Annotated in this window: 45 protein-coding genes (2 of these 45 cut by a window edge); 12 read left to right on the plus strand and 33 right to left on the minus strand. The window is 52.0% G+C overall.

Annotated features, from left to right (window positions below; genetic code table 11):
* A protein-coding gene (locus CDA54_RS09570; protein ID WP_099034842.1) for a creatininase family protein crosses the window boundary here: on the minus strand, positions 1-347 show its beginning. The gene continues 397 nt to the left of window position 1, outside the view; 347 of the gene's 744 nt are visible here — the first part of the coding sequence; it begins with the start codon at positions 345-347; its stop codon lies off the left edge, out of view.
* 179 nt (positions 348-526) lie between these two features.
* Between CDA54_RS09570 and CDA54_RS09575 the strand changes: the two genes are divergently transcribed.
* The 3 genes from CDA54_RS09575 (at position 527) to CDA54_RS09585 (ending at position 2,680) form a co-directional block, all read left to right on the plus strand.
* Positions 527-1,087, plus strand: coding sequence for a phosphoribosyltransferase (locus CDA54_RS09575; RefSeq protein WP_099034778.1), 561 nt, complete (start codon positions 527-529; stop codon positions 1,085-1,087).
* A gap of 307 nt (positions 1,088-1,394) precedes the next feature.
* A complete protein-coding gene (locus CDA54_RS09580; protein WP_099034779.1) occupies positions 1,395-2,066 on the plus strand; it encodes a DUF4097 family beta strand repeat-containing protein in 672 nt (223 codons plus the stop codon).
* A gap of 95 nt (positions 2,067-2,161) precedes the next feature.
* On the plus strand, positions 2,162-2,680 hold the full coding sequence (locus CDA54_RS09585; protein ID WP_180237178.1) for a GNAT family N-acetyltransferase: 519 nt from the start codon (positions 2,162-2,164) through the stop codon (positions 2,678-2,680).
* Positions 2,681-2,729: 49 nt separating this feature from the next.
* On the opposite strand, the gene CDA54_RS09590 is transcribed toward CDA54_RS09585, so the two are convergent.
* From CDA54_RS09590 to CDA54_RS09610, 5 genes are all read right to left on the minus strand, one after another.
* Positions 2,730-3,404 (minus strand): alpha/beta hydrolase, encoded by a 675-nt coding sequence (locus CDA54_RS09590; protein WP_099034781.1) that lies wholly within the window; start codon positions 3,402-3,404, stop codon positions 2,730-2,732.
* A gap of 27 nt (positions 3,405-3,431) precedes the next feature.
* Positions 3,432-4,736, minus strand: a complete 1,305-nt coding sequence (locus tag CDA54_RS09595; protein ID WP_180237179.1) for a M23 family metallopeptidase — start codon at positions 4,734-4,736, stop codon at positions 3,432-3,434.
* Position 4,737: 1 nt separating this feature from the next.
* Positions 4,738-6,132: a M23/M56 family metallopeptidase gene (locus tag CDA54_RS09600; RefSeq protein ID WP_099034783.1), complete on the minus strand. Its 1,395-nt coding sequence runs from the start codon at positions 6,130-6,132 to the stop codon at positions 4,738-4,740.
* Positions 6,129-6,527, minus strand: coding sequence for a BlaI/MecI/CopY family transcriptional regulator (locus CDA54_RS09605; protein WP_099034784.1), 399 nt, complete (start codon positions 6,525-6,527; stop codon positions 6,129-6,131). The genes CDA54_RS09600 and CDA54_RS09605 overlap by 4 nt, the downstream gene beginning before the upstream one ends.
* Positions 6,528-6,848: 321 nt before the next feature.
* Positions 6,849-7,379: a phosphate-starvation-inducible PsiE family protein gene (locus CDA54_RS09610; RefSeq protein WP_099034785.1), complete on the minus strand. Its 531-nt coding sequence runs from the start codon at positions 7,377-7,379 to the stop codon at positions 6,849-6,851.
* Positions 7,380-7,766: 387 nt separating this feature from the next.
* Here CDA54_RS09610 and CDA54_RS09615 point away from each other — a divergent pair, with 387 nt between their 5' ends.
* Positions 7,767-8,756: a catalase family peroxidase gene (locus tag CDA54_RS09615; protein ID WP_099034786.1), complete on the plus strand. Its 990-nt coding sequence runs from the start codon at positions 7,767-7,769 to the stop codon at positions 8,754-8,756.
* Here CDA54_RS09615 and CDA54_RS09620 read toward each other — a convergent pair.
* From CDA54_RS09620 to CDA54_RS09650, 7 genes are read right to left on the minus strand one after another with little or no spacing between them, the layout of a single operon-like run.
* Complete coding sequence (locus CDA54_RS09620; protein WP_099034787.1) at positions 8,750-11,137, minus strand: family 20 glycosylhydrolase; 2,388 nt, start codon at positions 11,135-11,137, stop codon at positions 8,750-8,752. The two genes, CDA54_RS09615 and CDA54_RS09620, sit on opposite strands and share 7 nt — an antisense overlap.
* A 1-nt stretch (position 11,138) precedes the next feature.
* Positions 11,139-12,071 carry a sugar kinase gene (locus CDA54_RS09625; protein WP_099034788.1) on the minus strand — a complete coding sequence of 311 codons (933 nt, stop codon included), beginning with the start codon at positions 12,069-12,071 and terminating at the stop codon, positions 11,139-11,141.
* Entirely contained in the window at positions 12,071-13,561 is a 1,491-nt protein-coding gene (locus CDA54_RS09630) for a sodium:solute symporter family protein (RefSeq protein WP_099034789.1), read from the minus strand. Before CDA54_RS09630 ends, CDA54_RS09625 begins: the two co-directional genes overlap by 1 nt.
* Before the next feature lie 48 nt (positions 13,562-13,609).
* The gene (locus CDA54_RS09635; RefSeq protein WP_099034790.1) at positions 13,610-13,999 is read right to left on the minus strand and encodes a RidA family protein; all 390 of its coding nucleotides are present in this window, start codon (positions 13,997-13,999) and stop codon (positions 13,610-13,612) included.
* Positions 14,000-14,005: 6 nt separating this feature from the next.
* Entirely contained in the window at positions 14,006-15,472 is a 1,467-nt protein-coding gene (locus CDA54_RS09640) for an N-acyl-D-amino-acid deacylase family protein (RefSeq protein WP_229748085.1), read from the minus strand.
* 1 nt (position 15,473) lies between these two features.
* A complete protein-coding gene (locus tag CDA54_RS09645; RefSeq protein ID WP_099034792.1) occupies positions 15,474-16,325 on the minus strand; it encodes a MurR/RpiR family transcriptional regulator in 852 nt (283 codons plus the stop codon).
* Positions 16,326-16,345: 20 nt separating this feature from the next.
* On the minus strand, positions 16,346-17,590 hold the full coding sequence (locus CDA54_RS09650; protein ID WP_099034793.1) for an amino acid deaminase: 1,245 nt from the start codon (positions 17,588-17,590) through the stop codon (positions 16,346-16,348).
* A 207-nt stretch (positions 17,591-17,797) separates the two neighbouring features.
* Here CDA54_RS09650 and CDA54_RS09655 point away from each other — a divergent pair, with 207 nt between their 5' ends.
* Positions 17,798-20,722 carry a TonB-dependent receptor gene (locus tag CDA54_RS09655; RefSeq protein WP_099034794.1) on the plus strand — a complete coding sequence of 975 codons (2,925 nt, stop codon included), beginning with the start codon at positions 17,798-17,800 and terminating at the stop codon, positions 20,720-20,722.
* Between the two features lie 184 nt (positions 20,723-20,906).
* Here the strand turns inward: CDA54_RS09655 and CDA54_RS09660 are convergent, their stop codons facing one another.
* The 11 genes from CDA54_RS09660 to gmk all read right to left on the minus strand — a co-directional run bounded on the left by CDA54_RS09660 (position 20,907) and on the right by gmk (position 32,930).
* Positions 20,907-21,824, minus strand: coding sequence for an SMP-30/gluconolactonase/LRE family protein (locus CDA54_RS09660; RefSeq protein WP_099034795.1), 918 nt, complete (start codon positions 21,822-21,824; stop codon positions 20,907-20,909).
* A 282-nt stretch (positions 21,825-22,106) separates the two neighbouring features.
* A complete protein-coding gene (locus tag CDA54_RS09665; protein ID WP_099034796.1) occupies positions 22,107-23,288 on the minus strand; it encodes a BaiN/RdsA family NAD(P)/FAD-dependent oxidoreductase in 1,182 nt (393 codons plus the stop codon).
* A gap of 569 nt (positions 23,289-23,857) precedes the next feature.
* Positions 23,858-24,334 carry a peroxiredoxin gene (locus CDA54_RS09670; RefSeq protein WP_099034797.1) on the minus strand — a complete coding sequence of 159 codons (477 nt, stop codon included), beginning with the start codon at positions 24,332-24,334 and terminating at the stop codon, positions 23,858-23,860.
* Between the two features lie 12 nt (positions 24,335-24,346).
* Positions 24,347-25,120: a class I SAM-dependent methyltransferase gene (locus CDA54_RS09675; RefSeq protein ID WP_099034798.1), complete on the minus strand. Its 774-nt coding sequence runs from the start codon at positions 25,118-25,120 to the stop codon at positions 24,347-24,349.
* Positions 25,120-27,195 carry an ATP-dependent DNA helicase RecG gene (recG, locus tag CDA54_RS09680; RefSeq protein ID WP_099034799.1) on the minus strand — a complete coding sequence of 692 codons (2,076 nt, stop codon included), beginning with the start codon at positions 27,193-27,195 and terminating at the stop codon, positions 25,120-25,122. The genes CDA54_RS09675 and recG overlap by 1 nt, the downstream gene beginning before the upstream one ends.
* 6 nt (positions 27,196-27,201) lie before the next feature.
* On the minus strand, positions 27,202-27,843 hold the full coding sequence (locus CDA54_RS09685; protein ID WP_099034800.1) for a peroxiredoxin-like family protein: 642 nt from the start codon (positions 27,841-27,843) through the stop codon (positions 27,202-27,204).
* 54 nt (positions 27,844-27,897) lie between these two features.
* Positions 27,898-28,608, minus strand: coding sequence for a tRNA (guanosine(18)-2'-O)-methyltransferase TrmH (gene trmH, locus CDA54_RS09690; protein WP_099034801.1), 711 nt, complete (start codon positions 28,606-28,608; stop codon positions 27,898-27,900).
* A gap of 12 nt (positions 28,609-28,620) precedes the next feature.
* Positions 28,621-29,007 (minus strand): RidA family protein, encoded by a 387-nt coding sequence (locus CDA54_RS09695; RefSeq protein WP_099034802.1) that lies wholly within the window; start codon positions 29,005-29,007, stop codon positions 28,621-28,623.
* A gap of 10 nt (positions 29,008-29,017) precedes the next feature.
* Positions 29,018-31,141, minus strand: a complete 2,124-nt coding sequence (gene spoT, locus CDA54_RS09700; protein WP_099034803.1) for a bifunctional GTP diphosphokinase/guanosine-3',5'-bis pyrophosphate 3'-pyrophosphohydrolase — start codon at positions 31,139-31,141, stop codon at positions 29,018-29,020.
* 114 nt (positions 31,142-31,255) lie between these two features.
* Complete coding sequence (gene rpoZ / locus CDA54_RS09705) at positions 31,256-31,531, minus strand: DNA-directed RNA polymerase subunit omega (protein WP_099034843.1); 276 nt, start codon at positions 31,529-31,531, stop codon at positions 31,256-31,258.
* A 778-nt stretch (positions 31,532-32,309) separates the two neighbouring features.
* Positions 32,310-32,930: a guanylate kinase gene (gene gmk / locus CDA54_RS09710; protein ID WP_099034804.1), complete on the minus strand. Its 621-nt coding sequence runs from the start codon at positions 32,928-32,930 to the stop codon at positions 32,310-32,312.
* Positions 32,931-33,080: 150 nt separating this feature from the next.
* Here gmk and CDA54_RS09715 point away from each other — a divergent pair, with 150 nt between their 5' ends.
* The 5 genes from CDA54_RS09715 (at position 33,081) to CDA54_RS09735 (ending at position 41,719) form a co-directional block, all read left to right on the plus strand.
* Positions 33,081-33,749 (plus strand): alpha/beta hydrolase, encoded by a 669-nt coding sequence (locus CDA54_RS09715; RefSeq protein ID WP_099034805.1) that lies wholly within the window; start codon positions 33,081-33,083, stop codon positions 33,747-33,749.
* Between the two features lie 324 nt (positions 33,750-34,073).
* The gene (locus CDA54_RS09720) at positions 34,074-35,237 is read left to right on the plus strand and encodes an efflux RND transporter periplasmic adaptor subunit (protein ID WP_099034806.1); all 1,164 of its coding nucleotides are present in this window, start codon (positions 34,074-34,076) and stop codon (positions 35,235-35,237) included.
* Positions 35,238-35,246: 9 nt separating this feature from the next.
* Complete coding sequence (locus CDA54_RS09725; protein ID WP_099034807.1) at positions 35,247-38,396, plus strand: efflux RND transporter permease subunit; 3,150 nt, start codon at positions 35,247-35,249, stop codon at positions 38,394-38,396.
* A 169-nt stretch (positions 38,397-38,565) separates the two neighbouring features.
* Positions 38,566-40,659: a TonB-dependent receptor gene (locus CDA54_RS09730; protein ID WP_099034844.1), complete on the plus strand. Its 2,094-nt coding sequence runs from the start codon at positions 38,566-38,568 to the stop codon at positions 40,657-40,659.
* A gap of 4 nt (positions 40,660-40,663) precedes the next feature.
* A complete protein-coding gene (locus CDA54_RS09735) occupies positions 40,664-41,719 on the plus strand; it encodes a PepSY-associated TM helix domain-containing protein (RefSeq protein ID WP_099034808.1) in 1,056 nt (351 codons plus the stop codon).
* Positions 41,720-42,314: 595 nt separating this feature from the next.
* On the opposite strand, the gene CDA54_RS09740 is transcribed toward CDA54_RS09735, so the two are convergent.
* The 5 genes from CDA54_RS09740 to CDA54_RS09760 all read right to left on the minus strand — a co-directional run bounded on the left by CDA54_RS09740 (position 42,315) and on the right by CDA54_RS09760 (position 47,082).
* On the minus strand, positions 42,315-43,121 hold the full coding sequence (locus CDA54_RS09740) for an SDR family oxidoreductase (protein WP_099034809.1): 807 nt from the start codon (positions 43,119-43,121) through the stop codon (positions 42,315-42,317).
* Positions 43,122-43,299: 178 nt separating this feature from the next.
* The gene (locus CDA54_RS09745; protein ID WP_099034810.1) at positions 43,300-44,049 is read right to left on the minus strand and encodes an SDR family oxidoreductase; all 750 of its coding nucleotides are present in this window, start codon (positions 44,047-44,049) and stop codon (positions 43,300-43,302) included.
* Between the two features lie 14 nt (positions 44,050-44,063).
* On the minus strand, positions 44,064-44,780 hold the full coding sequence (locus tag CDA54_RS09750) for a histidine phosphatase family protein (protein WP_099034811.1): 717 nt from the start codon (positions 44,778-44,780) through the stop codon (positions 44,064-44,066).
* Entirely contained in the window at positions 44,780-45,853 is a 1,074-nt protein-coding gene (locus CDA54_RS09755; protein WP_099034812.1) for a phosphotransferase family protein, read from the minus strand. Before CDA54_RS09755 ends, CDA54_RS09750 begins: the two co-directional genes overlap by 1 nt.
* Positions 45,850-47,082 (minus strand): acyl-CoA dehydrogenase family protein, encoded by a 1,233-nt coding sequence (locus CDA54_RS09760; RefSeq protein WP_099034813.1) that lies wholly within the window; start codon positions 47,080-47,082, stop codon positions 45,850-45,852. Before CDA54_RS09760 ends, CDA54_RS09755 begins: the two co-directional genes overlap by 4 nt.
* 86 nt (positions 47,083-47,168) lie before the next feature.
* Here CDA54_RS09760 and CDA54_RS09765 point away from each other — a divergent pair, with 86 nt between their 5' ends.
* A complete protein-coding gene (locus tag CDA54_RS09765) occupies positions 47,169-48,104 on the plus strand; it encodes a LysR family transcriptional regulator (RefSeq protein WP_099034814.1) in 936 nt (311 codons plus the stop codon).
* Here the strand turns inward: CDA54_RS09765 and CDA54_RS09770 are convergent.
* The 4 genes from CDA54_RS09770 to lacZ all read right to left on the minus strand — a co-directional run bounded on the left by CDA54_RS09770 (position 48,101) and on the right by lacZ (position 56,451).
* Entirely contained in the window at positions 48,101-49,291 is a 1,191-nt protein-coding gene (locus tag CDA54_RS09770; protein WP_099034815.1) for a CaiB/BaiF CoA transferase family protein, read from the minus strand. The genes CDA54_RS09765 and CDA54_RS09770 overlap by 4 nt on opposite strands.
* 129 nt (positions 49,292-49,420) lie before the next feature.
* Positions 49,421-50,950, minus strand: a complete 1,530-nt coding sequence (gene amaB, locus CDA54_RS09775) for an L-piperidine-6-carboxylate dehydrogenase (protein ID WP_099034816.1) — start codon at positions 50,948-50,950, stop codon at positions 49,421-49,423.
* 10 nt (positions 50,951-50,960) lie between these two features.
* Positions 50,961-53,264 carry an aminotransferase class III-fold pyridoxal phosphate-dependent enzyme gene (locus CDA54_RS09780; protein ID WP_229748086.1) on the minus strand — a complete coding sequence of 768 codons (2,304 nt, stop codon included), beginning with the start codon at positions 53,262-53,264 and terminating at the stop codon, positions 50,961-50,963.
* Entirely contained in the window at positions 53,257-56,451 is a 3,195-nt protein-coding gene (lacZ, locus tag CDA54_RS09785) for a beta-galactosidase, LacZ type (RefSeq protein ID WP_099034817.1), read from the minus strand. Before lacZ ends, CDA54_RS09780 begins: the two co-directional genes overlap by 8 nt.
* A 211-nt stretch (positions 56,452-56,662) precedes the next feature.
* Between lacZ and CDA54_RS09790 the strand changes: the two genes are divergently transcribed.
* Positions 56,663-57,671, plus strand: partial view of a sodium/sugar symporter gene (locus tag CDA54_RS09790; RefSeq protein WP_099034818.1) — the 5' portion only. 557 nt of this gene lie beyond the right edge of the window; only the first 1,009 of its 1,566 coding nucleotides appear in the window; the start codon lies at positions 56,663-56,665; its stop codon lies off the right edge, out of view.

The raw sequence follows: 57,671 nt of genomic DNA on the forward strand, positions 1-57,671 counted from the left end.
GTAGCCACATTGCCGCCGTGACCATTGAGCCAGTAAATACGTTCAAAACCGTGGCGCTGCAGTGATGCGGTCCAGTCGAGTATACTGGCGATCATGGTAGAAGGGCGCAGTGTAATGGTGCCGGCAAACGCCAGATGATGCTGCGCGCAGCCCACTGAAAAGGTCGGGCCTACCAGCATTTGCGTGAGTGTGGCCGCCTTATGGGCTATCACCTCTGGGCAAATGGCATCGGTACCCAGTAACCCGTTGGGCCCGTGTTGCTCAATCGATCCAATGGGTATCACAATACTGTCTGAATGCTTAAGGTAATCTTCCACTTCCATCCAGCTTGATTGCGCTAATAACATGTTGCTCTCCCGTGGGTTTTCCAGACGCTGGTTACTGTTGATATGCCAGTACCTTAATACACAGCACATCAGGGGTTCAGAGCGCACCTTGCATAAGGGGCGTTAAATTCCCAATGAACCCGTCATTTGCTCTGTGTTAAAATACTACATCTTTATACCATTACTGAGATATCAAATTCATGTCTGACAAGCGTTTTATCAGTTCTGCAGAACTGCTCAGGGATTCATTCCGTCTTGCCTCTGATGTGTATAACGACGGTTTTCGCCCTGATTATATCGTCGGCATCTGGCGTGGTGGTGCCCCTGTGGGCATTTCTGTGCAGGAGTTTTTTGATTTTAAAAAGGTTACTACAGACCATATTTCCGTGCGTACCTCCTCTTACTACGGTGTGAACAAGCAGTCTAAAGAGATTAAGGTACATGGTCTGCACTACCTGATCGAAAACGCCAACGCCAACGATAAACTGCTGATCGTGGACGATGTGTTTGATTCGGGTCGCAGTGTCGATGCGCTGATCAAACAGATTCAGAAGCTGTCACGGCTGAACACCCCGAATGATATCCGTATTGCCTGCCCCTGGTACAAACCCCAGAACTCCAAAGTGGATATCAAGCCTGATTACTATGTGCGTACCAGTGATGAATGGCTGGTATTCCCCCATGAGATTGCCGATCTCAGCGAAGAAGAAATTCGCGCCAGCAAAACCGACCTTACCGAAGTTATGGATTTGCTGTTCTGATTGAACAGCAACCCCATTCCACATCCCTGCAATCCAGCAGCCGTTGAATGTGCGACTGTGTCATTTACTCACCGAGAGGGGGTCAAGGTGGCTGGACACGTCCGCTGCGCTCCTTGCAGGCTGCATCCGGGTAAACCTGCCAAAACGTTATCCAGATTGGTGAATTTCGCCAACTGTTGGTGGCATTAGCAATGCCAACCCTCACCAACAAATAGAAATACCCTTACAAATCAAATCCTTAAACTATTGGCAAAGGAATTGCTGAGTACTGTGAGAATTGTAAAAATAACATTAGAAAGGAACAACCATGAAACACAGCGTATTTTCTATTATCTCTGCCACGGCCCTGATGTCGGTATTGCTTACCGGTTGTATCGTGCATGTCGGTGCCGGCGAAGGTGGCGGTAATGTTGACGGCGTATTTGGTGGTATCGACATTGAGTCCGGGCACAGTGCTAAAAACCTGTCGATGGTCAATGGCAGCATTGAAATGGAAAGCAACAGCAGCGCGCGCAACCTGAGCACAGTAAATGGCAGTATCGAACTGGCTGATAACGTCTCCATCCGCTCTGCTGAAACCGTTAACGGCAGCATTGAAGCCGGCCAGAACCTGCATGTGGAAAGAAGCCTGGAAACTGTGAATGGCGAGATTCTGCTCGAAACAGGAGCCGATATCGGTGACAACATTGAAAACATTAACGGTGACCTGCGCCTGGTAGATACCAGAGTCGGCGGCAATGTAGAAACCCATAACGGCGATGTGGAATTGCTGGGTGATACCCATATTCAGGGTGATGTCACCATCAGACGTAACCGTGATAAAAGCTGGATAAAGTGGAATTCAGACAATGAGCCTACCCTGACAATTGGCGCGAATGTGCAGATTGATGGTGAGATTGTGCTTGAACGCCCGGTTGACCTGAAGCTGGAAAACAGCGCACTGAGTCACAAGGTCGTTCGTCGCTTCAGTGATAAATAACAGCTCAACAGACTATGCAAGATGTGATATTCACTTAATATACTTCTCTGAGACCCGTTGACCGGCCCATGGCCGGTCTTTTTTTGGAGAGTGACATGTTGCCAATTACCACCCCCCGTCTTAGCCTTCGCTTACTCGATGACAATGACGCCGCGTTTATTCTCGAACTGCTTAATGATCCGGATTTTCTGAAATACATCGGCGATCGTGGGGTCAGCAATATTGAAGAGGCCATCGGCTATATTCAGCAGGGACCATTGGCAATGTATCAACAGCATGGATTCTGCATGTTGCGGGTAGGGCTCAAAGACACTGAACAGGCAATTGGTCTTTGCGGCTTATTACAGCGCGACAACCTGCCACACCCGGATCTGGGCTTTGCCTTTCTGCCATCAGCCAGAGGAACCGGTATGGCTACAGAAGCAGCCGAAGCAATACTGCAACAAGCTGATAAAGACGGCCACAAGACGATACTGGCCTTCTGCCAGCCGGATAACCAGGGTTCGGTTAAACTGCTCAGGCGTGTCGGCTTTGCCTTTAAGGGTGACTACCGTCAGAAACCGGATGAACAGCTTTTGCATTTATATCAACGGGATAATCCGGCCCCTGGCTGAATAATCAGCTTTTCAGGGAAAAGCCGGCATGTGATTCACTACTGGCAGACTACTGAATATTCATTTTTGTGTTAATCCATTGTCTGGTCGGCCCAAGCCAATCGGTTAGCGGTTGATAAAACGCACCGTGATCCAGCCCGGTATTGATCTCGATTTCGGTAAAGGATGTTAGTTGGGTACTGTTTTCTCTGAGTTTTTTACAGCTGCCCGCCCGATCCGATTTTTCGTATACGGACAATACGTGGCCATAGACCCGGATATCAGAATATTTGGCTGAACCTAAGCCACCACAACCCGCCAGAATCACAGTGTTTATATTCAGATCAGCAAGTTTTCCGGAGGCTACGCCGGTAATAAACGCGCCTCTGGAAAATCCCATAATAGTGATATGGGCCGCAGGCACCCCGGCATCCACCAGTTGCCTCACCTGCAGGTTCAGTTCCTGAGCATAATCGAACGGGTCCGTATTCTCAGGCCGGTGATAGGCAATCAGATGATAATCCTCACTGGCAAGGGCTGTTTTGATCGCCGGGAAATCATACACGCCCCATCCAAACCTGGTTTCGACCGGCCTGGGATTATCCCCTTCAACAATATAACCGTGTGAATAAAACAGATATTTGTCGTCGGGACTGACGTTATCGGGGAACGCCTCATAAATCTCGCCCGACGGGCCCGTGGAAAAAAACAGGGCGGTTAAGATCACCGGAAACAAACGTCGCATCAATATTCCCCAAAAACAGATTTTTCGTTACGGTGCCAGGCTGGTGAGCTGGCTATTGGTATTGGTCAGCTGCGCAAGCTGGTGTTGAAACCGGGCTAAGGCCTCACCCTGCAAACTGATGCCGGCGGGGGCTTTAAGCTTCAACGGGTTAAGCGCCCGGCCATGGCGGTGCACTTCGTAGTGTAAATGGCGCCCGGCAGACAGGCCGGTATTGCCCAGATAGCCAATAATATCGCCTTGTTTAACCGAATCACCCTGGCTGAGATTGCCGGCAAAACCTTTAAGGTGGGCGTACAGGGTTTCATAGCCATCCCCATGGTCGATAACCACCGCCTTACCGAAACTGCCATAACGACTGGCGCGTTTTACCACACCGCGACCCGCCGCCAGAATAGGGGTACCCACAGGCGCGCTGAAATCAATGCCTTTGTGCAGGCGGTCGTAGCCAAGTACGGGATGATGTCGGTTGCCAAAATGAGATGATAAGCGCGCCCCATTCAGCGGTGTCTTCAGCAGAAAACTTTGCGCCAGCCGGCTATCCGGAAAATAAAACGCGTCGTTAAAGCGGATCAAACGGTAGTCTTCACCGGCGTTGGTAAAGCGCAGGTACTTGAGCGACAGCGGATTCGGCAAATGTGCAAACAAGGCCTGGTCCTGATGCACCCGGGTACGCTCAAAGCGTACTTCCAGCACATCATCTTTTTGCACCTGCCGCTGAAAGTCGACAAAGTGTGACAGTGCCAGGATGGCGCTGTTGATTACATCAACCGGAATATTGTTCTGTGCGGCATCCTGATAAAGGCTATTGCTGATGGTCAGCCCCTGCTCTTGCGTCTGTTGCCAGGTAGGCACTTGAACGATTCTGACCGACCAGGCGTTATTGGCGTAGGTTGCTTCCACCACCTCACCGTATTCGCGGGCCAGACGCACACGGTGCCCGTCTGACGTCGGATGCGACACTTCAATGTTAACGCCTGTTTTAAGCTTTCCCAGATCCAGCCATGACTCGGCGGCCATGGCTAATAATGCGACCCGATGCGCCGAAATACCCTGCTTGCCCAACAGCCGGGTAAGATTCTGCCCCGGCTGCAGTGTCGCTATTTGCCCCCTGGGCTGCTGCTGTGTTTCTGCTACCGCTTTATAGGTGTCCGGCTGTTGCGGACCGTAAACCCGGAGACTATCACCCAACAGGCTATTATCAATGGGTACCGGTGAAGGTGATAATACGGCCACGTCAGACTCGCTGGCATTGTTTGAACTGATTATCACCATCAGCATAGCAGCGGTCACCAGTACCAGCGCGACGATGTGCCGTTGAGAAAGTGATATCATTTTACTGCTCCTGCGCGTTTTGGGCATCAATAAGGTACGCCATTGGATCATGTCTGTGGCCATTCTCCAGCAATTCAAAGTGAAGGTGCGGCCCGGTCACTTTTCCGGTAGCTCCCATCGTACCCACCGCCTGACCTTGTTTTATCTGTTCTCCCGCCTGCACATCAATGCTGTCGAGGTGGGCATATAATGTCTGCCATCCATCACCATGGCGCACCAACACCACTTTGCCGTAGCTGGGATTCAGCGATATATCATCGGCAATCATCACCTGCCCGGCCGCACTGGCTTGAACCGCTGTTCCTACCGGGCCCTTAAAGTCGACTCCCTGATGAACTCGGTTATGGCGGAACGTCGCCACATGACCAAACACCGAGCTGACCACCGGTTCAGCAACCGGCATTATCCAGTTACCCGGGGCACTTGCCAATGCCCAGGTGTACGTAGACTTAGCCAGCGCCAGACATGCCAGAATTAATACAAATACCGGCAGGTGTCGTTGCCAGCTTAAGATTGCAGGCCCGGTTCCCAGGGCCACCCGGACACGTTGCTTGTAACCGGCCAGATCAATGCCATGCCCGGTAAAGCTAAGCTGCATGAGCGCATCATGGGAAGACGGCGCTGCACCGGCAGACTGTTTGAGACTGGCAATTAAGGCTTGTGCATAGGCGTGATGAGAAAAGCCGCCCTGCCTGATGGTAGCCCCGTCACAACGCATCTCCACCGCGTGGGTAAAGTGCGCGCTGAGCCTGGACAAAAACGGATTAAACCAGGCGACCGCACAAAGACAATGCCACCCCATCAGCCACCAGTGATCACCAAAACGAATATGATTCAGCTCATGCTCAATGATGATCTGTTGTTGCTGTTGTGAAAGTTGTAAAACATCACGGGGCAACACAATAACAGGGCGATAAAGGCCCGCCACAAAGGCACTGACAGGCGGCGCTTCGGCCGGTAACAGCCGGCATTGAACATTGCGTGGAATGACCTTTTTCCTGAGCGCTTGCGGATAATAGACACTCTGGCGGGCTAACCGGCAGACGGAGCGGTACTGTTGCAGCAATCGCCCCAGCCTGAGCAGGCTTACCAGCATAATCAGTGTCAGTGCAAGCTGAGCCCAGGGTAGGGTTGAGGACGTCTGCACCGGCCCGGCAATGTGGCCTGCCATCCAGGCTACTGGCTCCAATGCCGTATAATGAGCGGTACTGACAAACTCCAGCTTGTGGATCAGAACATTCGGTATGGGCAACAATATGATCGATGGAACCAGCAGCACCCATACCCAAAAACCGGGGGTAAGCTGCCATTTTCTGGCAAGACAGCCCGCCACCTGTGTGAACAAACCACACAGCAGGATCCAGACAAACAGAATAACTAAAATACTGCTAGTCATGCTGTATCCCCTTTGTTCAGGCTGTGTGCCGGAGCCTCCTGCAACAGCGCTTCGAGCTCTGCCAGTTCGTCTTTATTAATCAGGTGGCTATCGGAAAAGAAATTCACCGGCAGCGGTGTATCGATTTCCAGTATACGGCGGGCAAAATCACTGGCAAAAGCGGCCAGTGTCGGCATTTTTTCAAGCTCTGCATAATAAAGATTTTTATTACCCAGTGTGGTGGTTCGTACAAAATGTTTAGCGCTCATACGCTCAAGGGTTTTGCGGGTCGAAGAATAGCTCCAGCCATACAGCGCGGTCAGCACTTTATGGATTTCCTTGCCGGTACGCGGCTGTGTATTCCAGAGCAACTTCAGTACTTCAAGCTCCGGTGCCGTTGGATGATGTTTAACCATAACCATTCCTGTCATTAACATTTCGCACCCTGCAGCTAGTGCGACAGATGTCACACAATAACATCAGTATTTGTGCGACACAAGTCGCAGGTTGTATATTCAGCTCCTTGCAGGCTACACCGCGGGAACGGCAAACGGTCATGCCCGGATGCAGTTGTCGGGCATCCAGCGCCCTTAAACACTTAAGCTGCAGGGGCACTGGATTCCGGCCAACAACATGCCGGAATGACCGGAGAGTATGGATCACGCCACAATCCAGTCTGCCCGGATGCAGCGAAGCACAATCCGGGATGGCACCGATACAAGACCGGGTGACAGCGGTCAGTGGTCAGCGTGATCTGACGACCCGCTTTTTCTTAACAACCAGTAGGTTATTCCCAGTGCCAGGGTGGTAGCGGCAATGCCGAGCAGGTACAGGGGAGTAATCTCTTCAAAATCCAGTACAATCACTTTCCGGGCAATGGCCATCAGTGCGGTCGCCACCACCAGTTGCACCGGAAAAATATTGGTGCCCAGGTACAACCTGATATTGATAAAGATCTCAACCGCGATCAGCACCGCCATAAAGCCACCGAAAGTATAAAAGATATCGTTAATATCCAGCAGCAGAATCGGTGGGGTGATCAGTCGCTCATAAATAATGTACACCACATCCCCCACGCCCCAGAGGATCACGGCCACCATCAGCACCGCCAGAACCCTTATGGCGAAACGGATCACATGATGCAAACCACGGAAAAAGGGATCCGGAAAATCGATCGGCAGTTCCTGATGCAACTCATTTTTTGGTTCACCTTTTAGCAAATGAGAAGGTTGTTCTGCTGACTTTTGCTCTGCCACTGTATTCTCCATCAATTAACCCTGTCGATGCGTTCCCGTATTAGAAACCAACATCGCTATAAATCCATAAATATATATACGCTACCTTTTATCCTTGGACCATTAGCAATAGCGAAATACTGCCTCAGAGTGAGACAAAGTGACTCGTCGCCCCTCTTGTGACAATGCAAAGCCGCAGCCCCGTGGAGAGTCGCACCACCAGCCAGTCAGATTAAGCCGGGGTTAATAACAACATAAGCGGCAGGTGATCCTATTATTGTGCTATGCATTACTAAAGATGCAGACCCGGTATCGGCGGAATCACACCGCAGCACTCAGTTGCCGGAAATAAGTTTGCAATAAAACGCTTCAGGCCGCGGTCTCTTTCGACTTAATAAGCCACCAGCAAGGAAAATAACAATGAATGTAATCTGTTCTGTGAGCGGGGGCATCGCCGCCAGTGTATTACTGGCATTATCTGCGCCCCTTCAGGCTGCCGATAAGCCGGTACAGGCCAATGACTTTATTAACCTGTTTGAAAAACTCTCGGGTAAACAGCCCGGTATTCGCAAAGCTCATGCCCGGGGGCTCTGTGCCACCGGAACCTTTATACCAGAGCAAAATGCGCAGTTTCCTTCAGCCCCATTGTTGTCCGGCGAGGAACTCCCTGTGGTGATGCGTTTTTCCGTAGGTGGCGGCAATCCCGGCGCCGATGAGCGGGCACCCAGCACCCGGGGAATGGCCATGCAAATTACCCTGCCAGGGGGGAGCCGGCATATTTTTACGGGGAACAATTTCCCGGTCTTCGCGGGTAAAGATCCACAGACCTTTTTTGGGCTGTTGTCGACCTTTTTGCCGGATGAGCAGGGGAACCGGGACCCACAGAAAACGATGCAGTATGCAGAGGAAAATCCCAGCGTGAAAGCCAATCTGGCCTGGCAACAAGCAGCCAAAACGCCGGCGTCGTATGCCAATACAGACTTTTACGGGTTGCATACGTTTTTCTATGCACTCGAGGACGAAACACCGACCAAATTTCGCTGGCATCTGGTGCCGGATCTTGGCGTGAAAACTCTCACAGAAGAACAGGCTCAGGCAAAAGATAACGGCTTTCTTGCTGAGACAATAAAACAACAACTGGCTGAAAGTACCGTCAGCTATAGTCTGATGGCCACCATTGGTGAGCCTGAAGACACCAATATCGATCCTTCAGTGCAGTGGCCCGAAGACAGAGAGCAGGTCAGGCTGGGCACTGTTAAGCTGGCCAGCGCCGGAGGAGAACAATGCACCCCGATAAACTTTGACCCCAATGTGCTCTCGGCAGGCTTTTCACCAAGTGATGATCCGGTGCTGAGAATGCGCTCAGCCGCCTATGCCATATCCTTTGGCAAGCGGCTCAGTGGTCAGTGAGTCATCGGACCCACGCAATAATCCAACAGCGACTCGATAGCCAGAGACGAGGAAAGCACAACTTCCTGAGGGCGCACTTCAGCCAGTGACCAGAGTCGCTGGCGTATTTTTGCAGCCTCAGTGCGCAGCCCTGCCTGATGGCATTGCTTGCGTATCTGCTCTGAAAGACCGAGTAATACGCCCAGATCATCGGCCACTGGCTGCAGTGTTTCCAGCGCCGGTGATGTTGCCATCAGTGCTTTGAGGGCTGGCAAATTTTGCTGCCAGCGCTTCAGGATAGCGTTAATCTCAGCCATGGCAGTTTCATCTTCAGGCAGTTTCTGAATAGCCTGACTGAGGTCCACCAACGCCAGACTTTCCGCAGGCAGGAAATCCACAAACCTGTCCAGCCTTTCCTGTTGATGATAGTTACCTGCCTGATATTTGAGGTGATGGCGGGTGTAATACTGCGCTTGTTCCACTGCCTCACTGAAAACCTGTAGCGGGCGAATGTCTTCCTTCTCTGCAACCAGAGATTCAAAACCAGTCTGTTGTTGCCGGCGGTGCAGCAACCCCACTCTGGCATGCGCGTATTCGCCCATACGTTTAAGCCGGCGATACATAAACTGTTGATCCTGAACCGTCGGCTCTGACCACAAACGTTCAGCAATGGCAAACAAGCGCGGCCACAGCCTGAGGTCGAGATTGTGAGGCACAACCAGTTCGGCCCAGATAGTGGCTTCACCGCCGAGAATGTTGTTCCGGGCCTCGCTGTTCAATACCGGGGAGGTTTCAGATTCAGCCGGTGGCTTACTCTCACCTGTTGCTATCTGACGGCCACTGATCCCATAGGGTGTGTTACCAATCAGCACCCGGCCTTTAAGTTCTTGTGGGTCATTCAGATACAACTCGAAACGGGTGGGCCCCATCCAGCTGTCCAGTTCAAAACGGGTCAGCCCGGCGTCCCGCTCTGCCAGTCTGAGTGCGCGAAGTGATTGGTTATTAAGACGAATGCTGCCCTGTAATCCCGAATCAGATTCGGTCAGGGTAAACTCACCGGTGACGTCACTGCCTTTTAAGCGTGGCATGGTAAATTGCCAGCGTTGCCACTTCCCTTCAGCGGATGGCAACGGACGGGCCTGTTTCGTGGGATCATTGCGGTAGTGGTATGCTGTGGGCTGTGGCTGATCAATATAAAAGCCGGTAGACAGCAAGCCCTGATAACCGCTGTTGGCAATCTCGGTTAATGAATCCAGTCCACGCCAGGACTGCACCAGAATATCTTTGGGCAAATCAGGGTGAAAGATCTCATCCCATCCCATCATACGTTTATCAAACCCGCTCAGTATCTGCTGCAGGTTGCGATTAAAATGGGTATGTAACGCATGACTGTCAGGTAAATTATGTTCCTGCATATAAGCCTGAACATCCTCGCTTTGTTGCCACTGGGACGGGTTAACCTCATCACCGCCAATATGCAGGAAGGGGTCAGGGAAGAGTTCTGCAAATTCACCCACCAGGGTACGGATAAACACGTACACCTCAGGGTTGGAGGGGTCTAATAATGGCTCAAATACCCCCCAGTGCCGTTGCATCTGGTAAGGGCCCGGCAAGCTGATCAGTTCAGGGTAGGCCACCGCGATGGCGGAAGCATGACCAGGCAGATCAAGCTCCGGAACGACGCGAATCCCCCTTATTGCGGCAAATTCGACCACATCTTTAATTTGCTCACGCCGGTAGTACTGGCCGTCGGATGCCAGCTCATGCAGTTTAGGATAGCCCGGGGATTCAACCCGCCAGCCCTGATCATCGGTCAAATGCCAGTGCAACACATTGAGCTTGGCGGCAGCCATTCCTTCAATTTGCCGTTTGATATCGTCAAGGGGAATAAAGTGGCGAACGCTGTCAATCAATAAGCCCCGCCAGGGAAACCGGGGGCTATCTTCTATCGTCATAGCAGGCAGCGTATCGCCGTAAACATAAATAAGTTGCAGCAAGGTCTGCAAACCACGCAACACTCCCAGCTCATTAGCAGCAGTCAGCTGGATTTCCTGCGCGGCGATCACCAGACGATAGTCTTCAGCCTGATTCAGTTGTGGGACAAGATGCTCAGCTCTTTTTTCAGAGTGTAACCGGATCATTCTCTGGCTGCTTTGCGCATTATCGAGGTTAACCGCCGGGTAATGTTGCAGCGTATTTTCCAGCTGTTCCAAAATATACCTGCTTCTGTGCGCTGAAATATTTTCCAGGCTCAGATTAATGTTGCCCTGTAAGCTGAAATCCCCCTCATCAAAGCTAATCTGCGACGGGTAAGGCATCAGCTCAACGTCGGGTGAGACCGCTTTTGCCGGGCTGACCCCACCAAGGGCAATTAACATAAACAAGATTGTGACGATACGCATATCAGCTCTCCGCGATTAATGGCTGAGTCAGATCCTGCATGTGATCTGCTTCAATAATGGCTCCATGGTGTTGAATTACTCTCGCCGCCAGCCGGTGTCCGGCCTCTGCAGCCTGGCTGCCCGGCGCATCCTGCAACCACAGAGATAAAAAGCCCGCTGCAAATGCATCACCGGCTGCGCTGGTATCCACCACATCCTCAACACGCTCCGCCGGGATTTCGTGGATACCTCCTTTATCCAGCACCAGTGCTTTACTGCCACCCCGTTTTATCACCAGCTCCGGGATCCTGTGCGCCAGGCATCGCTCCATGATCTGAGCGAGCTGTTGTTCCCCGTATATGGCCGTTTCATCTTCATCAGTGAGCAGAGCCAGATCGGCTTGATGCATAATCTGGCTGTACCAATACCGCACATCACTGCTGTGCCAGAGTTGTGGGCGGTAGTTGTTGTCAAAGATCAGCCTGCCCCCCTGCTGACGAAACGCCCTGACCAATGCCAGCAACCGGTGTTTGTGCTCATCGGCTAAGATCGCCAGGCTGATACCGCTCAGATACAGATAGTCCCATCGCTTATTTGCCAGCGCCTGTTCCATCGGAGTCGGGTCGACATCAAAGTAATATCGGGCCGCGCTGTCGTCACGCCAGTATTCAAACCGGCGTTCGCCGTTTGCATTGGTATAAATCCGATAACGGCCTGGCAACTTGTCGGGTATCCGCCTGACCAGGCTGGTATCCAGCCCTTCGGTTTGCCATTGGCTGAGCAGGTAGTCACTGTCGTTATCCATGCCCATAGCCGTCGCGTAACCCACACTGATATCCGCACCACCAAGCAACCTGGACAGGTACACCGCCGTGTTCAGGGTGTCGCCACCAAAGCTTTTTCCGCGGCCGGACTCCTCAAGCATGCACTCACCAAAAAACAGTATGCGTTTCATTAGCTGCTCCGCTCAGGTTTGGCTGACAATACAACCGCAGGCGCCTGATGTTCCATCCTGCCCCGCTCTTCAGAGAGCCGTTCCAGTGCCTGTTCAGGGGTTACAGTGCAGGCCGGTGTCAGCAAGGTCACCAGTACGCCGCTGATTGCGGCGATAAGTAACGAGGGGATCACCGGGTTACCAAACAGGGCCGTCCACTCCGGGCTGAGGCTGACCACAGTTGCTGTAACTGTACCGGCAACCAGAGTGGCCAGTGCGCCCTGCCAGTTGTATCGTTGCCAGAAGCGGCCGAGCAGCCCGCAAACACAAAGGCCCGACATCAGAATCGATATCATTCCGGTAATATAAGTAATGATGTCATTAGAGGTGAGGGCAAAACCCAGGGCAATGCCAATGGTGATAATCAGCGCTGCACGGGACAGCCACACCACATTTTTCGCTTCAGGCATGCGGCCTGTCGCCATCGAGTGGAGATCCCTCAATACCACGCTGACCGCGGCAATGGCATCAGAGCTGGCGCTGGAGAGTGTGGCAGAGATACCGGCAATGATGATCAGCAGTCCCAGTCCCAGAGGTAATACGTTCAGTGCCATATGCGGGAAAGCAAAAGAGGCATTTTCCAGATCGCCGCCACTGGCGAAAGCGGTCATGCCGATGATCGCCGGGATAATGGAAAAGCCCAGATATAACAGGCCACAGAGCACGAAGGAGCGACGAATAGAGGTCACGTTGCTGCCGGAATAAATTCGCTGGCGAAAAGACGGGGTGGCTAATATGCCCACCAGAATGGCCACAGATAATGATATGGCCGGTAACAGTCCGAGTTTATCCAGCGCCAGCCAACTGACATTTTCAGCCGGTTGTGCAGCAAGCATAGCGTCCCAGCCGCCAACGGCCATCACCGAGAAGATGGCCATCAGGATAAACCCGGTAAATAACAACAGGGCCTGAATGGAATCGGTCCAGACCACCGCGGTATACCCGCCAATCACCACATAAATGGTGAAACTGGCGGCAAGCAAAACCTTCGCCCACTGAATATCCATGCCGGTCAGCCAGGCCAGGTACATTCCACCGCCGATAATATGAGCGCCAAGCCAGCCAATACAGGCAACAAAGATAATCACGGCAATCAGGTTTTTAATCAGCACATTGGCGCCCACATAGTAAGAAATCTCCTCACTCATGGTCATAAAACGCAGCTTACGCATGGGTGCGAAAATCCAGGCCAGCAGCAGGATACCCACTGCACCACCCAGTCCATAAAGGGTTCCACCCCAGCCGTTATCATAGGCAAAACCCACTGCCCCCATAGAGGAGCCGGTACCCACCATGGTGGCAACGGTGGTTCCCATGGTCAGCAGCAAAGGCAAAGAGCGCCCACCCAGCAGGAAGTCTTCGCCGCCTTTATTGCGCCTGGAGACAAACCAGCCGAGGCCGATCATGGCCAACATATACACCACGAAGGCGATAATAAAGCTGTAATGCATAGGTTCCTCTTTGCGTCTGTTGGTTTAGTCAGCGAGCAGCGGGTTTTATCAGGATTGCGCTTTATAGCAGGTCACATCTACCTCAACTTTGCAGTCCACCACCAGATCAGCAACCGCGCAGATCCGTGCCGGCGGATGTTCGCCAAAAACCTCTTTGAATACTTTATTAAAGGAGCTGAAATAGCGGGCGTCGGTAAGAATAACCTTCACATGGGCAACATGTTCCAGACCATATCCCGCTTCGCGCATAATGTTCAGACAGTTTTCGATAGCCAGTCGTGATTGTTCAATGATGCCGCCCTCGACAACCTCGCCATCACGCATCGGGGTCTGACCCGAGACCAGCAGCCAGCCGCCGGCTTCTACTGCTCTGGAGAAGGGCAGGTGTTGCCCGCCCGTGCCGGTACCGCCATCGATACCAAAACGTTTAATGGTCATAATCTTCTACCTGTTTATTGTGTTGCGTTTAAGAAACTGACCGGCGCCATAACCGGTTAATTGATATTCCTGGCCTTCAGCACGGTAGGTCTGATGGCCATTGACCCAGACCCGGCGAATGCCCGCACTGCGTCTTTTAGGATCGGTGAAGCTGGCTTCGTCTTTGATGTCCTGCGGACTGAACAGCACCAGATCGGCCTGGTAACCCGGCCGGATAAACCCCCGGCCCTGCAGATTGAATTCAGTGGCAGACAAGCCTGTCATCTTGTGGATGGCTAACTGCAGCGAGAGTAATTGCGTGTCTCTGACGTAATGACCCAGCACTCTGGGGAAACTGCCCCACAATCGCGGGTGAGGACTGGGGTCACAGGGCAGTCCATCAGAGCCGACCATGCCCCCCTCAAAGCCAAGAAAATGCCTGACATCCTGTTCATCCATACCATGATAAACGGCACCGGCAGGTTGTAGCTTTCTGGCTGCCTGTATTAACGACAATGACCAGCTGCGGGCTATCTGTTGAAGTGTCTGGCCGGCCATTTCCGGATGTGGTTCGGACCAGGTAATGTCGATGTCGAAATCGTCGGTGACCTGTTTCAGATCCAGGGTACTGGAGCTGGCATTATAGGGATAACAGTCGCAACCAATATGCTGCTCAGACTGCGCATTTTTGAGATGATTGAGGACTTCAGGTGCCCTGCCCCAATTGGCCTTACCGGCGCATTTAAGATGTGAGATGACTACCGGGATGTCTAGTTTTTTTCCAAGTCCGAAGGCTTCATCCAGCGCCCCGATAATACCCTCAAATTCGGTGCGCAGGTGGGTGGTATAGATGCCCTGGTGCGCTTTAAGCACCGATGCCAGGGTCTCAACTTCGTAAGACGTTGCCGAGTTGGCACTCTGGTAAGCCAGTCCGGTACTCAGGCCCAGTGCGCCGTCGCGCATGGCACCATCAAGCAGCTCCTGCATAACGCGGATTTGTGCATCATCGGCGCTGCGGTCGAGACGGTCCATGACCTGGGCCCGCAGTGCCGTATGGCCTATCAGTGCGGCAACATTGACGTTAGGTTTAGCCTGCTCAACGGCCTCGATGTAATCCCTTAAACGCGGAAAACGGAACTCACCGGTACTGCCGAGCAGATTCAGCGGATCCGGTACGTCACCACTGATACGCACCGGTGCCGCGCTGATACCACAGTTGCCTGCAATGACGCTGGTGATGCCCTGACTGATCTTATTCAGCATGCCCGGATTACGAATCACTTCAATATCGTCATGGGTATGCACATCTATAAAGCCCGGTGCCAGTGCCATACCTTCAGCATCAATAAGGTTTCTGGCCTGATACTCTCCGGCCGGGGCCAGCGCAAGTATCTTGTCGTCTTTGAGCAATACATCTTTTTCTACCGGCGGCACATTACTGCCATCGTAGACCTGTGCATTGCAAATAATGGTGTCAGGACGGTGGTGCGACAAACTAATCTCCAAGTGGCAGGCGCTCGGAGCCTTTGCGGTGCTCATCGAGGTGGTGTTTAAGGCGGCGCAGCTTCTCTCTTGATTTTCGTTGATTGACCACGGCGACTTCACCGGCAATAACATCGATGGCGGCGAGCATGGCATAACGAGAAGCGCTGGGATTGAAAATGTATTCGGCTTCCTGCGTCTTAATCGGCAGGTGCAGATCGGCAACATCAGCCAGAGGGCCTTCGGGGCAGATGGCCAGCAGGTGAGCACCATATTCTTTGGCGATCAATGCCGACGCCATAACATCAGGGCTGACACCACTTAACGAAAGACAGAGTACGGCATCATCTTTGTTCACAGTAGCGGCGGACATACGCATCAACATCGGATCGGAGTAGGCGTTGCTCTTCACTTCCAGGCGAAACAACCGGTTCTGGCATTCCTGCGCCATAAACGTACTGCCGCCACCGACACCAAAAACAAGAACGTGACCAGCGCGGGTTAATAGCTGACCCGCACTCTGGATGTCCTGATCACTGATCAGCCCGGCATTAATATCCAGAATGTCCTGAATGGCCTGATAAACAGGGGGTATTTCCTGCCGGCTTACCGGCTCATCGGCAATAAAGCGTTCACCCACCGCCGCAGATTGCGCGAGTAACATTTTCAGTTCGCGCACATTCTTGCAATCCAGTGCCTGAGCGAGGCGGGTGATGCTGGCGTGGCTGACCTTGGCGCTGGCGGCCAGCTCATTGATCGAAGCGCTGGCGGCGAAGTTAATGTCTTTGAGAATATAGCGGGCAACTTTCTGCTCCGCAGGACGCAAGTGTGACAGCTGGTTTTGTATACGAGAAACAATGTCCATTACTCAGATTCCCAGTGGTATTAAAACTCGGTTTTTATCAGCCGATGTACACACAAGTTGTCATCGACCACGGCTATGTATTTCCATTTATCCATGGTCAGACAGGGATGTGAAGTAGAAAATCCAACGATATCGCCAACCTGCAGCTTTGCGTCGCTATCAAAGTCCATCATGGCATGCTGATCCATGATTTTACTCACCTTCCAGCTGGCAGATGCTTTTTGCGCCGCTTGTTGTCCCGGATGCGCAAACCACTGAGGTACAGGGAGACCAGCGTCAAAGGCCACATCCCGTTTACCCAGGCCAATAATCGCCATGCCAGGCTCAGGAATGGATTGGACATAGGCCCATAATTGCAGGCTGTTAATCAGATCTCCGCCCAGATCACAGGCCAGGGTGCTGCGGTTCATTACCGCAGCCTGGGCATCTTCATAAATACCCGTATCGTGAATCAGATAGCAGCCGGGGCGAATCAGCACCTGCATTTCGGCGGGCAGACTGGCGGCTTCGAGAGTTTCGGCCACCAGGTCATACCAGGCCGAACCGGCGCCGGTAATGCTGATGGTACCGGCAGCAAAGCCTTTTTGTTGGTATATGTTCAGAGCCAGAGTACGCATACGCTGAACAAACTGACGGATCTTATTGGCAGCATCCGCGCCACCAATCACACCTTCATAAAACGCCAGCCCACGCAGCGCCAGGCCGGGCAAAGAATTTATTTCATCACACAGAGCCATGGCCTGTTCATCGGTACGCACGCCACAGCGCCCGCCGGGCACACCCACTTCCAGCAGAACATTCAGGGTTTGCCCCTGTCCGTCAAAGTAGTCGCTCAGTGCTTTAGCATTGTCGGCGGAGTCGACAAAACAATAGTATTCCAGCCCTTGTTCCAGCATCCGGCCAACACGCTGCATGTTGGCTTTACCCACCAACTGATTGGCCATCAGAATACGTTTAATACCCGCCTGATGAGCCGCCGCTACCTGAGGCGCGGTGGCCAGGCTAATGGCCCAGGCGCCGGCATCCACCATGCTGTGAAACAGTTCCGGTGCCATGGTTGTTTTGCCATGAGGAGCCAGGCTGACGCCACTGGCATGAGCATAACGCCGCATCCAGTCGAGGTTATTGTTCAGCGCACGTTGGTTAAGCACCGCTATTGGCAGGCTGACATCTTCATTGAGAATCTGCCAACCACCATTGTCCAGCTGCTGTTTACAGCCAGTGCCTTTTACCGCATCAGATAAAGTCTGGGCAGTGTCCCGCATGCTTACCTCTCCTGTTCAACACTTTGTATAGGTTCCCGCTATAGGAAGAATAAATATTTAACAGAAAGCCGTTGCAAAGCTCATCAATTGAATGTTAATAATTATCACGAACGTCAAAGTTATTGTGATAATTAGTAACAAGAGCGGTAACGTTAATGGGCAACAGTGTGTTTGTCAACTAACAAATAATCACAACAGGAGAAGACCATGAAAGACCTGACTTTCAGCCAGACCCGGCTCGCAGTAAGCGTAGCTTTGGTCATGGCCGGTGTCGCAACGGCTAAGCCGGTATGGGCGCAGCAAGAAGGCGATCAAGACATTGAGCGCGTAGAGGTAAGGGGTATTGCTGCCAGCCATAAGCGCAATCTGAACGAAAAGCGCTTCAGTGACTCGGTAACAGATGCAATTACGGCTGAAGACATTGGCAAATTGCCGGATGTAACCATTGCCGATACATTACAGCGCATTCCCGGCGTGCAGATTCGACGCTCTGCCGGTGAAGGTTCCACCGTCAACGTCAGGGGGATGCCCCAGGTAACCACGCTGCTGAATGGCGAACAAATGCTCAGTGCCGGTTCGATCACCAGTGTACAGCCCGATTTCAGCGATATTCCGGCACCGTTAGTCTCCGCCATATCAGTTCACAAGTCACCGACCGCGTCGATGCTGGCCGGCGGTATATCCGGAACCCTTGATTTACAGACCTTGCGACCCTTTGACCTGGAGTCAGGCTCAACCTTTACAGGTGCCGCCGAGCTGACCCGTGGCAGCCTGTCAAAGGAAAATGATCACAAGCTGGTAGCGTTCGGCGGCTATCGTGGGGAGGACATGGGTTTTTTACTCAGTGCATCCTACGACACCAACCATCTCGCCAACTATCGCTACGGCACCATATTAACCTCGTTTGAGGTGCAGGATGAAAGCTTTGGCAGCAACCGCGACATTAACGGCGATGGTGACACCAATGACAGCCTGTTAAGTCAGCGTTTTCACGGCATGATGGACAAGCAGGTGGAACGGGATCGCCTTGGGGTTAATGCCAGCTTCCAGGCCATGGTCACCGACAATCTGGAATTTGTTGCCGACCTCTTCTATACCGACATGGACGATGCTAATCGTCAGCAAGGTATCATGGTAGACAACGCCCGCGGCAGTATCTGGGCCTATTCCGATGACTTTATTGCCCGTACCGCAAATGATCAGGGTGGTGATATCTTTACCGTTAATCAGGCTGAACTGAGGGCCCGTCGGGTCAGTTCCTACTCAGAAAGTCTGACTAATGATCGTCAGTCCACCAACCTGAATCTTGAACTAAAGTATGCCGGTAACGGGCCGTTCAGTGGCTCGGTACGCTATTTACGCGGTGATGCAGAGCGTTCCCATACAGAAAATGTCGCGCACTCTTACCTTACCAGTGGTGCACAACATGGTCTGCTGCGTAATGATGGCAGCGGTGCCGAACCGGCTAACCCGAGGGGCTATGGTCCCGATCCCGTACCGGTGCAATTTGACCGCACCGGCGAGTATCTCACCCTGGGTTATGCGCCGGACTTCGGTTCAGATATCAACAGTTACAACCTGGTATCCACGTACTCGGAAAACAACTTTGATGAAGATGCCACACTGGATGTACTCAGGGGCGACGGCCAATATGAGTTTATGGGCAATCACCTGACTGATATTCAGTTTGGGCTGCGTTACGGTAAACGGGACGTAACCCGCGACACCTTTATTCTGGTGGCTCCTTTTACCACCGGTGAGTTCTCTGCCGATGTAATGTGGAAAGACTCGGGAGCGTCGCTCGGAGACACCAACGGCGATGGCGAGAACAGCGTTGCCGGAGGCGATCTGACCCTGGGTAACACAAACTACTTTACCGATTTGCCCGACGGCTGGGCGCAGCGGGTAGATGGCTTCGGGCCGGGAACCGATGACAGTTTTTATACCATCAACCCAAAGGTACTGGATGACCCCTTCGCCTTTCAGAACGCCATTTACCCCGGTAACAAGCGTTTGTCATTGCCTTCCCGTTCATTCCGGGTAGAAGAGGTGACGCAGTCGGCCTATCTGCGCTTCAATTTTGATGGTCAGCTGGGCTCACTGCCTTACAAGGCTAATGTAGGCGGACAGTACATTCGTACCGAGCTGGATATTGTTCAGAACCAGTTAGGTGATGAACGTCCCTGTTCTTTGTGCACCGCCACCGAAAAAGTGGGAGAAGAAGTGATTTCCCGCAGTTATTCGGACTTCCTGCCAGCCGCGAACATTACCTTTAATGTTACCGATGACTTCCTGGTCCGGGCAGCGTATGGCAAGACCATGACCAATCTGGACATGAGCCAGTTGGCCGGCGGCATCAGTGTTGGCCGCAGCCGCGCCGGTGATGAGTTAGCAGCCGAGCTGGGCGTCAGCCCGGATCTGTTGGTGGCCATTAACGGTCGTCAGAACGGTAACCCTTATCTGGAACCCTGGCGGGCTACCAATTACAACCTCTCGGCTGAATGGTACTTCGACAGCAGCAGCCTGGTAAGCCTTGGCCTGTTCAAAATGGATATTGAGTCCTTTATTGAGCAGGGCACCGTGCAAATGGGACTGCCGGATATTGATGGCGTGGTACGCCGCGACGTTCCGGTAACAACCGAGATCAACGGTCAGGGCGGCACTATTGACGGTATTGAGCTGGCTTATCATCAGGCCTTTGACTTTCTGCCCGGTGTATTCAGTGGCTTTGGTACAACACTCAACTATACCTATGCGCCAAGTGACAGCGCCAATGTGGATGTTAATGGCGCCAGTTTGCCGATTCAGGACAACTCAGAACGCTCTGCTAACGCCATATTATGGTATGACCGCGATGCGCTGCAGTTCCGGATTGCCGCGAACTACCGCAGCGACCGTCTCGACAGCCTGGGAATCGATGTGGGCGAAGGGGTATTACCCATCTGGGCCGATGACACCCTGTATGTGGACATGTCGGCAAGCTATGATCTGAACGAAGACATCAGCCTGTACCTGCAAGGGAGCAATATCACCGAAGAATTCGAGGATATTTATGCCCAGTGGGAAGACAACGTAGTAACCCAGAATGTGTATGAGCGCCGCTTTACTGTGGGCGTAAGAGGACGCTTCTGATTGAGCAATATGGGTTCATGGACGAACCCTCTGTGATGTAAACCCGTTGATTCAGTTAACGTGTTGCACGCAATGAATCCGTAATATATTGGTATAAATCAACGGCCCGGAGTTCTGATATTTGAACCCGGGCCGTTTTCTATTTCTGTTGCGCAGTTTTTAACATGTCAGGGGCGGACTCTGCTCACCGGTGAAGGTTAAAAGCACGACCGGGGTGGGGGCTTTTAAATGTCTCAATGGCACCGCGCTTTTGCATGGTCACATATACCTGTTTCCCATCTTCACCGCCAAATGCAAGGTTAGTGGGGTGCTGGCCTTTAAGCCGATACTCTTCGATTTTCTCGCCCGTCGGATCGAGAACAACAATACTGCCTGCACCATATCGGGCAATGTACAGATTACCCTGATTGTCACAGCGCATGCCATCCAGACCATGATCGTCAAACTGATGAAACAGCGTTTTATCAACAGGTTTACCGGATGCATCCAGCCGGTAACGCCAAACCCGCCGCTGCACAGACTCGTTTACATACAGATACTGCTCATCGGTACTGACTTCAATGCCGTTGGTGGTTCCCATGTCCGACTCAATCAGTGTTGTCTCCCCGTCAGTATCAACCATCCACAGCTGACCCGTGCCGGTAGACCAGTCAGGATCGCTGGCATAGATAATGTCACGGGCGCTGATGGCAATGTCATTAGGCTGATTCATCGCCTCGTCGTGGGCATACACAGACAAGCTTCGGTCCGCCATATTCACCGCCCAGATAGTGTGATTAACATAATCGGCTATCATCATCCTGCCCTGACTATCAAAGCGGATGCCATTGCCCACAGAGTCGTCCGGTAAAATCAGAAAACCATCTGCCTGGCCTTTACCCGTTATCCTGCCTATGGTGCCCTGTTCAGCAAAATTCACTGCGTAAAGTACACCGTCTTTGTCCACTGCAGGGCCTTCTATGCCCGTGGTAAATACACCATCAGTAATCACATCCTGGCTCTGATGAGTGGAAGGTTCTGTTGCACTGACAGACAACACACTGAGCGGGGCGACTAAGGCTAAAAGAGGCAGAACAACCCGACTGTTTTTTATGGTTTTCATTAGGGATACACATCTGAGAAAGAATGAGGTCATTATTCCCAGCAAATTCAGGAAAGACAAGGCTAGCCAGGGGATGGAATGCTGACGCCCCGACTCACCATAAAGTTAACATATTGTATTTATTGAATATTTCTCAATAAAAAAAGTTGATATTAATTAACATTTAGTTTGCTTTTGTCTGTTATTTAGTATCAGGGTGGTTGGGGGAATGCATCTTTTCCATTTGACGAACAGGGTAACGGTTACGTTAATCATTAATCGTAAAAAGGTTATGACAACGTACTACACCACCTGTCCGGCGACCCAGCCACTGCTCCAGGCCCACTGGAAGTTATACCCCCCTAACCAGCCGGTAACATCCATCACTTCGCCGATAAAATACAGCCCCGGAACATTCTTCGATTCCATGGTTTTAGATGACAATTCGTCTGTGTCGACGCCACCCAGGGTTACCTCGGCGGTACGATACCCTTCTGTACCGTTGGGTTTTAATACCCATTGCTCAAAGGCCTCTGCCACCTGGTGCAGTTGCCTGCCCTTAAACTGTTTCAGTGGTTTGTTGTTCAGGACAAAATAGTCAATGGCCACCTGCACAAAACGTTTGGGGTAGTATTTTGCCAAAGCAGTACTGAGCAAAACATCCGGATGCTGCTGTTGTTGCTGCTCCAGCGATCCCAGCAAATCTTCGCTGGGGCTTAAGTTAAATACCACGTTTTCGCCTGGCTGCCAGTAGGATGAGATCTGTAACACCGCCGGGCCACTTAAGCCACGGTGAGTAAAGAGTATATTTTCGTGGAAGCTGGTGTGATGACATTCGGCAGTGGCATCAAGAGATACGCCACTGAGTTCAGCCAGTACGGATTTATCCTGTTCATGCAGGGTAAAAGGCACAAGGCCAGCACGTGTAGGCAACACATTCAGACCAAACTGCTCTGCCACTTTGTAGCCAAAAGGACTGGCACCGAGCTTAGGAATCGACAACCCGCCAGAAGCAATAACCAGTGACTGACAGTCAAAGTCGCCGTGACTGGTGATCAGGCTGAAGCCGTTGTCGGTTTTTTCAGTCTGGCGCACTTCAACGGGATGGCGAAGTTGCACTCCGGCCTTGTCACATTCGCTGAGCAGCATTTTCAGAATCGCTTTGGCAGAATCGTCACAGAACAACTGACCCAGGGTTTTCTCATGATAAGCAATGTCATAATCTGCCACCAGGGCAATAAAATCCCATTGGGTATAGCGACTCAGGGCCGATTTACAGAAGTGGGGATTGCCACTGAGGTAGTTTTCCGGCGCGGCGTACATATTGGTAAAGTTGCAGCGGCCACCGCCAGACATCAGGATTTTGCCGCCAATCCGTTTTGCGTGATCCAGTACCAGCACCCTGCGCCCGCGCTGCGCAGCCTGTGCGGCACAAAAAAGGCCTGCCGCGCCCGCACCGATGACGATCACATCATAACTTGCCACTAGCGCATCTCCGCAAACAAAAACGGCGATTATACCGGAATGACAGATTCCCGGGCTAACGTTTTAAAGGGGATTGCCAATGCCGGTATAGATTGACAGGATGGCTTAAGGCGCTGGACATGTCCAGCGACCTTGAGAAAGGCAAAATTAACCACGGAGGCGCAGAGGACACAGAGATATTAAGGGTTAGCGCCCTTTACTTCCTTGCACCTCTGCCTTCCTGACAAAAGAACGTCATCCTGAGCTTGTCGTGATCTGAATGCAGCAAAGCGGATCCCGGGTAAACAGGCAGTATTGTTACCATCCTGCAATCCAGCAGCCTTTGAATATCCAAATGCGCCGCCTCAACATTCAGTCATCAAAGGTGCTGGACGCGTCCGCTGCGCTCCTTGCAGGCTACGCCACTGCGAGAAAAGCATGATTAACCACAGAGGCACGAAGAGCACAGAGGGATTAGGGGTTAGTGCCCTTTACCTCTGTGTCTGTCCTCCGTGTCTCTGTGGTGAACATTTCTTTTGCTGTGTTGTATGGTTACAACATTTATGCAGGATAGAACGCTTGCTTTAAATTTAAGAAAGCTGTTCCAGCATAGTCTGAGCGTCACTCACCTCAAACTTGCCGGGTTCTTCGAGGTTCACTTTCTCAACTTTGCCATCCACTACCAGCATTGAATACCGTTTCGAGCGAACACCACCGAATGCACCGGTATCCATATCCATGCCCAATGCTTTAGCAAAGCTGGCATCGCCATCGGCCAGCATCAGCAGCTCACCGGCATTCTGGTCTTTACTCCAGGCTTCCATCACAAACGCGTCGCTGACTGCGGTACAGATTACGGTGTCCACACCCTCGGCTTTGATCTTGTCGGCCAGTGTCACATACCCCGGCAAATGAGATTCAGAGCACGTTGGTGTAAATGGGCCGGGAACCGCAAAAAGTACCACTTTCTTACCGGCGAACAAGTCTGCTGTGCTGGCCTCTTTGCTCTCACCATCTACACGCAGAGAAAACTTCATATCGGGAAGAGATTGTCCTGGTTGAATCATTGAAGACTCCTTTTAGGTTTTTGAGCCATGAATGAGATAAACATCAAAACGGTTGGCCCGGCCCGTCATTTGTATATGGGGCTTTTTCTGATTAAGCCAAGGGGCGCCGGCGGGTCGTTTTACCACCACACGTTTTTGCGCAAGCTGCAAAGCGGGCTGCAGCAGGCTGTCAGCATCGTCATCGGGGCCCAGCAGTTGCTGAAAAAGGCGCATTTCTTTTTTCACCAGCGCCGATTTTTTTCTGTGAGGAAACATCGGATCCAGATACACCACATCAGGTTGTTGCCCTTGCCAGCGGGCCATTACCGATACCGCACTATCGCTTAACAAATGCATTCGTTCTGGTAACCAGCTGCCAAGCTCCTGATCCTGCGCCGCGCGCTGTAATCCATCATCAAGCAGCGCCGACACCACATTGGAGCGCTCCAGCAAGGTCAGGTGGCAGCCCAGACTGGCAAGAATAAAGGCATCCCGGCCCAGCCCGGCGGTGGCATCCAGCACCGCAGGCCGGTAACTGCCTTTAATGCCCACGGCTTTGGCGATGGCTTCATTTTTACCGCCGCCATGCTGACGCCGCCAGCTGATGCTGCTTGCGGCAAAATCCACCTGTACCACTCCCATTTTTGGATCATCCAGGGTCTTGAGCGCAAGGCCGTATTCATTCAGCCACAGCACCAGACCGCTGTCAGTCTCTGTCTGAGCCAGCGGCAGTTGCCACTTTTGCGCGACATCCTGCGCCTGAGTCTGAAATTCTCCACTGGCGGCCATTACCGGAATTACATTCATCAGGCGTGACCGTAGTTTTCGCGATGCGCCAGCCAACGATTGATCAGCGCCTGTGCTTTATCGGGATGCCCCTGCCACAGCGTTGCGGCCAGTTCCTGGACCTGAGGGATCAGATGAGCATCACGTACCAGATCGGCAATCTTAAGGTCAGCCAACCCGGTTTGTTTGGTGCCCAGTAATTCGCCGGGGCCGCGGATCTCCAGATCACGCTGTGCAATCATAAAGCCATCATTGCTCTGCCTCAGCACCGACAAACGCTGAGTCGCGGTTTTTGACAGCGGTGACTGGTACATCAGTACGCAGTGGCTCTCCACCGAACCACGCCCGACCCTACCGCGTAACTGGTGTAACTGTGCCAGCCCCAGCCGCTCAGGGTTTTCAATAATCATTAAGCTGGCATTAGGCACATCCACGCCCACTTCTATAACGGTTGTGGCCACCAGTAAATCCAGTTCAGCGTTGTTAAAGGCTTCCATCACCTGTTGTTTTTCTGCGGCTTTTAACCGCCCATGTACCAGCCCCACCCGTAAATCCGGCAACGCCATAGCCAGCGCCTGAGCGGTATCCTCGGCGGCCTGACATTCCAGCACCTCAGACTCTTCAATCAGGGTGCATACCCAGTAAACCTGCCTGCCTTGCAGTTTACAGGCTTCATGAACCCGGGCCACCACTTCATCACGGCGATTATCGGGGATAGCGACAGTTTTAACCGGGGTGCGCCCCGGTGGTAGCTCATCGATTACCGAGGTATCCAGATCCGCATAGGCGGTCATAGCGAGCGTACGGGGAATGGGCGTGGCGGTCATAATTAACTGATGGGGAAATAATCCCTGCTGCTGGCCTTTCTCGCGCAGGGCCAGGCGTTGATGCACACCAAATCGGTGCTGTTCGTCGATGATCACCAGTGCCAGATGCTGAAAATTAACACTCTGCTGAAAAATCGCATGGGTGCCCACCAGCATCTGTATTTCACCACCAGCCAGACGTTCAAGCAATGCCTCACGCGCTTTACCCTTAAGTTTACCGGCCAGCCAGCCCACTTCGATATTCAGCGGCTCAAGCCATTGCCTGAAATTATTGGCGTGTTGCTCGGCTAAAAGCTCAGTGGGTGCCATCATCGCCACCTGATAGCCGGCACCGATAGCAGTCAGGGCGGCCAGGGCGGCAACCAGGGTTTTACCGGAGCCTACGTCCCCCTGAACCAGACGCATCATTGGCCTGGGCATCGCAAGATCTCGGGCAATTTCTGTATTAACCCGCTGCTGCGCAGCCGTAGGTGTAAAGGGCAATAAATCCAGAAAACGCCTGATCAACGCTGGATCCGGTGTCAGCGCCATACTGTGCTGGCTGTCACTGTTTTTGCGCACCTTAAGTACGCTTAAATGATGAGCCAGTAGTTCTTCGAGAATTAACCGCTGTTGTGCCGGATGCTCACCGTTTTCCAGCACGGCCAGGCTCTCACCCGCCTGCGGACGGTGTACTGTCTTCAGCGCCTGTTTAAGGCTGATCTGCTGAGCATACAGCCCTTCGGGTAATAACTCTGCCAGGCCACCTTTATCTAACAACTTCAGGGCCTGTTCTGTAAGGTTGCGCAGACTGATCTGTTTTAAGCCTTCGGTGGTGGGGTAAACCGGCGTATAAGCTTCTTCGGTAGGAGCGGGGGCATCTGCCTGCTGCAGACGGTATTCCGGATGCATCATTTCCAGGCCGTATTTGCCACGGCGCACTTCACCGAAACAGCGGATGGTCAGCCCCGCTTGCAGGGCATTTTTCTGGGCGGCGCTAAAATGAAAAAAACGCAGGCTGATGCTGCCGGTGCCATCAGACACCCGCACGATCAACATGCGTTTACGGCCAAACTGAATATCCGATGACATCACTTCGCCCTGAACACTGGCGTGAATATGCGGCATCAGGTCGGCAATAGGATAGATTCGCGTGCGATCTTCATAGCGCAGGGGCAGATGAAAGAGCAGATCCTGCACCGTCACCAGCCCCAGTTTTTGCAGCTTTTCGGCAACTTTGCTGCCTACACCTTTAAGTTCTGTCAGCTTCAGATATGAGAGTGACTGCATCCATGATTATTTTAAAGCCAGTTTGGCAGCATGATACACCAACTCGGGATCAACACGTACCTTGTAATCCGGGTTCACATACTGGAAATGGATCAGGCCGCTCTGATCGGCAATATACACTGCCGGTGCCGGTAATACGATGCGATCGTCGCCGGGCAGGCTGGCAAACACATTTCCCATAGCCCCGCGGTATTTTTTGGCGGTGTCTTTATCGAGGAAGAAGCCAATACCAAAGCCACGGGTGGCGTTAAGGTCGTGGTCTGAGAGCACCTGGGCTTTATAGTCGGTATCAAATTTCTGGGATTGTAATCGGGCCACGGAATCGGTGGAAATTGTCAGGATCTGATAGCCAAGATCACTGATTTTTTGCTCTACTGCCCGAAAATCGGCTAACTGCGCATTGCAATAGGGACACCAGCCACCGCGATAAAACAGTATAACAGCGGGCTTTTCCTGCACCAGCTTGCGCAAATTAACAGCGCTGCCATCAGTTCGTTTTACACTCACGTCCGGAATTTTCTGGCCATTCAACAGTGGCGTGACCTGTTCAGCACTGTCAGCAATCAACGTGCGATCCAACGCCAGTGATGGGCCGCTAAAAAAAGCAGCGCTGGCGATAAGAACCAATAAGGCAGAGCGTATAGACATAAAATCTCCTGGTTGGGGAAAACTGAATTAAGCTTCCAATAGACCTGCCCGGACTCAAATAACTTTCAGGTTACTGGTGCGCTTTCCCTTGTGCTCCCGCATGCGCTGCCACCAACTCTGAGATGCCCTTATCTGACCCTGCTCATCCACCTCGGGGTATTCCAGACCTTTGACCCGACACAGTGTTTTAAGGCGGGGATAGCCCCCTTCGAACAGAATTCTCTGGCACTCAGCCTCATCCAATCGTGGTTTCTCGTATAATCCGGCCTGCTGGCGTTGACGCTGGGCTTCGTACAGCACCAATGCGCCCGCTACCGATACATTTAACGACTGCACCATGCCCTGCATAGGAATAACGATGTGCTGATGGGCTGCTTCCAGGGCCTGATCCGTGGCCCCGTATTTTTCCTGGCCGAACAGAATGGCGGTGGGACGACAGTAATCGATATCGCGGAAATCCACCGATTTATCCGATAAGTGGGTCACCAGAATCTGCATGTTCTGCTCATTGAAGGCATCGATGGCACTGCTGGTATCGGCATGGGTATGCAATTTCAGCCAGTTTTGACTACCTACTGAGGTTCCGCTGCGGATCTGATGGCGGGTATTCCAGATGACATGCAAATTATGCGCGCCAACCGCATCACAGTTACGCATGATCGCAGCCAGATTATGGGGTTTATGTACTTTTTCCAGACATACCGCCAGATCCGGCTGGCGCAGGGCCAGCATCTTACGGATACGTTGATAACGCTCAGGCGTCATGGCTACGGCAGGTTATTCAGGCAGCTCCATAATGCCGTCGATTTCTATCTGCGCGCCCTTGGGCAGTTCTTTAACACCAATGGCCGCGCGGGCCGGATAAGGTTGCTTAAAATATTGCTTCATCATTTCATTGACTGCAGCAAAATTACTCAGGTCGGTAAGGTATATATTCACTTTGGTCAGATCATTGGGGCTGCCGCCGGCCGCCTCACATACTGCCTTAACATTTTCAAAAACCTGTCTGGCCTGCTCGGCAAAATCCTCAGAAACCATCTCCATACTCTCTGGAACCAGGGGTATCTGACCGGACAAATAGATTGTGGTACCGGATTTAACGGCCTGACTGTATGGGCCAATAGCCGCAGGGGCCCTGTCAGTATGAATAACGGACTTAGACATAACTCTTTCCTCAGGAATTTTGTTTCGATTGACTGTGACGAGAAACTTTTTGTACCTCTGGCATCGCACGGATTTTGCGCATAACGTTAGCCAGATGTACGCGATTGGTCGTCGTAATTTCCAAATCTATGTAGTAAATATTGCTCTCTTTTTCTTCAGTCTGCAGACTGATGATATCAGAATCAGCAGCGGCAATCGCATTAGTGAGCTTGGCCAATGTGCCCTGATGGTTGATCAGTTCTACCCGCACAGAGGCTTTAAACTCACCCTGTACGTTACTCTCCCAGTTCATCGGCAGTACTCTGTGTGGTTCTTCCTTGGCGAGCTTACGAATATTACGGCATCCGTTCTGGTGGATCACCATGCCTTTGCCCGGACTGAGAATGGCGATGATAATATCTCCGGGGATGGGATGGCAACAACGACCATAACTGACCAGCAACCCTTCTGTACCCTTGATGGCGACCCTGGCGTGGCTGTCATCGACAATTTTTGGCTCCTGATTTCCCAGCAGACGTCGTGCGACGATGGCACTGAGCTCATTACCCAGACCTATGTCTGCCAACAGGGCATAAAAGTTTTCATGTTTGGTTTCTTTCACCACCCGATCGATATCCGCTTCGGTAATATCTTCCAGCTTGGTGGTACCCAGGGCATGGCGCAGCAGTCTGTTACCCATATTGATCGCTTCTTCGGAACGCTGTTTTTTGAGGTACTGGCGGATATAGGACCGGGCCTTGGCACTGACGACAAAATTCAGCCAGCTGGCGTTGGGTTTAGCCCTGGGGGAGGTAATAATTTCCACCGACTGACCATTTTGCAATGGCCGGTTGAGCGAATAATTGCGACGATCGACCCTGACCCCGACACAGGAATTACCGATATCTGAATGCACTGCATAGGCAAAATCCACCGCAGTGGCACCCATCGGCAACTCGATAATGCGCCCGTCAGGGGTAAACACATAGATTTCCTCGGGGAACAGATCGGTTTTAACGTTTTCAATAAATTCCACCGACGAACTGGCGCTGTGTTGCAGTTCCAGCAACGACTGCATCCATTTACGGGCTCGCACCTGTGCGGTGGTACCCCGGGTTTCTCCGGGTTCTTTATACATCCAGTGGGCCGCTACGCCTTTGTCAGCCATTTGTTCCATTTCCATGGTACGAATCTGGATTTCCACCGGAATACCATGAGGGCCCACTAACGATGTATGCAGAGACTGATAACCGTTAGTGCGGGGAATAGCAATATAATCCTTAAACCGCCCTTCGATGGGTTTATACAACCCATGCATAGCCCCCAGTGCACGATAGCAACTGTCCACCCCTTCGACGATCAGACGAAAGGCGTAGATATCCATCACCTCATTGAACAGAAGCTCTTTATTCTTCATCTTGCGATAAATGGAATACAAGTGCTTTTCGCGCCCCAGTACCTGAGCGTCAATGACACTCTCTTGGAGACGCATTTCGATTTCCTGGCGGGTATTCTCGATGATTTCCTTACGGTTTCCGCGGGCCTGACGTACGGCTGTGCCCAACGCCCGGTAACGCATCGGGTACATGGCCTGAAAACCGAGGTCTTCAAGCTCATTCTTGATATCATGAATGCCCAGCCGGTGAGCTATAGGCGCATAGATCTCGAGGGTTTCCCGGGCAATACGGCGGCGCTTGTCGGGTCTGAGCGCTTCAAGAGTGCGCATATTATGGGTGCGGTCGGCCAGTTTTATCAGGATCACCCGAATGTCCTGGGTCATGGCCATCATCATCTTGCGGAAGTTCTCTGCCTGAGCTTCTTTTTTACTGCGAAACTGGATCTTATCCAGTTTGCTGACGCCTTCCACCAGATCCGCCACCGACGGCCCAAAAGCCTCGATCAATTGCTCTTTGGAAACCGGGGTATCCTCAATGGTGTCATGCAGTAACGCTGACATCAGGGTCTCATAATCCAGATGCATATCGGCAAGAATGCCAGCCACTGCCACCGGATGGGTAATATAAGGGTCACCACTTGAGCGCATCTGACCATCGTGCGCATCTCTTGCCAGCACAAACGCGCGCTTAACATCTTCGACCTGTTCCACAGGAAGATAGTCGCTGACTTTTTGTTTCAGGCCTTCGAAAAGATACACGTCGGGATCATTAAATTGGATAAATCAGGGGAGTAGAATACGAAGAATCGGACTGAATAGAAATAGCCAGTTTAAAACTGGCGGGCCGATATCTCACGGCCCACAGCAATAAACTTATTCCTGGCCGGAAAGGATGTTCGCCACAGAAGAAAACTCTTCCTGATCCTGTTCCTGCTGAGTACGCATTTCATCGGCATCCATGCTCTGTGCTGTTACCAGACCGCGTTCGATTTCACGCAGGGCAACCACTGTGGCCTTGTCATTTTCCCATTCAACCTTGGCATCACGCCCTTCAATGGCAAGCTGGCGGGCACGGCGTGCGGCAACCAGTACCAGATCAAAACGGTTACCAATCTTATTTACTGCATCTTCAACTGTTACGCGGGCCATCTGAAACTCCGTGAGCGATATGGAAAAAGGCCGGATAGTGTACAGTTTTTCCACGGTAAAAGAAATATGCTTTTGCGGAGGAAAGCTTTCAGTTGTCCGCCATCCGTTTTCAGAGTAGCCCTTGTCATGCCCGAATGTTGTTATCGGGCATCCAGCAGCCTTTGAATATCTTAATGCGCCACCTCTACAATCAGTCATCAAAGGTGCTGGACAGGCCCAGCGACCTTTGAGAAAGGCAAAATTAACCACAGAGGCACGGAGAACACAGAGGTAGAACGGTTTAATCATTTTTACTTCTCCGTGCCCTCTGTGTCTCTGTGGTAAATCATTCTTTTCCAGTGGTTAGTGCGAAAAAAGCCTTCAACCAACAAAAACACTAAACCCACGAACAGCGCATGATCTTGTAGTCCGGATGCAGCTAAGCGAGGCGCAAAGAATCAATGGCCCTGAGTCCTTATCCCACTGCGGCCCTGCGCCTCTGCGAGAAAAGCATTATAAACCACGGAGGCATCCAGCAGCCTTTGAATATCTTAATGCACCGCCTCTACAATCAGTCATCAAAGGTGCTGGACAGGCCCAGCGACCTTTGAGAAAGGCTAAGTTAACCACGGAGTCACCCAGCAGCCTTTGCTTTATCAATGTGCCATCCGGTAGCATCTGTCAATCAAAGGTGCTGGGCAGGCAGAGAACACAGAGGGGTTAATGATTAATTCCCTTCACTTCTCTGTGCCCTCTGTGTCTCTATGGTGAAATCTTCTTTTCGTGCAAAGGGGCGCTGCTACTTCAACAGCTCGGTGAAAAGCTTTTCATGGCGGCGGGCTTGTTTGGTTTGAGTCAGGCGCTGGCACAATACAATGGCTTCGATTTCTTTAAGCGCCTGTCCGAAGTCGTCATTCACCACCACATAATCAAATTCCTGAAAATGAGAAATTTCTTCTTTGGCTTGCGCCATACGCTGCGCAATTACCTCGTCTGAATCGGTATTGCGATGTTTTAAGCGGCGCAACAGCTCGTCCCGCGAAGGCGGGGCAATGAAAATAGTCGCGGTGTCTGGCATCAACGCCTTAACCTGCCGTGCGCCCTGCCAGTCAATATCCAGAAACACGTCTTTGCCCTGCTCTAGCGTATCGGCAATGGCCTGCTTAGAGGTGCCATAATACTTTCCGAACACCTCCGCCCATTCGAAAAAGGCTTCTTCGACGATCATTTGTCTGAACTGCGACTCGTCAACAAAATGATAATCAACATCCTGCTGTTCACCTGGCCTTGGACTGCGGGTAGTATGAGAAACAGACACTTGCATGGAGCCATCCTGGTAACGCTCCAGCAGGGCTTTGATAAGACTGGACTTACCTGCACCAGAAGGGGCAGCGAGAATAAACAGATTGCCGGTGGCCATATTGCAATAAACTCGTCAGAATGCAAAAAACGCAATCTTATCACAAGATGTTTGTGCCCGGCACTTGGACAGCAGTGAATAAGTCTTTAGAGTAGCTTATATAGCGTTGACCGATATTTTAAGACGATTTTGATACAACAAGGACTCTGAATGAATTCAGCATTACCCTTTGTGGAAGTACTTCACGGTAATAAACCTGACGCCCTGGTGGTTTGGTTACATGGTCTAGGTGATTCAGGTAATGGCTTCGCGCCTATTGTCCCTGAACTAAAACTCCCTTCCAGCTTATCGGTGAGATTTTTGTTTCCCCATGCACCCGTGCGTCCCGTTACGATCAATAACGGCATGGAAATGCGGGCATGGTATGACATCAAATCACTGGATTTTGAAAACCGCGCGGACAGCGAGGGAGTTATGGCCTCTGCGGCACTCGTCAAAGCGCTGATCGAAGAAGAGATTGAAAAAGGGATGCCCTCTGAGCGTATTATTCTGGCTGGCTTTTCTCAGGGTGGAGTCATCGCCTATCAGCTGGGACTGCGCTTTGAGCAGAAACTGGGTGGCATCCTTGCTCTGTCGACGTATCTGAGTCAACCAGAGCTGCTCGAAGAGCAGCGCCACAGCGCTAATCAGAATACCGATATTCTGATCGCCCACGGGCTCTATGATGAAGTGATCCCCTGCGCTCTGGGCAAGGCTGCTTTTGAACGGATTCAGGCACTGGAATATCCGGTTCAGTGGCGGGACTACCCCATGCAACATAATGTCTGTATGGAAGAGATTCAGGAAGTGTCTCAGTGGCTGCAAAAACGCCTGGGCTGAAATATTCTGCAACACATCCGTGCGGTGCCTGTGGAATGAAAGGACTGTTTCTGCGGTACACACAGATATGTTTTTATTTAACACTCATGTGTGGCTAAACTTTTATATCAAGCTTCCTGGCCATCAGGAGTAAGCTGTAGTGCTTGCTCCGGATGGCGCAAGAGGGGGAGATTTATGCTCAAAAATGCCCTGAGCAATTATTAAGCGACATGTGATTAGCCGATTAACGTTACACTCACATATTTTTACAAATGCCTAACGCTTTATCCGCTCAGCTTGGGTATGATAAAGACCTGCAATTATACAACTTAGATGCATATACAAATGAACAAATTATGGATAAAGATCGCACTGCCGATTGTGGTTCTCGCCCTTGGCGTGGCAGGGATGTCTTTGATCAATGCCACCGCCCAGCAACAAGAAGAAAAAGAAGATACAGATACACGCCCTACGGTGAGTATCGATGAAGCCAGCGCTGAAGATTATCAGGTCATGATTACCAGCTTCGGCGAAGTGCGCCCGCTTGAGATGACTCAGCTCTCTGCACAGGTATCCGGTGAGGTGGTGGACTGGCACCAGGATTTTGTCGCCGGAGGCGTTGTTCCCCGCGGTACTACCCTGTTCAGTATCGATAAACAGCGTTACGAAGCCGCGTTATTACAGGCTGAAGCCGAGTTAAATCAGGCTCAGGCACAGCTTATAGAAGAACAGGCCAGAGCGCGGGTTGCAGCGCAGGAAGCCAAATCTATGGCTGACAGCCAGGTAACCGATCTCTATCTGCGTAAGCCTCAGTTGTTGAGCGCTGAGGCCGCGGTGAAATCGGCCGAAGCTAAACTAAAATTAGCCAAACGGGATTTAGCCTACTGTCAGGTAAAAGCACCCTATGATGCACTGGTTATCAGTCGCGACATCGGCCTGGGACAGTTTGTTAGCCAGGGCGCCCAGGTGGCCGAGCTGTACAACATTGAAACTGCCGAGATCACTCTGCCCATAGCAGGTTTCGACAGCACTTTTTTACCCACACCGCTGGCCGGAACCCAGGTCACTGTCACCAGTCGCGGGATCAATACGTTTTCCCGACAGGGCGTTATTGACCGCGACCTCGGCGTAGTGGAAAAAAGCACCCGAATGAGCCAGTTGATCGCCCGCATTCAGGACCCTTACAGCCTGCATAGCCAGGCCCCTGTATTCAAATTCGGCAGTTATGTTGAAGTCAGCCTGGCCGGTCAGACGCTGCAACAGGTGTTTCGCCTGCCTCAGGATCTGGTCACCAACCGTACCGTATGGTTGGTAGATAAAGACATGCAGTTACAACCCGTTAAAGTGGACGTGCTCCGCGAAGAGGGTAAATACTTCCTGATTAACGATGGTCTTAGCGAAGGTGACAGAGTACTGACCACAGTGCCTGAATACCCGCAAAAAGGGATGAAAGTAAAACTGGCCAAAGATGACCCAAAACTGGTCGCCCAGAACGCTGAAGCCGAATAAGGAGGTTCCATGACTGCTCAGGAACAAAAACAAACCGGGCTTATCGCGTTTTTTGCCAATAACCCGGTGGCCGCTAACCTGTTGATGATCTTCATCATCGTAATGGGAATTGTCAGTTATTTCACGATTCAGAGACAAATGTTTCCGAATGTTGAGATTAACTATATCAATATCAATGCCACTTACCGGGGGGCCTCACCGCAGGAAATTGAAGAAGGAATTCTGATAAAGATCGAAGAAGCCCTTAAAGATGTTACTGAAATCAAGAAAACCGTTTCCCGTGCCTTCAGAAACGCAGGGCGGGTGTCCCTTGAGATCAAAACTGACGCCGAATTGTCCGAGGTCATGGACAAAGTTAAATCCCGGGTCGACAGCATAGCTACCTTCCCTGCGGATATGGAGCCGGTGACTATCGCTCAGGCCGAATTCAGGCAAAGCGTAATAGAGATGGCGGTGGTGGGCGATTTGCCCCTCACCGATCTCAAAGTTCTGGCACGGCAGATGGAACGGGAACTGCTGCAACTGGGTAATATTTCCCTGGTCAATATGGATGCACCGGATGATGAAATTGCCATTGAAATCAAACCGGAGATGCTGCGCAAATATAATCTGACCCTCAGCGAGGTGTCGCAGGCTATACGCCGCTATTCGGCGAACATGTCGGCCGGCCAACTACGCACTGACTCCGGGATTATCTCGGTGCGGGTAGAGAATCAGTATTACAACGGTGAGGAGTTCCGCCAGATCCCGATCAAGATCGGTCCCAGCGGTGCCCGGGTATTGTTACAGGATGTGGCCACCATAGAAGATGGATTTGTCGAGGGTGAACGCTACTTCAAGTATTCGGGCACGAATGCCATTTTTATGGCTGTGCAGGCCACCAAGGATCAGAATATGATACCGGTGGCCGATTCGGTGAAAAGCTTTATTGAGCACCGCAATAAAAGCCTGCCGCCGGGCGTAGAGATGAAAGTACTGGTGGATATGACCTACTACCTCAATGCCCGCCTGGATATGATGCTGAAGAACCTGTTCCAGGGTTCGATTCTGGTAGCCCTGATGCTGACCATATTCCTGCGCTTCCGTCTGGCATTCTGGGTTATGGTAGGGTTGCCAGTGTGTTTCCTGGGTGCGGTAATGATGATGCCTGTTTTCGGCATCAGCATTAATATCCTTTCCCTGTTCGCATTTATTATGGTGCTGGGGATAGTGGTGGACGACGCCATTGTTATTGGCGAGAGTTCCTATACGGAGATAGAAAAATATGGAGGCGGTGTGGAAAGCGCCGTGCGCGGCGCCAAACGGGTGGCCACCCCGGCTACCTTCGGGGTACTGACCACCATAGCCGTTTTTGCGCCTTTTACCTTCAGCTCTGGGCCTGAGGGCACGTTCTTCTATATTATCGCCATGGTGGTTATCTTTTGTCTGGTCTTCAGTCTGATTGAATCCAAGCTGATCCTGCCGGCGCATATTGCCCATACCAATTTCAAACCGGTAAAAGAAACCAGTTGGCGCTCGCGCTTCAACAGGCGCTTCTTCGGTTTTGTTAACGGCCCTTATAAAAACTTTGTCAGCCGCTGTACCGAATTGCGCTGGCTGGTGTTGTGTACCTTTATCGCCATTCTGCTCATCAGCGTGGGGCTGATTAGCGCCGGTCATGTGCGTACCGTGCCGACCCCAAAAGTGCCCCATGACTTCCCCAGTATTCGCATCGAAATGAATGAAACCGTCTCAGATCAAACCACCATTGATGCGCTGATGACCATAGAGCAGGCGATTCAGGATGTAGAGAAGGAAACCGTAGCCGAATACGGTATCGGCATGGTACGGGATATGCTGGCCTTTAATCAGGGCCGTACCGAAGCCAGGCTGGTGGTACCACTGATTGAAGAAGAAGATCGCCCGTTTAATACATTTGAGCTGTCTCGGCGCTGGCGGGAGAAAATACCTGAAATCCCGGGTATGAAGTCGTTCAGCATTCAGGATGATGTTAACGGTGGTGGTAATGACGGCGACTTTGGCTACCTGCTGTTTGGTTCCGATCTGAAAACCCTCAATACAGCGGGAAGGCGTTTTATCGCCATGCTGCAGGAGCAGGAAGGGCTATTTGACGTCAGTTCCACCATCGATCCGGCCAGTAAAGAAGTGCAAATCCAATTGCTGCCGGTAGCCTATGATCTCGGTCTGAATCTGGCCACTATTGCCAGTCAGGTGGGTAACAGCTTCTATGGAACTCAGGCCCAACGGGTTATCCGTGACACCGAAGAAGTGCGGGTGATGGTGCGTTATCCGCGCCTGACCCGCGAGCGTTTTGCCGAACTCAAACATGCGATTATCACGACCCCTGATGGCCAGGAAGTGATGCTCGGTGACGTGGTGACCTTAAGTGAGCAGCCCGGCATCAGTTATATCCGCCGTGAAGGAGGCTATCGCAGCGTGTATGTGTGGGGTGCCATCGATCAGGACAGGGTCGAACCCGGTGCCGCCGTCAAGAACATCAAAGAGAAACTGTTGCCGGATCTCAAATCTGAGTTTCCTTCTGTGATGACCGAGCTGGGCGGTGATATTGCCGAGCAGCAGGCGCAACAGAACGAACAGATGATGTTCTTTATTGCCGGTATGATCATCGTCTATATCCTGCTGGCCGTGCCGCTGAAAAGCTATGGGCAGCCGATTATCATAATGTCGGTGATCCCTTTTGCCATGACCGGCGCCATCTGGGGCCATTTCTTCTTTGGCCTGGATATGAGCATGATGTCCACGTTCGGGCTGATTGCCGCCGCCGGGGTGGTGATTAACGATAGCCTGGTGATGACAGACTTTATCAATCAGCGCCGGGCGGAGGGCATTCGCATTAAAGATGCGGTGGTAGAAGCGGGCTGCGCCCGTTTCCGGGCCATTACCCTGACGTCGATCACTACTTTTGTGGGCGTATTGCCAATTATGTTTGAGACCAGCCTGCAGGCCAGGTTTGTGATCCCCATGGCGGTGGCACTGGGCTTTGCAGTACTTTACGCCACAGTGGTGACGCTGATTCTGGTACCCTGCCTGTATCTGATTCTCGGCGATCTGCGCAGGCCATTCAGCTGGATTAAGCGCAAGATAACCGGTAACAAGTCTCAGCCAGCCATTGGCAGTGAACCGCAAACCGATAGCTGAGTAATTTTTCTAATCACGTCAAAGGGCCCATCAGGGCCCTTTTTTATGTCTTCCCATACCAGGCAGTACCAATAACCACTTGCAGATCTATGTTGTATTTCCTTTGTTGAACTTGTTATTGATAACCATTATCATTCTCGACCATAATTTACAGCAACACGAATTCACCATGCACAAAACACCTGTTTCAATTGCTTTGCTAACTGCGCTGTCAGTACTTTCTTTGCCTGTTATGGCCAGCTCCGGGGTTGATGATGTGATTGAGGTCACCGCAACCCGTACTTCTGTACCACAAAGTGCTATTCCCGCCACTGTTTCGGTGATCACAGGCGAAGAAATCCGCTCGCAACTTAATGTCGCGCAGTCGCTGTCCGATATTCTTGGAAATATGATCCCGGCATTTTCTCCTTCGCGTCAGAAACTCACCAGCTCCGGTGAAACCCTGCGTGGCCGCAACCCTCTTTACCTGATCGATGGCATTCCGCAATCCAATCCGTTGCGTAATGGTTCTCGTGCCGCCTATACCATTGACCCCTTTATGATTGAGCGCGTAGAAGTGATTCATGGTGCCAGTGCCATACAGGGAATGGGTGCCAGTGGCGGCATCATCAATATTGTCACCAAGTCAGCAGAAGACGGACCGACTCACGAAGTGAATGCGGGTATCACGGCATCACCTGATGAGTTGTCAGACAGCGTGACTTATCAGACCGGTTATCTGTTCAGACAGAGTAGCGGAAGATGGCAAACCGTGCTGGGTGTCCAGGTTAAAGAGACCGGCATGTATGTTGATGGAAAAGGTCAGCTCATTGGCCTGGATGGAGTGCAGGGCGACACCATGGACTCCACCAGCTATGACCTGTTCGCCAGGCTTGGTTTTACCATTGATGATGAACAGTCATTAGAGTTTATGATCAACCGCTTCGATATGGCTGGTAACGGTAGCTATGGCACCCTTGATGGTGATCGCGAAGCCGGTATTCCGGCGGTTTCGATTGAAGGCCTGGTTGAAGGCGACAGCCCTGAAAATGAAGTGACCACCTCCAGCCTCACCTATCACCACGATTCATTGTTTTCCGGCAAACTGGACTGGCAGCTGTTCTTTCAGGATTTCTCTGCTCTATACGGTGGTGGTCGCTATGGCACCTTTCAGGATCCGGACTTCGGTGACAACCTGTTTGACCAGTCTCGTAACGATTCTCGCAAGTACGGATCTCGTATCACCATGAACTGGCAGGATGTGGCGGAAAGCCCCCTGGGCATCACTGCCGGTCTCGATTATTTAAATGACACCACCTTTCAGGAACTGGCACAAACCGGCCGTAAGTGGGTCCCTGATACAGAGTTTGTAAACTGGGCGCCCTATATTCAGGCCCGCTATCAGTTTGGCAACCTAAACCTCAGTGCCGGTGTACGCTATGAATATGGCAAGCTAAGGGTTGACGATTTCACCACCCTGGCGTCGTACAACAGTACCTTTGTAAAAGGTGGTGAACCCTCGTTTAACGAATTACTGCATAACCTCGGTGCGGTCTACCAGCTGAACGATAACTGGCGGGTCTATGCCAGCTACTCAGAAGGCTTCAGCATGCCGGATGTGGGCAGGGTTTTACGTGGTATCAGCGAGCCGAATCTTAATGTTTCCAGCTTTCTGGATCTGCAGCCGGTTATCGCAGACAACCAGGAAGCCGGGGTGGAATACAGCGGCGATGTTTTGTCTTTCAGCGCCAGTTATTTCACCTCAGATTCAGATTTGGGCGCACGTCTTCAGGCTGATGCCGATGGTATTTACACTGTGAAACGTGAACGCACGGAAATTGACGGTATTGAACTTAACGCCAGTTACATGCTGTCAGCCAATACCCGTTTGTCCGCCAGTTATGCCGATACTAACGGCGAGTTTGACAGCGATGGTGACCAACGGGTCGATCAGGACTTGTCTGGCCGCAATATCGCCCCGCGCCGTCTGAATCTGACCTGGCAGCAAAGCTGGACAGATATGTTGCTGACACGTGTGCAGTGGAGCAAATTGTTTGACCGTGATGCCGGTGAGGATAACAGCATTAATGATTTCGACGGCTACCACACCATTAACGCTACCGCGACACTGGATACCCTGGCGTCCGGAACTTTTACTCTTGGCGTGGAAAATCTGTTGGATGAGTATTATTTTACCTACTATGCACAAAGTGTCGGCGGCGATAACCGCAACTTCACCGGCCGCGGCCGCACTGTTACCTTAAGCTGGCAGTACGGATGGTGATCGATTGCGCCAGACCTTAAAGCGCTTAAACCAGTTCACCCACACCTGGCTCGGCCTGCTGCTGAGCCTGTGGGTGTTGTTGATGGCGGTGACCGGCACAGTGCTGTATTACAAACCGGCATTACTGAAGCTTACTTATCCTGCTCTCGAACTGGAAACGCCTGTTAGCCAGGCTCAGGCTGCCCGTCAGCTGGATCAGCTCAGCTCGCCACTGACCCAAGGTTATGCCTATATGCCAACGGACAACGCCCCCTGGCTGGAAGTGGTCGATCAGGATAAAACACACTGGTATTTTGGTCACTCGGGGATGCTGTTAAAACGTGAGCGACATGGTGATCTGATTGATATCTTTGTCTCACTGCATCATGATCTGATGTTAGGGGGTACCGGCAAAGATCTGCTCGGCATATTTGGCCTTGCCAGCGTGTTGCTGGTAGTAACCGGTCTTATTCGCTGGTGGCCACGTCATGGATTTTCCCGGCGCCATTTCACCGTACACTGGTTTAGTCTGAAAACCCGCAAAGGCCTGCAAACTCTGAGCGAACTGCATAAAGTGAGTGCGGCACTGATGGCTATTCCTATTCTTGTGATTCTCGCTACCGGTAGCGCCATCATCTACTCTCAGCCGGTCAACAAGATGCTGGTCAGCCTGCTGCCAGCAAGCGGGACGCAACCGGTTATTCCTTCGCCTGTACCCTATGCAACAGACTGGCAGGACCGCTTCAACGTAGCTAAGGCATTGTTTGATGATGCCTCACCACGTCTTGTTTATCTCTCCAGAGACAGAATGCGACTGAAGTTTGATGATGAATGGCATCCCAATGGCAGAAGTTACCTGGGGTTTTCACCCCAAAGCGGTGATCTGATCGAGCTGGAAAGTGTCCGCCAGACCGCACAGGGAAATCGGCTTTCCCATACTATCTATCCGCTGCATGTAGCCGCAGTAGGCGGTTTATTTTACCTGATAGTCAGCACTGTGGCGGGTCTGACCCTGATAATCCTGCCGGTAACGGGCATTGCCTATTACCTGAAACGCCGCGCCTACCAGACAGCCAGATAACCAGTAACAAGTCTCAGCCAGCCATTGGCAGCGAGCCGCAAGCTGATAATTGATAGCTGAGCATGAAAGTCGTCAGTTATCAGTTCTGAAAGCTGGTAGCTGATAGCTGAAAACTCGTCTGACTTTGCGAGATGGTTAGTAAGTAAAGAGGCACTGGGTTCCCGCCAACAGCATGCGGGAAAGACAGCCCGTCATGCCCGAGTACCGTTATCGGGCCTGTCCAGCACCTTTGATTGCACAGTATTAGTAATCAGCACTTTGACAATTCAAAGGTTGCTGGGCATCCAGCGACCTGTACGGCAGGTAATCTTTACCGCGGAGACGCAGAGATTCAGGAGAGTTTCCATCTTCGTGTTCTCCGCGTGCTCAGCGACTCTGCGAGATCCCAGGCTTTTCTCTTTTTGATCTCGCAGAGGCGCTAAGGCGCAGAGGATTCAAAAATTAATCGTTCGGTAAAGACACTGGGTTCCCGCCAACAGCATGCGGGAAAGACAGCCCGTCATGCCCGAGTACCGTTATCGGGCCTCAGTTAGCCCAATAAATTGGGCCCTACAAGGCTCCGTGCCCTTTGTGGCTCTGTGGTGAATTATTCTTTTTAGCGCTTTTTGCGCCGGGTCATTTTCAGCATCATATTGATATAACGCAGGTTGGGCAGAAAACGCTTCATATACCAGGCTTTGCGGCCTTCTTTATGGGGTAACACTATAAAAGCGTCGGTTTGCGCGGATTTATATACATAGTCTGCCACCTGTTCTGCGCTCAGGGTTGCACGGTCAAAATAACGACCCACTTTGACTTTAAAGTGAGGCTGCGCAGTACGCATTGATTGGTCCAGATTGGTTCTGAAAAATGACGGACACACCACAGATACCTGAATATTGTCTGCGGCCAGCTCCATGCGCAGGGTTTCAGAAAAGGCGATAACTGCGGCTTTCACGGCATTATAACTGCCCATTGAGGGCAGATGAGTAATACCAGCCTGGGAAGAGATATTGATAATCTGACCCTGCCCCTGCTTTTTAAACAACGGAGCAAAGGTCTGGCACCCACGCACGACGCCCAGCAGATTGATATTCAGAATCCACTGCCACTGCTCCATGGTTTCGGTTTCGAAATCTCCGGCAGTGGCCACGCCGGCATTATTGATCAGCAAATCTGCACCGTCCCAGTGCTGCTGCACTTGCTCCAGTACCGTCAACCAGTCGGCTTCTGAGGTCACATCGGCCTGAACACAGAAGCTTTCGCCACCGGCTTGCACGACTTCTTCGGCTACCCTGGCAGCGGATTCTGCGTCCTTATCGGTAACACAAATTGCGGCTCCCTGCTGTGCCCAACGCAGGGCCAGTGCGCGACCCAGACCTGAGCCACCGCCGGTGATTACCAGTCGTTTTTTATCCTGCATAGACTCTCCTGTGTAGTTTTCATCAGCTTTAATCCAGAAACGGGCTCCTGACCTTGTTTCAGAATACTTCGTGCTCTTCGTGTCCTTCGTGGTCAAAGTCTTCCAACCACGAAGAGCGCGAAGGAACACGAAGGATGCAAAATCACAGTGCATCCGTGTGCCGCGCTAACACCCTCCACTAGCTGAACCTTTTAATCACACTCAACGGTGCGATTTTTATCAGCGGTGCCATAAAAGACCAGGGCCAGGACGGCACAAAGCAACTGGCCTTTTCTTTCTCGATGGCTTTGACCAGTGCCCGGCACCCCGTTTCCCTGTCCACGATAAAGGGCACTTTTTCCACTTTTTCATTAATTTCACTGCGAATAAAACCGGGATGGATGGTGGACACGACAATGGGTTTATTGAGCACATCCACACGAATCCCTTCCATCAAAGTACTCAGCCCGGCCTTGGTAGCAGCGTAGGCCGTCAATGCACGACGAAAACCCCGAATGGCACTGAAGGAGGACATACCCACCAGATGACCATGATTCTGCTCCCGAAAGATTTCCATGGCGGCTTCAGATTGCGCAATCGCGGCGACAAAGTTCGTCATAGCGGTCTGCTTATTGGCTTCAAAATAACCTGTGCCGATCGAGGCACCTTTACCCATACCCGCATTAATAATGATTCTGTCCAGCGTGCCAAACTCCTGTTTAAATGCGTGAAACACTTCGAAAACCTGCCCATGATCATTAACATCCAGTGCCTTGAGGCTGACTTTAATTGTTGGATCAATAGCAGCGATTTCCTGTTTCAGACTTTCCAGCCTGTCGGTACGCCGGGCACAAAGGGCGAGGTTGCGGCCTTGTCTGGCAAACTCCAGTGCCATGCCCCAGCCCAACCCTGAACTGGCCCCTGTGATCAGAATATTTTTTCTCAACATCGCTGTGCTTCCTGTTATTTGTAGGTAATCAGTTCCGGGGTCCCATCAAAAGCCGTGTAATCATTAAGACTGGACAGCCTTAAACCGTTACGACCGTTAAGCAAACGGCTTACCCCACAATTGGCCAGAACCCAGTTTATGTTCAGAAAGTGCTTTTCCGGAACACCCAGCAACTGCTGCGCCAGAACTGAGATGGGCCCACCAGAGGTAATCACCAGCAGTTTATTGTGCGGTTTCTCCGTGGCGGCACTGATGCCCCGTTTGACTCTGGCGCAAAAATCCTCCCAACTCTCAATATATTCATTACCAGGCTCTGAGTTTGTCCATTTGCTGATGGCCTGACTGAAAGTTTGTGCAAAAGCAGCCGAAGGATCAGCCTGTTGCAACAGATACGCTTTAAGCCCTTGAGGGTTAGCAAACTCCGGATTCAATGCCGCCAGGACGTTGTGATGATCATATTCATTCCAGTCAGCGTTTTGCTCAATCCTGTCGTCTATGGGGTCAGCCAGATCAACAGGTTGTTGGTTCAGCCCTTGCCATAAAGCTTGCAGTGTTTGCCGATGACGCAGCATTGAGCCACTGATAATCTGCTGTGCAGTAAAGCTAATTCCGTTGTCAGCGAAAAACCGGCCCAAACGCCATGCTTGCTGGCGACCTGTTGGAGATAAGGCATCATAGTCAGCCTGATCAAACCCGGCCTGACCATGGCGCAACAGATAGATTTTTTGCATCAGACCGGCCTGCCCTGACGGATGGTGCGGCGGCAACGCCAGATAAGGTAATGCACAAACACCCAAAAGTGTTTGAAAGCGGGATTCCGGGTTTGTTTATGGTGATAGCGATAGTAAATCTGCTGAGCGATAGCGGCTAACCGAAACAATCCGTAAACCTCATAAAAGGTAAAATCACTGACCGACAGCGACCTTTTATCCAGATAGTACTCCACCACTTCCTGGCGATTTAACATACCGGGCAGATGGGTGGGCTGACGACGGGTCTGCTGTGCAAGAAAATCGTCACCGGCTTCGACCCAGTAAGCCAGGGTATTACCGAGATCCATCAGCGGGTCGCCCAGGGTCGCCAGCTCCCAGTCAAGAATGGCGGTAACCCGGGTGGGCTCATCAGGGGCCAACACTACATTATCAAAGCGAAAGTCATTGTGGGTCAGACAGATATGCTCCTTATCCGGCATATTATCCTCCAGCCAGCGACGCACATAACCCGCTCCCGGCACATTCCAGGTTTTAGCATTCATATAGCGCTGGTTCCAGCCACTGATCTGACGCTGAATATAACCTTCGCCTTTAGCCAGTTGATCCAGCCCGGCAGTTTTATAATCAACTTCGTGCAGCGCTATCATGGCATCCAGCACGTTAAGGCAAAGCTCGCGGGTCTGCGCAGGGTTAAGCTTCACGCCCCGCGGCAGATTACGCCGGGGGATAATGCCTTCACAGCGCTGCATCAGATAAAACTCACTGCCGATCAACTCCGGGTCTGAGCAGAATCCGAGCATATCCGGCACATAAGGATAAACCGGCTTAAGTGCCTTTTGCAGGCGGTATTCCCGGCCCATATCATGAGCGCCTTTAGCCTTAGTACCGGCCGGGGCCCGGCGCAGGATCACATCCTGCTCAGCAAAGGATAAACAATAGGTCCAGTTTGACGCACCACCGCTGTATTGCTGCACCTGTGGAGTACCGGTTAAATGGGGTAATTGTTCGTTAACCCAGGGCAGAAGACGATTCAGATCCAGCTCTTCGCCTTGTCTTACCTGGCCGGGCTGATCGGTGATGTTGCTGCTCATTTAGCCGCCTGTTTATATTTTGCCAGCTCCAATCTGGCTACCATGGCCTGATGGACCTCATCAGGGCCATCAGCAAGTCGCAGCGCTCTGGCCATCGCCATCATGGCTGCCAGTGGCGTATCGCCGCTCATACCGGCGCCGCCGTGCAACTGAATCGCCAAATCCACGCTTTGTTCCATTACCCGTGGCGCGATGACTTTAATGGCGGAGATTTCTGTCATCGCCTGTTTTACGCCAACCGCATCAATTTTCCAGGCAGCATTTAAGGTCAGTAAACGGGCCTGATCGATGGCCATTCGTACCTCGGCAATACGAGCTTTATTTGCCCCTAAATTTATAAGCGGCTGGCCAAAAGCCCGGCGCGCTGTGGCTCGTGCTATTCCCAGCTCCAGTGCCCGCTCTGCGGCACCAATGGCGCGCATACAATGATGGATACGACCGGGGCCAAGCCGGCCCTGGGCTATCGCAAAGCCCTTACCCATACCGAGGATAAGATTCTGTTCAGGCACCCTGACATGGTCAAATATCACCTCGCCATGCCCGTAGGGCGCATCATACTCACCATACGCACTGAGCATGCGCTGAATATTCACTCCCGGGCGGTCCAGTTCCACCAGCACCATGGAGTGGCGAGCATGTTTTTCACCTTCCGGGTTCGACAACCCCATAAAAATTGCCACTTTGGCATCGGGGTGGCCGAGGCCGGTACTCCACCATTTGCGGCCGTTAAGCACAAGTTCATCCCCTTCTTCGTGGATACTGGCCTGCATATTAGTGGCATCAGAAGAGGCAACATCCGGCTCGGTCATACAAAACACACTGCGAATCCGGCCTTCCAGCAAGGGCGTCAGCCATTTTTGCTGCTGCCCGGCACTGCCAAAGTGATACAACACTTCCATATTGCCGGTATCCGGTGCATTGCAGTTGAAAATCTCGCTGGCGATAGGTGAGCGACCCATTTGCTCGGCTAAGGGGGCATATTCGAGTGTGCTCAATCCCTGACCGAGCTCGTCATCGGGCAAAAAAAGATTCCACAGCCCCTGCACTTTAGCCTGTTGCTTAAGAGATTCAACACCAGGATGCAACTGCCATCGCTGCCACTGACCATGATTATTTTGCTGATGATGAAAGGCCATCACCTCGGCCTCAATGGGCAGAACATGCTGGTGCATAAAGTCTGTCAGTTGGGTTAAATACTGCTGACTTCGCTGTGATGGCTGGAAGTCCATAGGGTGCTCCGGATTCATTTTTCAGACCTGAAGAAGCCTAGCGCCCTTTCACTATTGAATAAAATGAAATATATTCCAGAGATATTATGAACAGTATTCATAGCAAAACCACTCACAGCAGTTCACCTTTTCAGCAGCTGGATCTGAATCTGCTGAAGATCTTTGAGGCACTGTATCAGGAACGCAATATGTCCAGAGCGGCACAGCGCCTTCACCTGACGCCGTCTGCCGTAAGCCATGCAATAAAGCGCCTGCGTACTCATCTGGCCGATCCCTTATTTACACGCCAGGGCAATGTCATGCAGCCCACAGCATTGTGTGAAAGCCTGGCACCTGCTCTGATTAATAACCTCGGGCAACTGCGTGAAATTCTGCAACTGAGTGAACAGTTTTCTCCGCAAACGGCAGTCAATTATTTTCGTATCGGTATCCATGAAGCGCTGGAGAAGTTACTACTACCACCACTGGCTGCAGCATTGGCCGCACAGGCACCGGGCACATCGCTGGCCAGTTACGCTCTGGAGCGCTCACAAATGGCAAGACAGCTGGCCGGCGGAACGGTAGATATCGCCATTGATGTGTCTTTGCCAATCAGCGAACCGGTATTACACCGCCCCTTACTCAGCGACAGATTCTGTGTAGTGATGGCCCAAGAGCACAGTCTGTACGCTAAGCTGAATAAGAAGGCCTATGCACAAGCCCGCCATATCAGCGTATCTCATCGCGCCAGTGGTCCCGCCATCGAAGACATTGCTCTGCGCCAACAAGGTGTAAACCGCCGCATTGCCCTGCATTGTCAGAGTTATGGAAGCGCCATTAATGTGGTACGTCAGTCTGATTTGCTACTGACCATGCCCGCCAAACTTGCCGGAGCCCTGAATCAGGATGGCATCGTCATTTGCAATGCGCCAGTCACCATTGCCGATATCGCCATTCATCAGTATTGGCATAAAAATACCGACAATCACCCGGCGCTGAGCTGGCTCAGACAACTCACCCATGCAGTGGCCCTCGCGCTCTAACGCGCAGGTTTGACCTTCAGACTGTTCAGAACCTCATCGGTATGCTGGCCCAATGTTGGTGGCGCCTGATTGTATTCAACTTTGGTGCGCGAGAATTTTACCGGATTAGCCACCATGGGCACTTTACCGGCTATGGGATGCGGCAGATCAAATTGCATCCGGCGATGGCGCACCTGAGGCTCGGCAAACACCCTATCCAGGGTATTAATAGGGCCGCAGGGCACCCCGGCTTCGGCCAGTTGTGCCAGCCAGTGATCCAATGGCTGCATGCACAGCAAGGCTTCCAGTCTGGGGATCAGGCTCAGACGGTGTTGTACCCGTCTGGCATTGGTGCTGAATCTGTTATCAAAGGCCAGCTCAGCATCACCTAACACGGTACAACAGCGCTGAAACTGCTGATCATTGCCCACTGCCAGCAAAATAAAACCATCTTTTACCTTCAGTGACTGATAAGGAACAATGTTAGGGTGCGCAGTGCCCATGCGTTGCGGCACCTCACCACTGACCAGATAGTTACTGGCCTGATTCGCCAGCCAGGCGACCTGAGTGTCCAGCAGCGCCAGATCAATATGCTGGCCCTGCCCGCTTTGCTCCCGTTCATACAAAGCTGCAAGAATAGCGGACACCCCGTACATACCGGTCATCAGATCGGCCACCGCCACTCCGGCTTTTTGCGGCCCGCCGCCTGGCAGCGTGTCGGGCTCGCCGGTGATGCTCATCAGCCCGCCCATGGCCTGGATCATGGCATCATAACCGGGGCGCGTGGCATCAGGGCCGTCCTGACCAAAACCGGTAATGGAACAATAAATCAGCTTTGGATTCACTTTGCCCAGGCTGGCATAATCGAGGCCATATTTTTTAAGGCCACCGACTTTATAGTTTTCCACCAACACATCGGCCCTGGCAGCCAGCTCCCGGATCACCTGCTGGCCTTCATCCGTGGTGATATCCACCGTAACCGACTGTTTACCGCGATTCGCAGCAAGATAATAAGCCGATTCTGCGGTTTCCCGGCCTTGTGCATCTTTTAAGTAAGGGGGCCCCCAGTGGCGGGTATCATCACCACATTGCGGGCGTTCTATTTTCCACACGCTGGCACCGTAATCGGCCAGCACCTGTGTGGCCCAGGGTCCGGCCAGAATACGACTGAGATCCAATACCTTGATACCTTTAAGCGGGCCTGCCATTGACCACTCCTGCAACGAACAACATAAGCGGTTATTCTAGGGGTTAAGAGATCTGAAAGGAAAGGGTTGTTTGCATGCAAAAAAGGGGGCGAAGCCCCCTTGTTATCACTTAAAAAATATCAATGGTCTCTACAGATCGAACTTAATCCCCTGTGCCAGCGGCAACTCAGCTGAGTAATTAATGGTATTGGTCTGGCGTCGCATATAGGCTTTCCAGGCGTCAGAGCCGGATTCACGGCCGCCGCCAGTTTCCTTTTCACCGCCAAAGGCACCGCCGATTTCAGCACCCGAGGTGCCGATATTAACATTCGAAATGCCACAATCAGATCCCCAGTGGGCCAGATAGTTCTCCACTTCACGCATATCCAGACTGAATATTGCCGACGACAAGCCCTGAGCCACACCATTTTGCAGGGCTATCGCCTCATCAACGTCGCCACGATATTTAATCAGATACAGCAGCGGAGCAAAGGTCTCACTCTGCACCGTAGCATAGTGATTTTCCGCCTCGACAATCGCCGGAGTCACATAACAGCCGGATTCATAACCCTGGCCCTGTAACACTTCACCACCACACAGCAGCGTACCGCCTTCGTCACGGACACGACTGATTGCATTAACAAAATTGCTTACTGAATCTTTGTCGATCAGCGGCCCGACATGATTGTTTTCATCCAGCGGATCACCGATGCGTAGTTTCCCATAGGCGCTGACCAGGGATTCTTTTACTTTATCGTAAACAGATTCATGCACGATAACTCTTCGGGTGGTGGTACAGCGCTGACCTGCAGTGCCGACCGCACCGAACACCACGCCTGGCACGGCAACTTTAAGGTCTGCATTGGCAGTGACAATAATCGCGTTATTACCACCCAGCTCTAGGATGCTCTTGCCAAAACGGGCCGCCACTTTCTGGCCAGCATGACGACCGACTTTGGTAGAACCGGTAACGGACATCAGCGGCAGACGCTTGTCATCCAGCATCAGCTCGCCAATCTCCGGCCCGCCGACAACCATAGACAGGAGTCCTTCCGGGAGATGATTGCGGATCAGCACCTGCTGCACGATATTCTGGCAGGCAATGGCGGTGAGCGGCGTTTTCTCTGATGGTTTCCAGATCACCGCATCACCACATACCGCGGCTATCATGGTGTTCCATGACCACACTGCCACAGGGAAATTGAACGCAGAGATCACGCCCACCACGCCCATTGGATGATACTGCTCATACATACGATGAAGCGGTCGCTCCGAATGCATGGTTGAGCCACATAACTGGCGGGAAAGGCCCACAGCGAAGTCACAGATGTCGATCATTTCCTGCACTTCACCCAGGCCTTCCTGCAACGACTTGCCCATTTCATAAGAGACCAGTTCGCCCAGTGGCTGCTTATATTCACGCAATGCCTCACCAATCTGACGCACAATCTCGCCACGTTGCGGTGCGGTAACCCTGCGCCACTGCAAAAATGCACTTTGTGCTTTCTCTGCCACCTGATGATACTGCTGTTCTGAGCAAGGCGTTACCCTGGCGATCAGATTGCCATCTACCGGAGAATGAATTGCAATGGGCGCGCTGTCACTTTTATCCAGCCAGCCGGTTCCCGTGCTGACACCGGCATTCTGTGCGCTGATACCTAGTTTTTTCAGAAACTCCATGGTTCCCCCTTTAGTTAGCTAAGGCCGGCATCGTTGCCAACCCCTGTTTAAAAATGTCCAGAAAGCGGTCGGCTTCTCGCTGACCAAAAACCATTGGCGGCTTGATCTTAAGCACATTGGCATCCGGCCCCTCACTGGAGAGCAAAATACGATGAGATTTAAAGAACTCAATCAGCCAGGCGGTTTGCGCAGTGGCCGGAGACTTTGTACTGGGATCGGATACCAGCTCTACCCCCAGAAACAGCCCCATGCCACGAATATCACCGATACAGGCATATTCTCTGGCCAGCGCCGCGAGATGCTGTTTGAGATAGTCGCCGGTTTTCTGTGCACCGGAGACCAGCTGTTCCTGCTCCAACACCTCCAGTACCGCCATGCCAATGGCGCAGGACACCGGATTACCACCAAAGGTATTGAAGTATTCCATGCCCGTAACAAAGGCATCGGCAATGGCCGGGGTGGTAACTACAGCGGCCATGGGATGACCGTTGCCTATGGGCTTGCCAAGGGTGACAATATCAGGCACCACCTGTTGGGTCTGAAAGCCCCACATGCTCTGCCCCACCCTGCCGAAACCCACCTGCACTTCGTCGGCAATACATACCCCACCGGTTTTGCGCACTGTGTTATATACCTGTTGCAGATACCCTTCAGGCATCACAATCTGGCCCGCTACGCCCTGCAGCGATTCACAGATAAAGGCACCGGGGAGGGTATTCCGCCATTCCAGGCCCTCAACGACTCCCCTGAGATCCTGAGCATAAGCTGAGGCCGTGTTCGCTCCCTGATAAAGGCCACGATAGGGATAAGGCAACGGCACTTTATGTATGTGAGAAGCGGCACCTTCACCGCCAGGTCCATCGAACTTGTAAGAACTGGCCTCAATGCAGGCATTGGTATTGCCATGATAGGCACCATCAACCACCAGTAAATCACGCCGCCCGGTAGCACAGCGGGCCATCCTGAACGCCAGTTCGTTAGCCTCACTGCCGGAGTTAACAAAAAAGCACACAGACAAAGGATCGGGAAAGGTTGCCAGCAGACGCTGCCCGTAATCCACCAGGTTATCGTGCAGATAGCGGGTATTGGTATTTAAACTGGCCATTTGCCTTTGCCCCGCGGCGACCACATGAGGATGGCAGTGGCCCACATGACAGACATTGTTGACCATATCCAGATAATCCCGGCCCTGCTCATCAAACAGATAGGCGCCCTGGCCCCTGACAATTTTCAGCGGCTCGCGATAGCTCAGGCTCAGGGTCTTGCTGAAGTGCTGCTGTCGCATGGCCTGTATGGAGGCTTTGTCGCGCCCCTGTGGGGCTTCGAGACCGCAAACCTGTCTGATTCTGCATTGCATGCCAAAGCCACCGACCCGGCCGAGTTTTTCAAGGGCGCCCCAGGCAGGGCGCGCCGAGATCAGCAAATACTGATTATCCGGTTGTTCCTCAATGGCTCTGGCCGAATTGCACAGACTCACGCATAGTCTCAGACCAATCAGATAAAACAAACAGTCGGCTTCGGCCACCGCCAACGGACGCTGGCTGTGATAGCCGTGCACCACAGCGAGAATCACTGCACAGACATCGTCCTGATCCAATATTGCATAAGCACAGGCAATCGCCAGCTCGTTGACCAGATGGCTTTCGAGCATGTCGCCAAAATCGATCAGTCCGCTTATCGCCTGAGGGTCATCCAGGTTGTTAACCAGCAGATTGTAGTCATTGGCATCATTATGGATAACGCCCCTGGGCAGTTCCCCCAGTCTGGGGAGCACCCATTGTTGATAAGCTTGCAGAAAAGATCTGATTTGCCGTTGTTGAGAAGCGGATAAATAGTCCATCTTGCGCAGGCAGACTTCATGGCCCAGCGCCAGATCCCAGTCCAGTCGTCGGCACGCTCCGGCATGGCTGAAGTTCTGTAAAGCACTATCCAGCGTGCCCATAAAACGGCCCAGATCCTGCCACAGAGCAGGCCGGGGCTGAGACCTGTCTATATCGGCATAGAAACTCCCCTCCAGGTAGGTCAGTACCCTTAACCAGCGATCAGGCCCGCTTTCTGAGGGCACAGCACTGAGCATGTCGCCATCCTGGTTTTTTAACACCTGCGGCACTGCAAGGCGCTGCTGATAAAGATGCGTCATCGCCTGATTCTGTAAATCCAGATACAACCCGGCTTCTGCCGACACTTTGACCACATAGCGACTGCTGTCGGTGGTCAGCAGATAGTTCTGATCTTCATAACCGGGCAGGGTTTTCAACTGCCCGGTTAAGCCGTAGTGGCGCGCGAGCGTATCGGCTAATTCAACCTCAGTCACGGCTGGTCTCCTCAGCGGTGCGGGCAAGCTTGGCAGGCTCCTCCCCCGCTGAGAGTGGAATCAGGGTAAAGCGATATTGATAGCTTTGTGCCGGTAGCGAGTATTTGTCATGCACCGGTCGCCCCCAGGATGTGTCGCCGCCCACACCCATTTGCCGGTGATCCAGATTCAGGGTAATCAGATCCCGGACAGGAACATCAACGGCGTGTTTACTGGTGACCGGCACCAGACCCGAAGCAGAAGTTTCACTGTCGCCGGCGAAGAAATCGATATCCTGTTGCAAATAGGGCCAGGCACTGGCAGATAAGGGCGTCTCACCCACAGCGAGCAGCCCGTTTCCTTGTGCATCCCGGGCCGCTAACCATCTTACGTCGGTTTTATTAGCGTTTTCCTGGGGGCGAATATAAGCATGTACCTGTTCGGTCACATGGCGATGATACTTACCTATTGCCGCAGAGTGCTGGCGATCCGCATAGCTCTCATGGGGGCCCCGGCCAAACCAGCTGATATACGGATAAGCCCCGGGAATCACCAGTTGCATACCAAACTTAGGCATTTTCGGCAGTTGCTGACCCTCAGCCAACTCCAGTTCACTGCTCACCTGGACGCGACCTGAGGGTGAAACCAGATAATCGAGCCGGTACTGGCCGTCGAAATCAGCGCTGTCAAAAACAGCACTAACCTGAACGCCTGTTCCTGCATCGGTAGTATCGAGCTTTTTCAGACTCAGATTCCGCCCCGCATTTCGCCATACTGCGGCCCACTCGGGCATGCCATTACCCAGATCGTTATCTGTGGGTGCGCGCCAGAAATTGGGGATCATTGGCGATTTCAGCAGTTCTTTGCCCTGATATCGGTAGCTGGATAACCAGCCTGTGTTGCCATCAATGAGCAGGCTTAACCTGTCGTTAGTCAGGCGCAGATTCTGTTGCTCGCGAGTGACTGCCAGGGAGTTGCCTGATGCTTTAATCAGTACAGATTGTTGTGTAACCGGTAAGCTGAATTGCTCAAACGCCACCTCATGACCCGCTTCCAGCAGCGGCTGAGGGTGGCGCAACAGCGCACGAAGTGTGAGAAAATATTCTTTATTACTGGTTTTCGGTAGTGCCGGCAACTTCAGTTGCACCCGCTTTTTGCTCTCTGGGGCCACTGCAGGCATGGCCTGATGTCCCTGAGAGACCAGCTCGCCATCGGCCTCTATGCGCCAGTTCAGATCATAGGCTGACAGATCAATGAACCTGAAGGTGTTGTGGATCTCAAATTCTCCACCGGCTGCGTCTACAGCGCTGAATTTGATCGGTTGATAGACCTTTTTCACTTCATATAAATGTGGATGGGGCTCTCGATCCGGATTCACCAGGCCGTTGTTGAGAAAGTTACCGTCGCTGGGTAAATCCGGATGGAAATCCTTACCGTAGGCCCAGTAAGACTGACCATGCTCATTGGTATACCTTAAAGACTGATCAACCCAGTCCCAGATAAACCCGCCCTGAAGAACCTTTTCCTGCTCAATCAGATCCCAGTAATCCTGCAGATTACCCACGGAGTTGCCCATGGCATGAGCATACTCGATCATAATCCCCGGGCGGTCACTGTGCTGACGGGCATATTCAGAGAGGCGTTCAATACTCGGGTACATGGGCGCAAAAATATCCGTGTAGTCAGCGGTGCCTGCGGGTTCATACTGAACCGGACGGCTGCCATCAGCCTCTTTGAGCCAGCGGTAGGTGGCTTCAAAGATTTTCCCTTTACCGGCTTCATTGCCCAGAGACCAGATAATAATCGACGGATGATTTTTATCCCGTTCAAACATGCGCCGGGTGCGCTCAATATGCGCAGGCAGCCAGCTCATTTCATTCCCCAGTTGCGTCTGCTCGCTGATCGCCAGAGGGTGAGACTCAATGTTGGCCTCATCCACCACATACAGGCCGTATTTGTCGGTCAAATCATACCAGTGGGGATCATTAGGGTAGTGACTGGAGCGCACCGCATTAATATTGTGCGCCTTCATTAACCGGATATCATGCAACATGGACTCACGCGTCACCACATGCCCCCTGTCAGGGGATGTTTCGTGGCGATTGACCCCGCGAATATAAATGGCCTTGCCGTTGACCTTAAGCTGCCCGCCTGCAATCTCTATACGGCGAAAACCAATGTCGTCACGCAGGCTCTCCAGCAATCTGCCATTGCCGTCATAGAGGTTCAGTACCAGGGTGTACAACTCAGGCGTTTCAGCACTCCACAAGCGCGGCTTTTCAAGATGCTGCTCAAACTGAAGATGTTGCTTGCCGGCTGCCTTAAGACTGAGTTCTTTTTGCTGCTCGAAAACCGGTTTCATGCCGTTGCGCGGGTCCAGTAGCCGGGCCTGCACTGTTAGTGCCTGCTGTGCTTCGCGGGCATAATTTCTTAACTCCAGATCCAACGCCAATGTCGCTTTTGTCAGGCTCTGGTCAAGCTCTGGTCTGGCGTGGAAATCGAAAATCCGCTGCTTAGGTGTGGCATACAGATAGACATCACGTTCGATACCCGACATGCGCAGCATATCCTGACTTTCCAGGTAACTGGCGTCGGTCCAGCGTCTGATTTGCATGGCAATAAGGTTCTCGCCGGCCTTAACATACGGACTCAGATCAAACTCTGCGGGTGTTTTGGCGCCCTGGCTGAAACCTACGCGGTGGCCGTTGACCCAGACTTCCAGTGATGAACGTGCTGCGCCCACATGTAAAAACACCTGCTTGTCGTGCCAGTGTTCTGGCAGTGAGAAGGTTTTCCGATAGGAGCCAATAGGATTATATTCCTTTGGTACATCTGGCCAGGTGGTGTCAAAGGGATAGCGCTCATCCAGATAAATCGGGTAGCCGTAGCCCTCTACTTCCCAGTTTCCGGGCACGTTTATTTGCCCCCAGGCGCTGGCATCAAAATCTGACTGGTGAAAATTATCCGGCGCATCAGCAAAGCGTCGCTGCCAGTTGAATTCCCACAAGCCATTAAGAGACAGGTATCTGTTACTGTTGCTGTAGTCGTCCACCAGCGCTTCTGCTTGTGTTGCATAGGAAAACGAGCTGGAACGGGGATCTTCTTTATTGATGGCAAAGACCTGATGATCTTCCCAGGGAGCACGACCATCGGCTATGCTGGAAAAACTGATAAAACAAAGAACTAAAAAACAAAGCCGGATACTCACATTAACCTCAACTTTAATTAATCCTATTTATAATATAAATAGACTTTATAACAGGATATTAACCATGACAACCCCTGTATGTGACAATCTGACCGTTTACATCCGATTGATATAAACTGCTGGCCGGAGCATCGGAACAAAGCATTGTAAACTTATAATATAAATATTATATTAAGTGTAACATCATTGTTAATAAGGTTTTTATTTGCCAATGTCGTCTTTATCCAACACAGATATCATCTTATTCAGTATCTATGTCGTCGCGCTTGTAGCGATCGCCTTGTGGGTTTCCAGAGAAAAGGCCGGACATCAGAAAAACACCCAGGATTATTTTCTTGCCGGTAACAGTCTTCCCTGGTGGGCTATTGGTGCGTCACTGATTGCCGCCAATATCTCTGCCGAACAGATTATCGGTATGTCAGGGTCAGGTTATGCCATTGGCCTGGCAATCGCGTCCTATGAGTGGATGGCGGCGCTGACCCTTATTATCGTTGGTAAGTATTTCCTGCCTATTTTTCTTAAGCACCGAATCTACACTATGCCGCAGTTTCTGGAGCAGCGCTATGGCCATGAAGTCCGCCTGGTATTAGCCATTTTCTGGCTTGGTGTGTATGTGTTTGTCAATCTGACCTCCATCCTCTGGCTTGGTGCCCTGGCGATTAACACCATTACCGGCATCGATATGCAGACTGGCCTGGTATTTCTGGCTCTGCTGTCACTCACTTACTCTCTATATGGCGGGCTGAAGGCCGTTGCCTACACCGATATCATTCAGGTGGTGGTATTGGTCAGCGGCGGCATGATGCTCACCTACCTGTCTCTGGATATGCTGGGCAATGGTGGCGGTGTCTTCGCCGGCTTCTCAACGCTGTTAGAAAGGGCGCCGGAAAAATTCGATATGATCCTCAGCCCCGACAACGAACATTATATGAGTCTGCCCGGCATCTCGGTGTTAATCGGCGGTATGTGGATTATGAACCTTTCTTACTGGGGTTTTAATCAATATATTATCCAGCGTACCCTGGCCGCAAAAAGCCTCGGCGAAGCTCAGAAAGGAATCGTATTTGCGGCGTTTCTGAAATTGCTGATGCCGTTGATCGTAGTTGTACCCGGCATTGCCGCCTTCGTCATCAACTCTGATCTGGAACCGGCTGACAAGGCCTATCCGATGTTGCTGAATATGATGCCCGAGGGAATAAAGGGCTTTGTATTCGCCGCGC

The organism is Lacimicrobium alkaliphilum (assembly GCF_002591895.1).
Classification (GTDB): Bacteria; Pseudomonadota; Gammaproteobacteria; order Enterobacterales; family Alteromonadaceae; genus Lacimicrobium; species Lacimicrobium alkaliphilum.

Coding starts and splice junctions, on each gene's coding strand:
- CDA54_RS09575 (WP_099034778.1), top strand. CDS start 527: ATGTCTGACAAGCGTTTTATCAGTTCTGCAGAACTGCTCAGGGATTCA.
- CDA54_RS09580 (WP_099034779.1), top strand. CDS start 1,395: ATGAAACACAGCGTATTTTCTATTATCTCTGCCACGGCCCTGATGTCG.
- CDA54_RS09585 (WP_180237178.1), top strand. CDS start 2,162: ATGTTGCCAATTACCACCCCCCGTCTTAGCCTTCGCTTACTCGATGAC.
- CDA54_RS09590 (WP_099034781.1), bottom strand. CDS start 3,404: ATGCGACGTTTGTTTCCGGTGATCTTAACCGCCCTGTTTTTTTCCACG.
- CDA54_RS09595 (WP_180237179.1), bottom strand. CDS start 4,736: ATGATATCACTTTCTCAACGGCACATCGTCGCGCTGGTACTGGTGACC.
- CDA54_RS09600 (WP_099034783.1), bottom strand. CDS start 6,132: ATGACTAGCAGTATTTTAGTTATTCTGTTTGTCTGGATCCTGCTGTGT.
- CDA54_RS09605 (WP_099034784.1), bottom strand. CDS start 6,527: ATGGTTAAACATCATCCAACGGCACCGGAGCTTGAAGTACTGAAGTTG.
- CDA54_RS09610 (WP_099034785.1), bottom strand. CDS start 7,379: ATGGAGAATACAGTGGCAGAGCAAAAGTCAGCAGAACAACCTTCTCAT.
- CDA54_RS09615 (WP_099034786.1), top strand. CDS start 7,767: ATGAATGTAATCTGTTCTGTGAGCGGGGGCATCGCCGCCAGTGTATTA.
- CDA54_RS09620 (WP_099034787.1), bottom strand. CDS start 11,137: ATGCGTATCGTCACAATCTTGTTTATGTTAATTGCCCTTGGTGGGGTC.
- CDA54_RS09625 (WP_099034788.1), bottom strand. CDS start 12,071: ATGAAACGCATACTGTTTTTTGGTGAGTGCATGCTTGAGGAGTCCGGC.
- CDA54_RS09630 (WP_099034789.1), bottom strand. CDS start 13,561: ATGCATTACAGCTTTATTATCGCCTTCGTGGTGTATATGTTGGCCATG.
- CDA54_RS09635 (WP_099034790.1), bottom strand. CDS start 13,999: ATGACCATTAAACGTTTTGGTATCGATGGCGGTACCGGCACGGGCGGG.
- CDA54_RS09645 (WP_099034792.1), bottom strand. CDS start 16,325: ATGGACATTGTTTCTCGTATACAAAACCAGCTGTCACACTTGCGTCCT.
- CDA54_RS09650 (WP_099034793.1), bottom strand. CDS start 17,590: ATGCGGGACACTGCCCAGACTTTATCTGATGCGGTAAAAGGCACTGGC.
- CDA54_RS09655 (WP_099034794.1), top strand. CDS start 17,798: ATGAAAGACCTGACTTTCAGCCAGACCCGGCTCGCAGTAAGCGTAGCT.
- CDA54_RS09660 (WP_099034795.1), bottom strand. CDS start 21,824: ATGAAAACCATAAAAAACAGTCGGGTTGTTCTGCCTCTTTTAGCCTTA.
- CDA54_RS09670 (WP_099034797.1), bottom strand. CDS start 24,334: ATGATTCAACCAGGACAATCTCTTCCCGATATGAAGTTTTCTCTGCGT.
- CDA54_RS09675 (WP_099034798.1), bottom strand. CDS start 25,120: ATGAATGTAATTCCGGTAATGGCCGCCAGTGGAGAATTTCAGACTCAG.
- recG (WP_099034799.1), bottom strand. CDS start 27,195: ATGCAGTCACTCTCATATCTGAAGCTGACAGAACTTAAAGGTGTAGGC.
- CDA54_RS09685 (WP_099034800.1), bottom strand. CDS start 27,843: ATGTCTATACGCTCTGCCTTATTGGTTCTTATCGCCAGCGCTGCTTTT.
- trmH (WP_099034801.1), bottom strand. CDS start 28,608: ATGACGCCTGAGCGTTATCAACGTATCCGTAAGATGCTGGCCCTGCGC.
- CDA54_RS09695 (WP_099034802.1), bottom strand. CDS start 29,007: ATGTCTAAGTCCGTTATTCATACTGACAGGGCCCCTGCGGCTATTGGC.
- rpoZ (WP_099034843.1), bottom strand. CDS start 31,531: ATGGCCCGCGTAACAGTTGAAGATGCAGTAAATAAGATTGGTAACCGT.
- gmk (WP_099034804.1), bottom strand. CDS start 32,930: ATGGCCACCGGCAATCTGTTTATTCTCGCTGCCCCTTCTGGTGCAGGT.
- CDA54_RS09715 (WP_099034805.1), top strand. CDS start 33,081: ATGAATTCAGCATTACCCTTTGTGGAAGTACTTCACGGTAATAAACCT.
- CDA54_RS09720 (WP_099034806.1), top strand. CDS start 34,074: ATGAACAAATTATGGATAAAGATCGCACTGCCGATTGTGGTTCTCGCC.
- CDA54_RS09725 (WP_099034807.1), top strand. CDS start 35,247: ATGACTGCTCAGGAACAAAAACAAACCGGGCTTATCGCGTTTTTTGCC.
- CDA54_RS09730 (WP_099034844.1), top strand. CDS start 38,566: ATGCACAAAACACCTGTTTCAATTGCTTTGCTAACTGCGCTGTCAGTA.
- CDA54_RS09740 (WP_099034809.1), bottom strand. CDS start 43,121: ATGCAGGATAAAAAACGACTGGTAATCACCGGCGGTGGCTCAGGTCTG.
- CDA54_RS09745 (WP_099034810.1), bottom strand. CDS start 44,049: ATGTTGAGAAAAAATATTCTGATCACAGGGGCCAGTTCAGGGTTGGGC.
- CDA54_RS09750 (WP_099034811.1), bottom strand. CDS start 44,780: ATGCAAAAAATCTATCTGTTGCGCCATGGTCAGGCCGGGTTTGATCAG.
- CDA54_RS09755 (WP_099034812.1), bottom strand. CDS start 45,853: ATGAGCAGCAACATCACCGATCAGCCCGGCCAGGTAAGACAAGGCGAA.
- CDA54_RS09760 (WP_099034813.1), bottom strand. CDS start 47,082: ATGGACTTCCAGCCATCACAGCGAAGTCAGCAGTATTTAACCCAACTG.
- CDA54_RS09765 (WP_099034814.1), top strand. CDS start 47,169: ATGAACAGTATTCATAGCAAAACCACTCACAGCAGTTCACCTTTTCAG.
- CDA54_RS09770 (WP_099034815.1), bottom strand. CDS start 49,291: ATGGCAGGCCCGCTTAAAGGTATCAAGGTATTGGATCTCAGTCGTATT.
- amaB (WP_099034816.1), bottom strand. CDS start 50,950: ATGGAGTTTCTGAAAAAACTAGGTATCAGCGCACAGAATGCCGGTGTC.